At 72.3% G+C, this 45,293-nt stretch carries 39 protein-coding genes and 1 pseudogene; 21 read left to right on the forward strand and 19 right to left on the reverse strand.

The window, feature by feature from the left end; all coding sequences use genetic code 11:
• Positions 1–37 precede the first annotated feature (37 nt).
• The 4 genes from ABD946_RS15705 to ABD946_RS15720 all read left to right on the forward strand — a co-directional run bounded on the left by ABD946_RS15705 (position 38) and on the right by ABD946_RS15720 (position 4,141).
• Positions 38–1,099, forward strand: a complete 1,062-nt coding sequence (locus ABD946_RS15705) for a DUF6624 domain-containing protein (protein WP_345283989.1) — start codon at positions 38–40, stop codon at positions 1,097–1,099.
• Positions 1,096–2,346 (forward strand): hypothetical protein, encoded by a 1,251-nt coding sequence (locus ABD946_RS15710; RefSeq protein WP_345283991.1) that lies wholly within the window; start codon positions 1,096–1,098, stop codon positions 2,344–2,346. The genes ABD946_RS15705 and ABD946_RS15710 overlap by 4 nt, the downstream gene beginning before the upstream one ends.
• A complete protein-coding gene (locus ABD946_RS15715; protein ID WP_345283993.1) occupies positions 2,343–3,629 on the forward strand; it encodes a JmjC domain-containing protein in 1,287 nt (428 codons plus the stop codon). Before ABD946_RS15710 ends, ABD946_RS15715 begins: the two co-directional genes overlap by 4 nt.
• A gap of 68 nt (positions 3,630–3,697) precedes the next feature.
• A complete protein-coding gene (locus tag ABD946_RS15720; RefSeq protein WP_345283995.1) occupies positions 3,698–4,141 on the forward strand; it encodes a helix-turn-helix domain-containing protein in 444 nt (147 codons plus the stop codon).
• Positions 4,142–4,152: 11 nt separating this feature from the next.
• On the opposite strand, the gene ABD946_RS15725 is transcribed toward ABD946_RS15720, so the two are convergent.
• Positions 4,153–4,653, reverse strand: coding sequence for a hypothetical protein (locus tag ABD946_RS15725; protein ID WP_345283997.1), 501 nt, complete (start codon positions 4,651–4,653; stop codon positions 4,153–4,155).
• Between the two features lie 262 nt (positions 4,654–4,915).
• On the opposite strand from ABD946_RS15725, the gene ABD946_RS15730 reads away from it, so the two are divergent.
• Positions 4,916–5,347, forward strand: coding sequence for an SMI1/KNR4 family protein (locus ABD946_RS15730; RefSeq protein WP_345283999.1), 432 nt, complete (start codon positions 4,916–4,918; stop codon positions 5,345–5,347).
• A 180-nt stretch (positions 5,348–5,527) separates the two neighbouring features.
• Here ABD946_RS15730 and ABD946_RS15735 read toward each other — a convergent pair whose 3' ends face one another.
• The 3 genes from ABD946_RS15735 to ABD946_RS15745 form a co-directional block, all read right to left on the reverse strand.
• Positions 5,528–6,307, reverse strand: coding sequence for a 2OG-Fe(II) oxygenase family protein (locus tag ABD946_RS15735; protein ID WP_345284001.1), 780 nt, complete (start codon positions 6,305–6,307; stop codon positions 5,528–5,530).
• The gene (locus ABD946_RS15740; protein ID WP_345284003.1) at positions 6,291–7,499 is read right to left on the reverse strand and encodes a hypothetical protein; all 1,209 of its coding nucleotides are present in this window, start codon (positions 7,497–7,499) and stop codon (positions 6,291–6,293) included. Before ABD946_RS15740 ends, ABD946_RS15735 begins: the two co-directional genes overlap by 17 nt.
• Positions 7,500–7,629: 130 nt before the next feature.
• Positions 7,630–8,364, reverse strand: a complete 735-nt coding sequence (locus tag ABD946_RS15745; RefSeq protein WP_345284055.1) for a dienelactone hydrolase family protein — start codon at positions 8,362–8,364, stop codon at positions 7,630–7,632.
• Between the two features lie 203 nt (positions 8,365–8,567).
• On the opposite strand from ABD946_RS15745, the gene ABD946_RS15750 reads away from it, so the two are divergent.
• Together ABD946_RS15750 and ABD946_RS15755 are read left to right on the forward strand one after the other, a co-directional pair.
• Positions 8,568–9,047 (forward strand): hypothetical protein, encoded by a 480-nt coding sequence (locus ABD946_RS15750; RefSeq protein ID WP_345284005.1) that lies wholly within the window; start codon positions 8,568–8,570, stop codon positions 9,045–9,047.
• A 43-nt stretch (positions 9,048–9,090) separates the two neighbouring features.
• The gene (locus ABD946_RS15755; RefSeq protein ID WP_345284007.1) at positions 9,091–10,023 is read left to right on the forward strand and encodes a hypothetical protein; all 933 of its coding nucleotides are present in this window, start codon (positions 9,091–9,093) and stop codon (positions 10,021–10,023) included.
• 7 nt (positions 10,024–10,030) lie between these two features.
• Here ABD946_RS15755 and ABD946_RS15760 read toward each other — a convergent pair whose 3' ends face one another.
• Positions 10,031–11,233 (reverse strand): cation:proton antiporter domain-containing protein, encoded by a 1,203-nt coding sequence (locus tag ABD946_RS15760; RefSeq protein WP_345284009.1) that lies wholly within the window; start codon positions 11,231–11,233, stop codon positions 10,031–10,033.
• Positions 11,234–11,481: 248 nt separating this feature from the next.
• Positions 11,482–12,261 carry a maleylpyruvate isomerase family mycothiol-dependent enzyme gene (locus ABD946_RS15765; RefSeq protein WP_345284011.1) on the reverse strand — a complete coding sequence of 260 codons (780 nt, stop codon included), beginning with the start codon at positions 12,259–12,261 and terminating at the stop codon, positions 11,482–11,484.
• Positions 12,262–12,386: 125 nt separating this feature from the next.
• Between ABD946_RS15765 and ABD946_RS15770 the strand changes: the two genes are divergently transcribed.
• Positions 12,387–12,791 (forward strand): pyridoxamine 5'-phosphate oxidase family protein, encoded by a 405-nt coding sequence (locus ABD946_RS15770; RefSeq protein ID WP_345284013.1) that lies wholly within the window; start codon positions 12,387–12,389, stop codon positions 12,789–12,791.
• 1 nt (position 12,792) lies between these two features.
• Here the strand turns inward: ABD946_RS15770 and ABD946_RS15775 are convergent, their stop codons facing one another.
• The 3 genes and pseudogenes from ABD946_RS15775 to ABD946_RS15785 all read right to left on the reverse strand — a co-directional run bounded on the left by ABD946_RS15775 (position 12,793) and on the right by ABD946_RS15785 (position 16,823).
• Positions 12,793–13,272, reverse strand: coding sequence for a WapI family immunity protein (locus ABD946_RS15775; protein WP_345284015.1), 480 nt, complete (start codon positions 13,270–13,272; stop codon positions 12,793–12,795).
• A 17-nt stretch (positions 13,273–13,289) separates the two neighbouring features.
• Positions 13,290–15,107 (reverse strand): ABC transporter ATP-binding protein, encoded by a 1,818-nt coding sequence (locus ABD946_RS15780; protein ID WP_345284017.1) that lies wholly within the window; start codon positions 15,105–15,107, stop codon positions 13,290–13,292.
• Positions 15,104–16,823: pseudogene (locus ABD946_RS15785) on the reverse strand (ABC transporter ATP-binding protein). The gene ABD946_RS15780 and the pseudogene ABD946_RS15785 overlap by 4 nt, the downstream one beginning before the upstream one ends.
• A 131-nt stretch (positions 16,824–16,954) precedes the next feature.
• Between ABD946_RS15785 and ABD946_RS15790 the strand changes: the two are divergent.
• From ABD946_RS15790 to ABD946_RS15805, 4 genes are read left to right on the forward strand one after another with little or no spacing between them, the layout of a single operon-like run.
• Positions 16,955–17,962, forward strand: a complete 1,008-nt coding sequence (locus ABD946_RS15790) for a FecCD family ABC transporter permease (protein WP_345284019.1) — start codon at positions 16,955–16,957, stop codon at positions 17,960–17,962.
• The gene (locus tag ABD946_RS15795; RefSeq protein ID WP_345284021.1) at positions 17,959–19,047 is read left to right on the forward strand and encodes a FecCD family ABC transporter permease; all 1,089 of its coding nucleotides are present in this window, start codon (positions 17,959–17,961) and stop codon (positions 19,045–19,047) included. The genes ABD946_RS15790 and ABD946_RS15795 overlap by 4 nt, the downstream gene beginning before the upstream one ends.
• A complete protein-coding gene (locus ABD946_RS15800; protein WP_345284023.1) occupies positions 19,044–19,928 on the forward strand; it encodes an ABC transporter ATP-binding protein in 885 nt (294 codons plus the stop codon). The genes ABD946_RS15795 and ABD946_RS15800 overlap by 4 nt, the downstream gene beginning before the upstream one ends.
• Positions 19,925–20,335 (forward strand): MarR family winged helix-turn-helix transcriptional regulator, encoded by a 411-nt coding sequence (locus tag ABD946_RS15805; protein WP_345284025.1) that lies wholly within the window; start codon positions 19,925–19,927, stop codon positions 20,333–20,335. The genes ABD946_RS15800 and ABD946_RS15805 overlap by 4 nt, the downstream gene beginning before the upstream one ends.
• A gap of 13 nt (positions 20,336–20,348) precedes the next feature.
• Here ABD946_RS15805 and ABD946_RS15810 read toward each other — a convergent pair whose 3' ends face one another.
• The 4 genes from ABD946_RS15810 to ABD946_RS15825 form a co-directional block, all read right to left on the reverse strand.
• Positions 20,349–21,563, reverse strand: a complete 1,215-nt coding sequence (locus ABD946_RS15810) for a beta-ketoacyl-[acyl-carrier-protein] synthase family protein (protein ID WP_345284027.1) — start codon at positions 21,561–21,563, stop codon at positions 20,349–20,351.
• A 205-nt stretch (positions 21,564–21,768) separates the two neighbouring features.
• Positions 21,769–22,293 carry a hypothetical protein gene (locus ABD946_RS15815; protein WP_345284029.1) on the reverse strand — a complete coding sequence of 175 codons (525 nt, stop codon included), beginning with the start codon at positions 22,291–22,293 and terminating at the stop codon, positions 21,769–21,771.
• Between the two features lie 48 nt (positions 22,294–22,341).
• Positions 22,342–22,692 carry a hypothetical protein gene (locus ABD946_RS15820; protein ID WP_345284031.1) on the reverse strand — a complete coding sequence of 117 codons (351 nt, stop codon included), beginning with the start codon at positions 22,690–22,692 and terminating at the stop codon, positions 22,342–22,344.
• Positions 22,693–22,707: 15 nt separating this feature from the next.
• Entirely contained in the window at positions 22,708–23,229 is a 522-nt protein-coding gene (locus ABD946_RS15825) for a hypothetical protein (protein ID WP_345284032.1), read from the reverse strand.
• A gap of 422 nt (positions 23,230–23,651) precedes the next feature.
• Here ABD946_RS15825 and ABD946_RS15830 point away from each other — a divergent pair, with 422 nt between their 5' ends.
• Positions 23,652–23,990 carry a hypothetical protein gene (locus tag ABD946_RS15830; protein ID WP_345284034.1) on the forward strand — a complete coding sequence of 113 codons (339 nt, stop codon included), beginning with the start codon at positions 23,652–23,654 and terminating at the stop codon, positions 23,988–23,990.
• A gap of 248 nt (positions 23,991–24,238) precedes the next feature.
• On the opposite strand, the gene ABD946_RS15835 is transcribed toward ABD946_RS15830, so the two are convergent.
• Positions 24,239–24,547, reverse strand: a complete 309-nt coding sequence (locus ABD946_RS15835) for a hypothetical protein (protein WP_345284035.1) — start codon at positions 24,545–24,547, stop codon at positions 24,239–24,241.
• Between the two features lie 32 nt (positions 24,548–24,579).
• Positions 24,580–27,111, reverse strand: coding sequence for a tetratricopeptide repeat protein (locus ABD946_RS15840; protein ID WP_345284037.1), 2,532 nt, complete (start codon positions 27,109–27,111; stop codon positions 24,580–24,582).
• A gap of 298 nt (positions 27,112–27,409) precedes the next feature.
• Between ABD946_RS15840 and argB the strand changes: the two genes are divergently transcribed.
• From argB to ABD946_RS15855, 3 genes are all read left to right on the forward strand, one after another.
• The gene (argB, locus tag ABD946_RS15845) at positions 27,410–28,261 is read left to right on the forward strand and encodes an acetylglutamate kinase (RefSeq protein WP_345284038.1); all 852 of its coding nucleotides are present in this window, start codon (positions 27,410–27,412) and stop codon (positions 28,259–28,261) included.
• Positions 28,262–28,522: 261 nt separating this feature from the next.
• A complete protein-coding gene (locus ABD946_RS15850; protein ID WP_345284040.1) occupies positions 28,523–31,960 on the forward strand; it encodes a non-ribosomal peptide synthetase in 3,438 nt (1,145 codons plus the stop codon).
• A gap of 392 nt (positions 31,961–32,352) precedes the next feature.
• On the forward strand, positions 32,353–32,976 hold the full coding sequence (locus tag ABD946_RS15855) for a cytochrome P450 (RefSeq protein WP_345284056.1): 624 nt from the start codon (positions 32,353–32,355) through the stop codon (positions 32,974–32,976).
• A 19-nt stretch (positions 32,977–32,995) separates the two neighbouring features.
• On the opposite strand, the gene ABD946_RS15860 is transcribed toward ABD946_RS15855, so the two are convergent.
• A complete protein-coding gene (locus ABD946_RS15860; RefSeq protein ID WP_345284041.1) occupies positions 32,996–35,785 on the reverse strand; it encodes an AfsR/SARP family transcriptional regulator in 2,790 nt (929 codons plus the stop codon).
• Between the two features lie 161 nt (positions 35,786–35,946).
• On the opposite strand from ABD946_RS15860, the gene ABD946_RS15865 reads away from it, so the two are divergent.
• Positions 35,947–36,564, forward strand: coding sequence for a peptidoglycan-binding domain-containing protein (locus tag ABD946_RS15865; protein ID WP_345284043.1), 618 nt, complete (start codon positions 35,947–35,949; stop codon positions 36,562–36,564).
• A 141-nt stretch (positions 36,565–36,705) separates the two neighbouring features.
• The gene (locus tag ABD946_RS15870; protein ID WP_345284044.1) at positions 36,706–37,599 is read left to right on the forward strand and encodes a hypothetical protein; all 894 of its coding nucleotides are present in this window, start codon (positions 36,706–36,708) and stop codon (positions 37,597–37,599) included.
• A gap of 78 nt (positions 37,600–37,677) precedes the next feature.
• On the opposite strand, the gene ABD946_RS15875 is transcribed toward ABD946_RS15870, so the two are convergent.
• Positions 37,678–39,363 carry a glycoside hydrolase family 64 protein gene (locus tag ABD946_RS15875; protein ID WP_345284046.1) on the reverse strand — a complete coding sequence of 562 codons (1,686 nt, stop codon included), beginning with the start codon at positions 39,361–39,363 and terminating at the stop codon, positions 37,678–37,680.
• 103 nt (positions 39,364–39,466) lie between these two features.
• The gene (locus tag ABD946_RS15880; protein WP_345284048.1) at positions 39,467–40,744 is read right to left on the reverse strand and encodes a family 16 glycosylhydrolase; all 1,278 of its coding nucleotides are present in this window, start codon (positions 40,742–40,744) and stop codon (positions 39,467–39,469) included.
• Positions 40,745–41,019: 275 nt separating this feature from the next.
• On the opposite strand from ABD946_RS15880, the gene ABD946_RS15885 reads away from it, so the two are divergent.
• Entirely contained in the window at positions 41,020–41,451 is a 432-nt protein-coding gene (locus tag ABD946_RS15885; RefSeq protein ID WP_345284049.1) for a VOC family protein, read from the forward strand.
• A gap of 93 nt (positions 41,452–41,544) precedes the next feature.
• On the opposite strand, the gene ABD946_RS15890 is transcribed toward ABD946_RS15885, so the two are convergent.
• Positions 41,545–42,747, reverse strand: coding sequence for an InlB B-repeat-containing protein (locus tag ABD946_RS15890; protein WP_345284051.1), 1,203 nt, complete (start codon positions 42,745–42,747; stop codon positions 41,545–41,547).
• Between the two features lie 1,085 nt (positions 42,748–43,832).
• On the opposite strand from ABD946_RS15890, the gene ABD946_RS15895 reads away from it, so the two are divergent.
• Entirely contained in the window at positions 43,833–45,071 is a 1,239-nt protein-coding gene (locus tag ABD946_RS15895) for a hypothetical protein (RefSeq protein ID WP_345284052.1), read from the forward strand.
• A gap of 1 nt (position 45,072) precedes the next feature.
• Complete coding sequence (locus ABD946_RS15900; protein ID WP_345284053.1) at positions 45,073–45,237, forward strand: hypothetical protein; 165 nt, start codon at positions 45,073–45,075, stop codon at positions 45,235–45,237.
• The last annotated feature ends 56 nt before the right edge of the window (positions 45,238–45,293 follow it).

Below are 45,293 nucleotides of genomic sequence, written 5' to 3' on the forward strand. Positions count from 1 at the left end.
CCTCTCTTTCTTGCCATTGCCCTCAGGGTCGGTCCCGTTGCTCGGCATCGCGCTGCGCGACGCGGTCGAGTACGTGCACCCCGACTCGCCGGGGCCGGGCGAGCTGGACGATCCGGGGCACGGGGTGCGGCTCGTACGGCGTGGGCCGCGCGAGGGCGAGGTCTCCTTCGACTGGCCGCAGGCGGGCCGCCGCATCACCTACTCCTGGGACGAGGCGAAGCTGCGGCTGCGCATCGACCCGCTGATCAGGACGGCCGGCCCGGTCGATCCAGTGGCACGGGAGGAGGCGGTCGGTGCGGGCCGGCAGGACGGGCCGGCAGCCCAGGACACCCCTTCCGCCTCCGCTACCGCCTCCGCCACCGCCGACCTCGCGGAGGCGGGTGGGCGGCAGGCCCGGTCGGGTGCGGAGATCCGCGAGCGGTTGCTCCGCTTCGACCGGCTCGACGCCGCGCTGCGCGGGCCCTGGGCGGCGGGGGGCTTCACCGACACCGAACTGGAGGCGCGGCTGGAGCGGCTGACCCGGGCCGGGATCGCCTGGCTGCGCGGCGTGGTCGCCGAGCACGGCTGGCCCGGCCACGGCCTGGTCGGACCGGAGGCAGCCACGGCGGCCGGTGCGCTGCTCCAACACCACGAGGGCGACCTCGACTTCCGGCGGGCGTGCCTGATGCTGATCGAGGCCGCCGCCGAGGCGGGCGACATGCTGCCGCGCGACGCGGCCTACCTCACCGATGCGGTGCGCCGGGCCGAGGGCCGGCCGCAGCTGTACGGCACCAAGTTCGAACGGGCCGCGCCCGGGGAGCTACGGCCCTGCCCGATCGAGGACGAGGACCGGGTGGACGAGCGGCGCGCCGCTGCCGGACTGCAGCCGCTGGCCGCCTACGCGGCCCTGCTCGCGGCGAAGTACCCGCCACCCGGCTCGGCACCCGCGTCGGCACCCGATTCGGCACCCGAGCCGTGGTCCGCGCCGGGATCCGTGTCGGGAACCGGCTCGGCACCCGGGGCGGCGCCGGCTGCACCGGCACCACCCGGGTCGGAGTCCCGGTCCGCACCTGGGGCGGCGTCAGAGCCGGCTCCCGCGAAGGAAGGGGTACGGGCGTGAGCGCGACCGACTGGACCGAACTCCTCGCCCCCGCCTGGGGCAAGCAGCCCGCGCTGCTCAAGGCCGCCGCTCCGACCGACCCGGAGCACCTGCACCGGACGGTCGTCGCCGCCTGTGCCCCGTTCCGGGCCGGCACCGTGTTCCGGACCTTCCCGCAGGTCCGTCTCCACACCGCGCTCGGCTGGCTCGGCGCGCCCGGCCGGCTGCTGCCCGACGCCGAGGATCCGACCCCGGCGGCCTACCGGACCCGGCTGCGCCGCGGGCCGGCCGGCAGCGGCCCGGACACCGGATTCCTGCTGAGCGTCCGTCAACCGCTGCACACCGACTACGCGCTCTGGACCTCCGTCCGCGACAGCCTGGAGCGGCTGTGGCAGCGGGTCGGCCTGCCGTGCCTGCCGGTCGAGGCCGAGCTGACCGAGGGGGACGACCACACCCGCCTCCGCGGCCTGGCCGCCCCGTCCGACCACGCCGTGCTGACCTGGGTGCTGGGCGGCACCCTGGAGGCCGAACTGCGGGAGGCGGACGGGTCGTTCCGGGTGCTGCGGGCCACCGCCGGCGAGCTGCTCCACTGGCCCGAGGGGTCCCGCTGGCGCGAGCGCCACCTGGACGGCTGCCTGACGCTGCGGATCTCCGTCCCGCGCGCCCCGCACCTGGCGGCCGGAGCCGTCAAGATCCTGCTGGCGGAGGAGGTCCGGGACCGCCTGGAGTACGACGGCACGGTGCCCTGCCTGCCCTACCCGCCGCCCGACGGCGGACCGGCCGATCCGATGCTCGCCATCGGCGAGGCGGCCCGAGCCGCGGCCGGCGGACCGGAGCTGCCCGCGGCGCTGCGCACCCGCTGGGCGGCCTGGCGCTCCTCCGCCGGGCTGGAGCCCGCCCCCGAGCCGCGCGAGGACGTGGCCCTCGTCCCCGGACAGCGGCTGCGGGTGGTGCGGGAGGTGCTCCGGCAGCCGGACGGGCCCGGCCGGCGGATCTGGGCCGTCAACGGGCACGCCTTCCCGATCGGCGGGGCGGCCGGCGAGCTGGTCGCGCAGGAGCTGGCAGTCGGGCGGGAGTTGACGCTCGCCGAGCTCTGCCGGGCGGTGGGTGCGGACGAGCGGAACGCCGCCGTGACCGCGCTGCTGCGCAAGCTCTACCGGCTGCGCGCGATCGAACTGACCGAGTCGGCAGAGTCTTCGAAGTCATCGGAGTCATCGGAGTCATCGGGGTCGGCCGAGCGGGCCGAGGACGGCGGGGTGGACGGATGACGACCGCACGCACGAGCGAACTGGCCGTCGTCCGAGGCCCGCTCGACTGGGACGAGTTCGCCACGCGCTACTGGGACCGGTGCCCGGTGCTGATCAAGGCCGTCCGTCCGGTGCCCTACGAGCTGGGCGAGGTCTTCGCCACCGCCGCGCTCGCCACCCGGCCGCCGAATCCGTACCTGATGCCGCCGAACGCGCAGTTCGCCGTCGGCCGCTTCCAGCAGTCCGAGCCGGCCGCCTGGCTCCCGCGTACCGAGGACGCCACCTTCGGTGGCTACCGGTCGCGACTGGACGGTGAGTTGGCGGCCTTCTCGGCGGAGCGGCGGTACGCGCTGACGGTGCACGCCTTCCACGCCTTCCACTCCGGACAGTGGGAGCGCCAGCGGGCCTTCTTCGAACCGCTCTGGGAGCGCACCGGGTTGCCGCTGTCGGGGGCCATCACCACGCTCTTCCACGGCAACTACGAGCACACCCCGGTCGGTGTCCACAAGGACCGCTTCGCGACGTTCATGTTCGCGCTCGAGGGCCGCAAGCGGATGCGGTTCTGGCGCGAACGCCCGTGGACCGGTCCGGTGACCACCGTGCTCGACTACCAGGCGTACCTGGAGAGTTCGTTCACCGCCGAGCCCGAGCCCGGCGACCTGCTGTACTGGCCGTCCGACTACTATCACGTCGGCGAGAGCGTGGACGGGGGGTCCGCCACCAGCGTCAACGTCGGCGTGCCGCGCGAGGCGCACCGCGCGGTCTACGACGTGGACGACCTGCTGCTCGGCCGGACGGCGGAGGCGATGGTCGACCCGGACGCCGGTCTGGCGGGGCTGCCCGCCGCCACCGCCCCGCTCTCGGTACCCGAGCCGCCGGCCGACGGCGCACTGCCCGAGGCCCTCGAACAGACCCTGCGGGTCTTCCAGGAGTACCGCGACCCGGAGCGGATCCAGGAGCGGGTCACCGCCCTCTCGCTCCGCAACCTGACCGCGGCCGGCCTCACCCCCGCCCCGCCCCCCGAGGCACCGCGACCGCTGACCGACCACACGGTGGTCCGGGCCCGCACCCGGGTGCTGCACGCACCGGCGGGCGGAGCACAACTCTGCGCCGCCAACGGGCACGTGACCGGCACCGCCCTGACACCCCACCACCTGGACGAGCTGCTGCACCGCCTGGCCGCCACCGAGTCCGCCCCGCTCCCGGTGGGCGAGCTGCTGGCCCCCCTCCCACCCGCCGCCCGGACGGAGGCCCGCCACCTGCTGTCGGCGCTGGAGAGCTTCCGCGCCCTTGGCCGGTTCTAGTGGCTCGTCTCGGTTCCTTGGTTGGGTAATTGATCCTTCGTCTGTTGCGCGGCAGGCTGCTTCCAGGAGTGATCGTGGAGGTGGTCGTGGGGCGTCGTCCGGGAGTGTTCGTCCGGCCGGTGGGCATGGAGGAGGGGTGTCGGCTGCAGCGGATCAGCCGGACCGCGAAGGATCCGGTGAGGCTTCGGCGGGCGATCGTGGTGATGATGTCCGCGCAGGGCCAGTCCGTGCCGGACAGCACCTCGTTGATGCAGGTCAGCGCCGACTATGTGCGCGACGTCATCCACGCGTTCAACGAGCGGGGGTTCGAGGCACTGGACCCAAAATGGAGCGGGGGACGCCCCAGGACGATCAGCGGCCAGGTGCGTGAGCACCGCAGCCACGGCGAGCAGAACGCCGCCAACGGCGCCTATGTGCGCTGGCACAACACCCGTGCCCGGCCGAAGACCAACTTCGCCCCCGACTCACCCATCCGCACCTGGACCCAGTACCCGGGGACCCGTGCGGCCTGAACGACCGGGCTTCACTGCGCGTCGGTCAGTCGTCCTCCAGCGGCCGTGACCAGCCACAGCAGCGCGCCTGAAGCAAACGGGACGTCCTCGGCAACGACATCGATCCAGCCGACCTCCTCCGCAGTGCCCGCGTCCCACCATGCCCATCCCCGCGAATCGCCGTCCGGATCGAACCAGTGCAGCCACCCGGACAGGGACCACGCCGGTTCCCACGCCGCCCGCTCTGCCGACGTCAGGCGTCGCCAGGCCGCCAGCTCACGTCGGGCCTGCTCGGGCGACCGCTCAGGAGCACACGATTCGGTGAACCAGCCGGGCAGAATGGTCTGCCAGGTCTCCAACCCCGGCCACGGGGCTCTGGCCCCATCGAGGACGCAGACCATGACGTCGCGGGCACGCGAGACAACCGCACCAGGACACTCCGCAGTGAAAGCGAGCCGATCGACTACCCCCTGCGGGGCGTCCCCAGCCACCGGACCTGACAGCACACGTCGGAACTCCTCGGTATCGATCACACCCGAATCCTGCCGCACATTCCTCCCGACATAGCCAGGCCAGCTATCGGAGATGAGCCACCGAGACGGTGTTGCTTCCGGTTGTGCAGGGTCGTGCCGTGAGCTTCGGACCGAGCGTCGGCGCGGGCCCGGCGGTGAGCGGGCAGTATCCAGTCAGGAGCCCCGCAAGGTTTATGGAGGGACCAGGCCGATCGCCTGCCGGCGCCAAGCTTGTCCAGCAGCTCAGGTCGGTCTCCGTAGGACGATCTGGAATGCTGGGGCGATGTGGCGGGAACTGGTTCTGAATGTGATGGCGGATGCCGAAGTTGGCGGTCCGGCCGGGGAAGACTCGTTGGCGGCGGTCGAACGCGTACTTGGGCAGCCGCTGCCCCCCGAGCTTGCTGCGCTGTTGGGTGAATGCGATGGCGTTCGAGGACGCAATGGTCTCGACGTCATCTGGAGCGCGGAGCGGATCGCGAAGGACAATGCCGACTTTCGAACGGCCAGGGATCTCGCCGAGCTGTACATGCCGTTCGAGCCGTTGATGTTCTTCGGCAGCAACGCAGGGGGTGACCAGTTCGCCTTCGTCCGGACCCCGCAACGCAACGAGGTCTTCGTCTGGGAGCACGAGACTGACAGCAGGTACCTGGTTTCGTACGGGTTGGACCAGTATCTGGAGCAGGCTCTCCAGGCACGCGGGGACTGGTACCGGTAGTCCTGCAACCTTGTAGCCGGGCATTGTTCAGCTCACCCGCGCGCCTGCACGTTGCGCGCAAGCCTGCGCACACACTCCTGAGTGATCGGCCGGCCGACGTTCTTCACCGTGAGGTCCGGCTACCTCTTCGCAGTGCGGCCGCCCATCCCGGGACTCGTGATCGCTACGGCTGAGGGGCCGTCACCCCGGGGAGACGGGCGGCAGGAGGTCGCTCGGGCTGACGGTGTAGGTCAGTGGGGGGTAGGTGAAGTCCGGCTCGGTGTTCTCCTGGCGGCGCATCCGGAAGAAGTCGCGTTGTTGGTCCTCGTCGGCCAGGGTCAGGCGGTCGCCCCGGGGGAGGTGGGGGTGTCCGTCGTGGAAGCGGACGAGGGTCTTCGAGGTTCGGAAGGTGAGGCCGAGCCAGCGGTTCTCGGTGCGTCGGGAGGGCGAGCCCAGGACGATGCGGTGCTTGAGGCGTCGGTTCTCCTCGACCGAGAACACGACGAATCCGTTGTGGGTGAGCGGGACTTCGAGGGTGTCGCCGGACTCCTTGGACTCGACGAGCAGTCGGCGCGGCGGGTCCGCCTCGGGGTGTTCGTAGCAGGAGAAGACGGCGATGTGCGAGCCGTCGGCGAGGTCGAGGGCCTGGTCCGAGTGGGCGCCCATCTTGGCGTAGGCGTTGGTGTAGCACTCGACGAGGGCGTTGTTGAAGCCGAGCGGCAGTGCTGCACGTTCGCGGATCAGTTCCGCCAACCGCCGGTGCACGGCGCCGAAGTGCTGGGCGGGGTGGGCGTAGCGGTTGGTCGTGCGGACGAGCGGGACGGCACCGGTGGTCTCGTCGACCCGGGTGAGGGTGGTGCCCCGGCGGCCCTTCCCGAGTTCTTCGAAGCGGGCGGAGACGGAGAGCTCGGGGAAGGGGTTCTCCGCCGGTGGGAGCTCGTGGACGAGGACGGCGTCGGAGAGCTCAGGAGCGGGGAGCAAGGTAGTCCCCCGAGTTCATGCTGAAGAGGAACCTGTCGCCGTAGTCGACGGGGGACGTGCTGCGGTTCTCCTCCGCGTACAGCCGGCGCAGCTCGGCCATGCCCTCCTCCGTGGCGGGCTCCAACTCCAGCGGCCCGCCCTCCCGTTGGAGATAGGTCCTGCCGTCCCGGTGCACGGCTTCGGTGTCCGAGCAGCGGACCACGTACCCGAGGCGGGTCGGCAGCAGCCCGGCGTCCAGGGTCGAGGGCCGGATCTCGTGGGTGTACAGGCGGTTGGTGGAGAGCGGCATGAAGAAGACGGAGCCGGGGTACAGCGTCACGCCGAACCGGGCGGGGAGGGCGGTCCCGTCGGGACCCGCGGTCGGCTCCTTCAGGCGGAAGTCGAGCCGGGTGAGCCCGCTGGTGCGCTTCACGCCGAGGTCGAAGGGGTCGTCGGCCAGGGGGTGGAGCCGGTCGAGGCCCTGGTAGAAGGTGCAGAAGGCCATCACGCCGTCGGCGGGCATGTCCTTGGTCTTGTCGGCGTGGGAGGAGATCCTGGCCTTGGACTGCTTGCGCTCCGCCGTGGCGAGGGTGTTGTGGTAGACCTGCGCGAGGACGTGGTTGAGCGGTGCGTGGCCCCGGAAGACGGTGGCGGCCTCGCGGTTGAGGGCGTCGACGATCTCGGTGTCGGTCGGCCGGAAGGTCTCGGTCGGCCCCGAGAGGTTGGTGGAGCAGCGGAGCAGGCGGAAGTGCAGGGCGTCGCCCGCCCGGGTGACGGGCGTCAGGTAGATCCCGCTGCGGTGCGCCGTCCCGGGCTTGGTGGACTCCGTCAGGGACTGGAACTCGTGCTCGGCGAGGATCCTCCCGAAGTGGTCGGCCTCCGGCTCGAAGAAGCGGCGGTAGTACACGCCGGCGCCGTGCACGCGCACCGGGACCCGCCCGAGGCCGACCACCGGCCAGGGTCCCGGGTGGCCGTGCGACAGCTCCCGGACGACGAAGACCCGTGCGGCGGGGCGGAGTTGGTGCTCGGCGTAGGTGGAGACGTCGCCGCAGAGGTAGACGGTCCTCCCCGCGAGGTCGGCGGCGCCGGAGGCGAGCTCCCCGGGCGTGATGACGGACCCGAAGAAGTCCCCGCGCGTGTCACGGTCCGTCACCGTCGAAGGTGCGACCAGGATGTGGTCCGCATCCTGGAGCCGGGCCTCTGCTGTCTGCATCGAATGTACCTGTCGTCGTCCGTCGAGCCTCGATGCTCTCACGGGCTCCGACGGTGGGCAACGAAGATCGGGCACCCACCCCAACCAGCCTTTTTCGCAGGTCGGTTGGGGTGGGAGCCCTCGGCCAAGGCTACTTCAGGTGCCGGGTGAAGAACCGGGCGGCGGCCTCTCCGGCGAAGGCCGGGACGCCGGTGTGCCCGCCCATGTTGGCGTTGAGCGTCTTCTCCCGGGAGCCGAAGGCGTCGAAGAGCGCGAGGGAGGCCTGCCGGTCGTTCCCCTCGTCGTCCCACTGGAGCAGGACGTGCAGCGGAATGCCGACCCGGCGGGCCTCCTCGACGGTGGCGGCGGGCACGAAGCTCCCGGCGAACAGGACGGCGGCCTCGATGCGCGGATCGACCGCCGCCAGCCGGGTGCCGACGGCGATCACCCCGCCCGAGTAGCCGACGGGCCCCCGGAGCCCGGGCAGGTCGAGGAGGGCGTCCAGAGCGGCCTGCCACTCCGGGACGGTCCGGTCCACCAGCGGGAGGATCAGGGCGTCGACGATCGCCGGGCCGACCGGCTCGCCGGCCTCCATCGTGCGGCGCAACTCGGCCCGGGCCCGGTCGAGTTCGGGCAGGCGGGGCCGGTCTCCGCTGCCGGGGAGTTCGATGGTGGCGGTGGCGAAGCCGTCCGCCGCGGCCTGTCGCGCCCGCGCGAGCAGCGCGGGGTACATCCGAGCCAGGCCCAGGGGAGGGTGGCCGAGCAGGATCAGCGGAGCCGGTGCGGCGGCCGGTTCGGGCGTCCAGAGGAAGCCCGGCACGTCGCCGAGGGTGAACCCGCGCTCGAGGAGGTCGCCGTCGAGACGCTGTTCGGAGGTGAAGCGCATGGTGGTCATGCCTTTCGGGAGGGCTCAGAGAACGGCGCTCCCGGGCGACCTACCGCCCGACCGTGACCTCGGAGAGGAGCACCCACGTCGATACTGCGTTCACGGGTACCACCTCCTCGTTCTGCCACACGGTCGCTGAGAACGTAGCAGCGCCCGCGGCCCCGGCACAAACGGTTTGGTGACGCAGATGGGAGCATGGCGGAGTGGACGATCTCCGGTGGGACGACGTGAGCGACCTCTTCGACCCCGACCTGATGGGGGCCCTGCCGGACGTCTGCGTGGCGGGCAGCTCGGTCGAGGACTGGCAGGCCGTGTTCGACCTCGTGGTCGCGGCCGGGTGGGAGTGGGGCTACGAGGTGGGTGGTGTGACGGCGCCGCTGCCGAGGGCGGCGGAGGTGCTTGCCCGCTCACCCGAGGAGGACACGGTACGGCTGTGGGTCCGGCCCGTCGACGGGGTGCTGGTGAACTTCTGGCCGATGGTGGCCGAGGAGATCGACTTCGACGTGGACCTCCGGGAGTTGCAGGGCCAGCAGGGGGTGGACACGCTGTGCCGCTTCCTGGCCACGGTCGGGCGTCGGCTCGGCAAGGCGGTGGTCATGACGGACGAGGGCGACCGTCGGAACGCCGTGCTCGGGTACGACCCGGTGGTGGACGCCGTCGTGGTGTTGGCCGAGCCCCGGTAAGTCGGTGTCGGGGGGAGACGCGGCCCGGGCATACTCGGCCGGTATGACGGGTGATCATGGTGTGGACGGGCCGGCGCTGCGGCGGGTGCTGGAGCGGGCGGGCGGGCCGGAGGTGCTGGCGCTGTTGGCGGAGGAGTTGAGCGGAGCGGACCTCACCACGCTGATGCTGGAGGTCTACCGGCGGCGGGCCGAGCGGACCGGGCCGGCCGAGGTGATGCGGCGGTATCGGGACGACCGGTTCGTGGCGCCGGCTCCGGTCGGGTACCGGGACCTGCGGCGGGCGGAGGACCGGCTGGTGGCGGCGCTGCCGGAGGGCTTCGAGGTGGTGACGCTGGCGCCGCTCGTCCCGCTGGCCGCGCACAGCGCCGTCGGGCCCGTCGACCCCCGGAAGGTGGTGGCCACCGTACGCGGAACGGAGGTGGCGGCGGACCCGACCAACGGGCTGGCCCTGGAGGCGGCCCGGCGGCGGACGGGGACCCGGTCCGCGGAGCCGGTACGGCTGGCGGGCAGTCAGCGGGTGGTCCGGGCCCAGCGGTTCGAGGGGGCGGGGATGCTCGCCCACTTCCAGCTCTTCGCCCTGGTGACGGCGGGCCGGGACACGGGGGGCCAGGGTTTCGAGCGCCAGCACCTGCTCGAACACCTCCGCTTCGCCGCCGAGGCCCTGGCGGGCGGCCGGGTCGAGGTCAGGCTCACCGCCCTGGACGGGGCCGGCGCCGCGCTCGTGGAGCACGTCCGGGCGGAGCTGGCCGGCACCCCGGGCCTGGATGTGGTCGAGGACCCCGACCGGGCCACGGGGCGCGGCTACTACTCCGGCCTCTGCTACAAGGTCCACCTCGTCACGGCGGAGGGGCCGGTGGAGGTCGGGGACGGTGGTTTCACCGACTGGACTCGGCGCCTCACCGGAAACCGCAAGGAGCGCCTGCTGATCGGCGGCTTCGGCGTCGACCGTCTCGTGGCCCTCGACCGACCGGCTTGACGGGCCGTCAGGCCGAGGTGGCGGAAGGGGTGCCGCGGCGTTGGAACCAGCGGGCCACCGGGTGGAGGGTCGCGCCGTGCAGCAGGATGCTGAGCAGCACGGTGGTGCACATGACGTCGATGACGAAGAAGCCCCGTTCGTCGTCCAGGTGGGTGGCGGCCAGGACGGCGAAGACGATCGAGGTGACGCCGCGCGAGCCGAGCCAGCCGATCGCGGCGCGCTCCGGCCAGGAGAACTGCAGCCGCCCCAGGGAGAGCAGCACCGGCACCATCCTGGCCACCGTGAGGACCAGCAGTGCGTAGCCGAGCACCGTCCAGGACACCCCGTCGGCGAACTCCTGGGCGGCCAGGGCGCCGAGCGTGAACCAGACCGCGAAGGCCATCAACTGGCTGGTGTCGCGCACCAGGTGGACGGTGGCCGGGCCGAGCGTGTGGGCGGCGGGGGCGAAGCAGACCCCGGCCACGAAGGCGGCCACGAAGCCGTTGCCGTCGATCAGGACGGCGGAGCTGTAGGCGAGGAAGGGCAGCGCCAGGGTGGCGAACGGCAGCGACTCCGGTCCGGTCCAGCCCTTGGCGACCGCCACCGGGGCCAGCCGGCTGGCGGTCAGGCCCCAGAAGCAGCCCACCAGGAGGGCCAGGCCGGCGCCCTTGACGGTGCTCCAGAGCAGCGAGCCGACCGAGGTGTCGGCGGCGGAGGTGAGGTTGGCCAGGCAGAACAGGAAGACGGGGGAGATCAGGCCGTCGTTGAGACCGGCCTCCAGGTTGAGCGCGGCGCGCACGCGCAGCGGGATGCGGGCCTCGGCGAGGAGCGCCGAGATCGGGGCCAGGTCGATCGGCATGACCACCAGGGCGATCACCGCCAGCAGCCACCAGCTCTGGCCGGGGAAGAAGACGTAGCCGAGCAGGGTGGCCAGGCCGATCGAGGCCGGGAGCGCGAGGGCGAGCAGGCGCCACTCGCCGGAGGTCCGGGAGCGGTCGTAGTCCTTGGACTCGGTGGCGTCCGTGAACAGCAGGACGGCGAGCACGACTTCGGTGGCGAGCTGGAAGCCGTGCGCGTCCAGGTCGATCGTGACCGTGGGGTCCTCGCCGGTGGTGAGCACGATCCCGGCGAGCGCGAAGGCCAGCGGGCCGGTGACGCTCCAGCGCGCCAGGCGGTCGGCCATCAGGGCCCAGGCGAACAGCAGGAACAGCACGATCAGTATGGCGGTCATCGACTCTCGCAGGTCTGGTGGTGCGGTGGGCGGTTCCGGTGGGGTGAGTTGATCACCCGTCCGCGCGTCAGCCTCTCAGAGCCGTGCCCGCGCGCGGAGGAGGCACACGGGCACTCCCGGCTGCCCGGACGCGGCGGTGCCCCGGCATCCCGTGAGGACGGGGTGCCGGGGCGGAGTACGGTCCGACGGTGCGTCAGGCGGCGGGCGGCGCGCCGACGGGGCGCCGGGGTATCAGGCGGTGGGCCGGGTCAGGCCTCCGGGTCCCAGTCCTTGAGCTGGTGGAAGGGCTCCTGCTCGCCGTCGCCCTTGACCGACTCGATCTCGACGCGGCCGTAGAAGGTCAGGACCAGGTCGGAGGCGGTGCCGCGGAGCGAGCCGGTGGGCGCGGCGTGCTCCTCGCCCGGGGCGAGGGCGACGGCGGACGCCCCGGCGGCGCCGAGGGTCAGGCGCCAGGTGCGGCCCTCGATGGCCACGAAGTCACCGGTGACGGGCCGGTGCGGCCAGGGGGTGGAGGTCGTCACGCAGGTCGCGAGGAACTCCTCGACGCCGTCCAGGGCGATCCGCTCCGGCAGGGCCTGCGGGGCGCCGATGGTGAGCTGCGCGTCGTAGGTGTGGACGGCGCTCTCCTGCACCCGGTGGCGGGCGACGCCGCCGGCGGTCCGGGGGTTGGCGGAGCCCTCCCACCAGGTCCAGCAGGGGGCGTCCTCGCCGTGCTCGCGCAGGGTCGAGACCAGCTGCTCGGTGCCGGCGGCCAGCCAGGCCAGCAGGGCGTCGAGCTCGCGCGGGGCGGGCTCCGCCTTGGCGGCCAGGCCCTCGGGCGACGGGCCCTCGGCGGGGCCGGCCGCGACGTTGTGGGACCAGAGGCGCTCGCCCCCGCCGAGGTGGTGGGCCAGGTCGTACAGCGACCAGTCCGGGCAGGTGGGGACCGTGGCGTCCAGGTCGGGAGCGGCGGCGACGGCCGCGCGGAACGCGGCCGCGCGCTCCTCGATGAGCTCGAGCAGCACGGGGAAGGCGAGGTTCTGTGTCACGGGTGACTGTCTATCACCGATGATCTTGTGAATGCGTGTGGTTTTCCCGGGACCGGTTCCTAGGACGCTGGTCGTAGGGCCGCGGCCCGAAGCGGGCGGGCCGTCCCGGGCGGTGGGATGGGGGCATGAACAACGACGCACCCCTGCCCGAGTCGGTGATCGAACGCCTCGCGGTCGAGCGCAACGCCTGGCTCTGCACCGTCCGCGCGAACGGTACGCCGCACGTGACCCCGATCTGGTTCGTCTACCGGGAGGGCGTGTGGTGGATCGGCTCGGACGCCCTCTCCGTCAAGGTCCGCAACGCGCTGCGCTTCCCCTCCGTCTCCCTCGCCCTGGAAGGCGGCAACCGACCGGTGGTCGCGGAGGGCGAGGTCACGGTCCGTCAGGAGGACGAGTTCCCGCCCGAGATCGTGGCGGCCTTCGCGGCCAAGTACGACTGGGACGTCGCCGCCCCGTACCGCCCCGACAGTGCCCGGGTGCTCCTCGAAGTCCCGGTCCGCCGCTGGCTGCTGGCGGGCACGGCGCAGTGAGTCAGCGGCCGGGGAAGGGCAGGAGCTCGCGCTCCCACTCCCCGGCCGCCGTCATCAGCCCGTCCTCGGTGAGGTCGAAGCACACGTCATAGGGCACCCGGTGGCCGTCGGCGTCCCGGCTCCAGGGCGGGGCGGCCTCCAGGTGCACGGTGAGGCGGACGGTCACGGTGCCGGCGGTGCGGGCGGCCACGCTGAAGGAGAGCACCGGTTCGAGGAACTCCAGCCGAGGGGACCACTCGTCGTCGCGGTTGCGGTGGGCGACGGGGATCCGCCCGTCGGCGGCCGCGCGCAGCCAGCCGGTCAGCTCCTCGGCCTCGTCCGTCAGGAGCGCGGGGTCCTCGAAGGACCAGCCGCCGGCCGGGTCGGTGACCCGGCCGGCGACGACCAGCCAGTTGTCGTCGTAGTACTCCCCGCTGGTGGCCCCGAACTGGTAGCGCACGGGCCGCAGGTCGAGGCTCGTCCCGCCGCTCGTCAGTCGCATACGGGCATCATGGCACGTCAGGCGGGCCGTTCGGCCGGGGTGCGTTCGGCGGACCAGGCGGACCAGAGGGCGGCGTACGGGCCATCGGCCTGGACGAGGTCGGCGTGGGTGCCGGTCTCGACCACCCGGCCGCCGTCGAGGACGACGACGCGGTCGGCGGTGGCGGCCTGGGTGAGGCGGTGGGCGACCGTGAGGGCGGTGCGGCCGGCCAGGGCGGCGTCGGCGGCGGCCTCCAGCTCGCGGGCGCCCGCGCTGCCCGCGTCGGCGGTGGCCTCGTCGAGGACGGCGATCGGGGGGTCGGTGAGGACCAGCCGGGCCAGGGCGAGGTGCTGGGCCTGAGCGGTCGTCAGGCGGTGGCCGCCGTCGCCGACCACGGTGGCGAGGCCCTCGGGGAGGGCGTCGACCCAGGTCAGGGCGCCGACGGCCGCGAGCGCGGTGCGCAGCTCGGCGTCGGTCGCGCGGGGCCGGGCCAGGCGCAGGTCGTCGGCGAGCGGGCCGGCGAAGACGTGCACCTCCTGGCTGATCAGGGCGACGGCGCCGCGCACCCCGGCCGGGCCGAGCTCCGCGAGCTCGGCGCCGCCGAGCCGGATGCTGCCGGAGGAGGCCCGGTGCACCCCGGCCACCAGCTTGGCGAGGGTGGTCTTGCCCGCCCCGCTGGCCCCGACCAGAGCGACCCGTTCGCCGTCACTGACCGTCAGGGAGACCTCGTGCAGCACCGGGTGCCCGTCGCGGTAGGCGTGGTGGAGGGCCGTGACGGCGACGGAGGCGTCGGCGGGCCCGGGGGCGTCGGCGGGCTCCGGCTCGGTGGGGAGAGCGGCGAGCCCGACCAGCCGGGCCAGGGCGGCGCCCGCCGACTGGGCGTCGTCGACCAGCACCAGGGCGGCGTTGATCGGGTTGAAGAGACCGTGGAAGTACAGGGCGGCGGCGGTGGCCGTGCCCAGGCTCACCTCCTCGGCGTCCACCAGCAGGAACCCCGCCACCAGCACCGAGGCCAGCCCGATGAACTCGGCCAGGTTCAGCCGGGAGAAGAAGCCGGTGACCAGCCGGGTGCCGCGCATCCAGAGCTGCACGGAGTCGTCCGAACGCTTCTCCACCAAGCCCACCTGGTGCTCCGTCAGCCGCAGTGCCCGCACGGTGCGGACCCCGCCGACACCGTCCAGCAGCTGCTGCTGGAGCGCCCCGGCGGCGGCCCGCTGGGCCGCGTAGACCGGGACGGCCCTCGGCAGGTACCAGCGCATGGTCAGCCAGTGCACGGGCGCGGCGGCCAGCACGGCGAGGGCGAAGCGCCAGTCCAGCAGGGCCAGTGCCACCAGGGTGAGCACGATGGCGAGCACCGAGCGGGCGAACTCGGGCAGCGCCTGGCGCACCGTGCGCGCCACCAGGGCGACGTCCCCGGTGACCCGGGAGGTCAGGTCGCCCACCCCGGCCCGCTCCACCCGCTCCAGCGGCAGACGCAGCGCCCGCTCGACGAACTCCTCGCGCACGGTGGCGAGCACGCCCTCGCCCAGCCGGGCCACCAGGGCGCTGCCGTACGCGATGGCCGCGCCGCGCCCGAGCGCGACGGCCACCAGCAGGACCAGCGGCAGGGTGAGCGAGCCGGTGCCGGCCTTCGCCCTCACCAGGTCGACCAGGCGGCCGAGCAGCGGGGCCGTGAGCAGACCGACGGCGGTGCCGAGCACCAGCACGGTCAGCGCCCCCGCGGTCAGGGCGCGCTGACGGAGCACCAGGCGCCGCAGCACGGCCCAGGTCTCGGCGCCGCCCGCGACCGGCAGCAGTTCGCGGTCGGCGGGTGCGTGGGTCGGGGTCACGGTCGGGTCCTCCGCGGTGGTCGTCATGCCAGCACCAGGGTGCGGTAGGCGGGGTCGGCGGTGAGGGTCTGGTGGGTGCCGTCGGCGGTGACGGCGCCGTCGGTGAGGACCACCACCCGGTCGGCGCGGGCGAGCAGGGCCGGGCTGGTGGTGACCAGCACGGTGGTGCGGCCGTGGCGCAGCGCGCGCAGCCGCTCGGCGATCCGGGACTCCGTGACGGAGTCCACGGCGGTGGTCGGGTCGTGCAGGACGAGTACGGCCGGTGAGGCGGCCAACGCCCGTGCCAGGGCGACGCGTTGCCGCTGGCCGCCGGAGAGCGAACGGCCGCCCTCGCTGACCTCGGTGTCCAGCCCGGCGGGCAGGGCGGCGGCCACCTCGTCGGCGGCGGATGCGGCGAGCACGGCCCCGGTCAGCTCGCCGTCGGGCGAGCCGAGGAGGTTCTCCCGCAGGGTGCCCGCGAAGAGCACGGCGTCGTGGTGGGCGACCAGGACGGAGCGGCGCAGCTCGGCCGGGTCGAGGGCGGTCAGGCTGGTGCCGTCCAACTCGACCGTTCCGGCGGCCGGGTCGGCCTCGCGGCCGAGGCAGCGCAGCAGGTCGGCCGCGGCCGCCGGATCGTCCGTGACCACGCCGAGCAGCTCGCCGGGCGCGACCTCCAGGTCAAGCCCGCGCAGGGCGCCGTAGCCGACGCCGCTCAGCCGCAGCCCGCCGGGGCCGGGGCCGGCGGACCAGGGCCCGGAGCCGGGCGTGGCCGCGTGCGGTGCGCGGTGGTGCGGCACCGCGGGCGGGGCGGCCAGCACCTCGGCGATCCGCCCGGCCGAGGCCCGGCCCTGGGCGAACTCGCCGTTGGCCCAGGTGAGCACCTGGAACGGGCCGAGCAGGAACTGCGCCAGACCGACCGCGGCGATCAGCTCGCCGACGCTGACCCGTCCGTCCATCGCCAGCACCGCGCCGACCAGGGCGATCAGCACGATGAAGAGCCCGGTCAGCGCCTGGAGCCCCCCGTCGTGCGCGGCCCGGCTGCGGGCGGCCCGCAGCGCCGCGGCGAGCGAGTCCTGACTCACGGTCCGGTACCGGGCCACCGCCGCCGCCTCGGCGCCGATGCCCTTGAGCACCCGCAGGCCGGTGACCAGGTCGGCGGCGATGCCACCGGCGCGGGCGGCGCGGTCCTGCTCCACGCCGCTGCGCCGCTCCAGCGGGCGGCTGATGCGGTGGCCGAGCCAGAGCAGCGGCGGTATGCCGAGGAGCACCAGCAGGCCGAGCGGCACCGAGATCCGCAGCAGCAGCGCGGCGCTGACGCCCAGTCCGGCCAGCGCGGCGACGCCGAACGGCAGCACGGTGGCCACCACTCCGACCCGCTTGGCGTCGCCGGTGGCGATGCCGGCCAGCGCACCGGGCAGGTGCCCGGCCTCGGCGCCGCCGTACGGGTCCAGCACCCGGGTGGTGAGGGCCAGGCGCAGCCGGTGGGCGGCCTGCTCGCTGGCGCGCTCCGCCAGTCTGGCGCCCGTGCGGTAGCAGGTGGAGAGGAGCAGGAAGAGCACGGCGAGCAGGGCCAGCCAGCGCAGCAGCGCGGGGACGGAGCCGGTGGCCACGGCCCGGTCGATCACCGCGCCCATCACCACCGGCACCAGCGCCTCGCAGTGTCTGGTGTCCCATGCCGAGCAGCGCCGCGCCGGTCAGCAGGCGGCGTTGGCCGCGGAGCGCGCCGCGCAGGACGGCGCCTCCGCTCGGTCCTGCTGTGGCCATGGACGTCCTTTCGGGTGATCTTGCGATGGTGGCCCAACGTCCGCTGTGACCAGTGGTTCTGACGGTGCGTCAGGTGTTGGTTCGAGTGTTGACCTCTACCGAGGAGACAGGTTAGCCTTACCTAACTATGAATGTCGAACCGTCGGCGGCCCTGCGGCGCACTCTCGGCTGGCCCTGGCCGCCGGGTGCTCCTGCTGCTCTGCCTGCTCAGTCTCTGGATCGGCACCCGGGACGTCCCGGTCAGCACGACCTGGCGGGTGCTCTGGCACCCCGACGGCTCGAACGCCGCCACCGTCGTCCACGACTACCGCATCCCGCGCACCCTGCTCGCCCTCCTGGTCGGCAGCGCGCTCGGCACCGCCGGCGCCCTGATGCAGGCCCTCACCCGCAACCCGCTGGCCGACCCGGGCCTGCTCGGCGTCAGCCTCGGCGCCGCCACCGGCGTCGTGGTCGCGATCGGCTTCCTCGGCGTCTCCAGCGTGCTGGGCTACGTCTGGTTCGCCCTGCTCGGCGCCGCCGTGGCCACCCTCGCCGTGTACCTGCTCGGCGCGGCGGGCCGCGGCCAAGCCACCCCCGAACGGCTGGTGGTGGCCGGAGCGGCGCTCACCGCCGTGCTGTTCGCCTTCGACTCCGCCGTCCTGCTGCTCGACCCCGAGGTCTTCGACGAGTTCCGGTTCTGGACCGTCGGTTCGCTCGCCGGGCGCCGCTACGACGTCCTGCTGGCCGTGCTGCCCTTCGTCCTGACGGGCGGTCTGATCGCCGTCGCCCTGGCCCGGGCCCTGAACGCGCTCGGCCTCGGGGACCAGGTCGGCCGCGGCCTGGGCGTCGCCGTCGGCCGCACCCGCGCCCTCGGCGGCCTCGCCGTCCTGCTGCTGTGCGGCGCCGCCACCGCGGCCGCCGGGCCGATCGCCTTCCTCGGCCTCGCCGTCCCGCACGTGGCCCGCTTCCTGGTCGGCCCGGACCAGCGCTGGGTACTGGCCTACTCCGCCGTGCTCGCCCCGCTGCTGCTGCTCGCCGCGGACGTGGCCGGGCGGGTGGCCGGGGCGCCCGGCGAGATCCAGGTCGGCATCGTCACCGCCGTGCTCGGCGGCCCGCTCTTCCTCGCCCTGTGCCGCCGCCGCAGGCTGGTGCTCCTGTGAGCGCCCGTCAGACCGCCGTGCAGGCACGGGCAGTGGGCCGCCCGGCGATCGGCCATCCGGTGCTGCGCCATGGACGGTGGTCGGTCCGGGTGGTGCCCCGGACGGTCGCCGTCTGTGCCGGCCTCGCGGCCCTGCTGCTCGGCGTCTGCCTGCTCTCCCTGGCCGTGGGCGAGGTGCACCTGACGCCGCGTGAGGTCTACGGCGCACTCACCGGCGAGCCCGGCGCCGCCGACTTCGTCGTCAACACCCTGCGCCTGCCCCGCCTGTTGCTCGCCCTACTGGTCGGCGCAGCCCTGGCGGTCAGCGGAGCCGTCCTCCAGGGTCTGACCGGCAACCCGCTCGGCAGCCCCGACGTCATCGGCCTCACCAACGGTGCCGCCACCGGCGCCCTGCTGGTCATCGTGGTCCGGCACGGCAGCCTCACCGAGACCGCCCTCGGCGCCCTCGCGGGCGGCCTGGCCACCGCCTTGCTGGTCCAACTCCTCGCCTCGGGGCGGGGGTTGCCGGGCTTCCGTCTGGTGGTGATCGGCATCGGCACCAGCGCCATCCTGCTGTCCGTCAACTCCTACCTGATCACCCGCGCCAGCCTGGAGGACGCGCTGGCCGCCCAGAGCTGGCTGATCGGCAGCCTCAACAGCCGCACCTGGCCCCAGGTCACCGCCCTCGCCATCGGCGTCGCGATCCTGCTGCCGCCCACCCTCTGGTACGGCCGCCGGCTCGGCATGCTCGCCCTCGGCGAGGACACCGCCCGGGCGCTCGGCATGCGCACCGGCCCCACCCGGGCCGTCCTGCTGCTGCTCGGCGTCGCCCTGGCCGCCGTCGGCACCGCCGTCACCGGCCCGATCTGGTTCGTCGCGCTGGCCGCCCCGCAGCTCGCCCGCCGACTGGTCGGCGGCCGCGGCGGTACCGGCGGGGGCCTGGTGCCCGCCGCCCTCAGCGGAGCCCTGCTGCTGGCCGCGAGCGACTTCGCGGTCCAGCGGGTCTTCGCCCCCGCCCCCATGCCGGTCGGCATCGCCACCGGCACGCTGGGCGGCCTCTACCTCTGTCTCCTGCTGATCGGCGAAACCCGAAAGAGCGGCACATGACCGTCACCTCCACCACCCTTCCCACGGCCTCCACCGTCCCTGCCGTGCACGACGGCTCCCGGCTGCGGGCCGAGGACCTCACCCTGGCCTACGACCAACGCACGGTCGCGAGTTCACTGACCGTCAGCATCCCGGACCGCTCCTTCACCGTGATCCTCGGCCCGAACGCGTGCGGCAAGTCCACCCTGCTCAAGGCCCTGGCCCGGCTCATCAAGCCCACCGGCGGCACGGTCCTGCTCGACGGCGCCTCGATCGCCACCTACCGGACCCGCGAGGTGGCCCGCCGGCTGGGCCTGCTCCCGCAGTCCGCCAACGCGCCCAGCGGCATCTCGGTCTCCGAGCTGGTGGCCCGGGGGCGCTACCCGCACCAGGGCTTCCTGCGCCAGTGGTCCGCCGAGGACGAGGGCGCCGTCACCGAGGCGATGCGCCGCACCGGCGTCCTCGACCTCGCCGACCGGCCGGTCGACGATCTCTCCGGCGGGCAGCGCCAACGCGTCTGGCTGGCCATGGTGCTGGCCCAGCAGACCGACATCCTGCTGCTGGACGAGCCGACCACCTACCTGGACATCTCGCACCAGTTCGAGGTCCTCGACCTCTGCGCCGAACTCCACGAGGAGCGCGGCCACACCGTGGTCGCCGTCCTCCACGACCTCAACCAGGCCGCCCGCTACGCCACCCACCTGGTGGTGCTCGGCCCCGACGGCGCGGTCGCGGCGGAGGGGGCCCCGGCCGAGGTGCTCACCGCCGAGCTGGTCGAGCGGGTCTTCGGCCTGCGCTGCCGGGTGGTCCCCGACCCGGAGACCGGTACACCGATGGTGGTCCGCGCCGCCCGCAAGCCCGCTGCCGCCGTTGTTACCGATCACCAGGACCCGGACCGATGACGACCCGACTGCTCGGCCTCACCACCTCCCTGATATCCGCCGCCGGCCGCAACGCCCGCGCCAGCCTGGCCGCCCGGGTCGCCGAACGCGGCCTGCGCCTGTGGCACGTCGCCGTCCTGGAGGCCCTCGCGGGCGGCTCCCTCTCCAAGGGAGAGCTCGCCGCCCGCCTCGACATCAACCCCAGCGACATCGTCAAGGTGGTCGACGACCTGATGGCCGCCGACTGCGCCGTCTGCACCCGCTCGCTGCGCGACCGCCGCCGGGTCGAGGTCTCCCTCACCCCGGCGGGCGAGTCGCTGCTGGCCGAGCTCACCGCCGAGCTCGTGGCGGTGGAGGACACCGTGCTGGCCCCGCTCAGCTGCGCCGAACGGGAGCAACTGGCGGGCCTGCTGGAGCGGTTGGCGTAGCGTCAGGCCGCCGTCACGGGGTGAGTACCAGGCTGACGTTGTGGCCGCCGAAGCCGAAGGCGTTGGCGAGGGCGGCGGTCTGGACGCCCTCGCGGGGCTTGCCGGTGACGATGTCCAGGGGGATCTCGGGGTCGGGGTCGCTGAGGTTGACGGTGGGCGGGGTGATGGCGTCCCGGAGCGAGAGGACCGTGGCCACGGCACCCAACGCGCCTGCCGCGCCGAAGAGGTGACCGGTCATCGACTTCACGGCCGTGACGGCGGGGTGGGTGCCGATCGCGGTGGCGATCGAGCGGGCCTCGGTGAGGTCGCCGAGCTGGGTGGAGGTGGCGTGCGCCTGGACGAGCGTGATGTCGGTGGGGGCGAGGCCCGCCTCGGCGACCGCCCGGCGGATGGCCCGGGCCTGGCCGTCGGTGTGGCCGGCGGTGATGTGGTGGGCGTCGGAGGTCACGGCGGCCCCCGCCAGGCGGGCGTGCCGCCGCGCGGCCCGGGCGGCGGCGAACGAGGCCCGCTCCAGCACCACCACGGCTGCGCCCTCCCCGATCACGAAGCCCTCCCGGCCGAGGTCGAACGGCCGTGAGGCCAGGGCCGGTTCGTCGTTGCGGGTGGAGTGCGCCCGGGCCGAGTGGAAGCCCGCGAGGGGCAGCGGGTGGATGCAGGCCTCGGCCCCGCCGGCCACCACCACGTCGGCCCGGCCGAGACGGATCAGGTCCAGCCCGAGGGCGATGGCCTCGGCCCCGGAGGCGCAGGCGGAGACGGGCGTGTGCGCTCCGGCCCGGGCGCCCAGCTCCAGACTCACCCAGGCGGCCGGGCCGTTGGCCATCAGCATCGGCACGGTGTGCGGCGACACCTTCCGCACACCGCTCGCGTGCAGCACGTCGTGCTGCCCGAGCAGGGTCAGCGCCCCGCCGGTCCCCGTGCCGATCACCACCGCGAGCCGCTCCGGATCCACCTCCGGCGACCCGGCGTCGGCCCACGCCTCCCGCGCGGCGATCAGCGCGATCTGCTCGCACCGGTCCAAGCGCCGGGCCTGCACCCGGTCCATCACGGTGGACGGCTCCACCGCCAGCTTTCCGGCGATCCGCACCGGGAAGCCCTCGGCCCACTCCTCCTCGATGGCCGAGATCCCCGACTGTCCGGCCAGCATCGCGGCCCAGGTGGTCGGCACGTCCCCACCGAGGGGTGTGGTGGCGCCGAGGCCGGTGACGATGACGTCTTCGAAGGCGGTCATGGCAAGGCTCCTTCTGTGGGGACGACACAGGCCGGAGGGAGAGTGCCTCCCCGGCCGAATGCCACTCTGCCAAGCCGCAGTTCATCCCTTGGTGTTCTTCCCTACCGCGTCCTGTGCTGACGGTTTGTAGGGTTCCGACGTTTGTCCGTGTCGTTCGCCGAAAGGTCATCAGGCCGTCGGACGAAGGCTCTGGTCGGCGTCGGACTCAGGTGGTGATCAGCGGCTCGTAGGCCGTGCCCTCCGGGGTGAACACCAGGACGTAGTCCGCTCCCGGGCCGGCGGCGACCTCGCGCAGGCGGCTCAGGGCGGCCACGTCGGTCGGGAGGGTGAGGCCGAGCGCGGCGGCGGCACGGTCCCGGCGCTCCACGAAGTCCGGCATGTCCTCCAGGTACTCTGCGGCGCGCTCGGCGCTCTCCTCGGCGGTGAACTCGGGGCAGTCGCGCCACCACGGCGCGACGAGCAGCAGCCGCAGCAGCTCCGGCAGCCCGATCGCGAGCAGGGCCGCCTGGCCCTCGGAGTCGGCGTAGAGCACCGGACGCTCCTCACCGCCGTCGCCGCAGAAGAAGTACGTGCCCCCGGCGCCGTCCGCCGCGAAGCCCTCCAACGCCGCCCCGGACGCCAGGTGCACCGGCTCGACGTGGTCACCGTGGTCCAGGTCGAAGTCACCCGGCCAGGAAAGGAGTTCGGCGATGTCGTCGTTCTCGCGGATGACGGTGATCAGTGATCGCATGCCCGGCACTGTAGTGGCCGTCACCGACGGCCGGACGGCGATGCCGTGTCAGGGACGGTCGTTGGCGGCGAGCAGGTGGCGGAGCCGTCGGATCTCGGCGATCAGACGGGGTACGTCCTGCCGGGCGTCGGCAATGAACTGGGCGTTCTGGTCCCAGAGTCCGTCGGTCACATCGAGGTAGCGGGGCTGCTGGACGAGCGTGGCGGCGATGATCTCCTGGTGGTCGAAGTCGGGCCACCGTTCGCCGAGACCGGTGTCGGGGACGGTGCTGATGGCGACCAGGCTCATGGCGTGGGCGTCGTCGAGTTGGCGGACGTGCCACGGGCCCGGGGTCGCGGCGTTCGCCAGTTCCTCGATCTCGGCGAGCTCTGCATCGGAGATCGGCTGATGGGTGTTCATCGGGATTCGGGCTCCTCACTCGTAGACGCGGGCCGCGCCGACCTGCCATGCGACGGAAGCCCAACTGACCGGTTCGAGCGGCGGGACGTCCGGGAACCTCGCGGGCCTGCCCAGGGTGGCGTCGAGCCAGGATTCCCAGGAATCCAGGAACTGGGCCGCTGATCCGCTCGCCCAGCCGCTGCCGTCACCGGCCCAGAGTCCCCGGGCGCTCCTGTCGCGCGTCCAGTCCCGCGCGCGTGCGTAGTCGGAGGCGAGGGCCAACAGCAGGACCCGCAGTTCTCCTGACGACGTGACGGGTGGCTCTTCCCCGAGGGGTGCGGGTTCGGCGACCCCGGCTGACGGGGCGTCGACGGCACGGAGCACCTGGTCGGCCAGGCCCGGCCAGCCGGGCTCCGGAGCCTGCTCGGGAAGGAGGCCGGCCCAGCGGAGCAGCAGGTCGTCGATCTCCGGGGCAGCGGCACCGAGGCCGTCGAACCGTGCGACGAGGCCGCGCAGCAGCGCACGGAAGTCCTCGCCGTTTTCCACCTCGTTGGTCACCGCGCGAGACTAGGACGCCGGGGAGGAGCCCGTCGACCGGATATCGGGCCGGTCGGATCGCCTTTGGCGGGCCTGTGGTCAGGGCCGAGGGGAGCCAATACGCGAGGCTCTCGACCGTCTTGGCCAGGGCGATGCGGGCGAGGACCGTCAGTTCGCGACGTCACCGCTGGTTGAACCGTCGGTCTGCTCGGTGGTTGTCCTGTTCCACCTGATCTGGTCCATGCTGGGTGCGCTGACCTGCGGCGACCAGACCGATGGGGACGGCAGTAGGGGTTGAAATTCCAATGGATCTGGTTCGGCAGGTCCGTTCGGTGGTGTTCGTCCCGGTTGATCTGGTCTGCGTCGGGTGTTCCGTGGTCTCGGGCCGCTGGACTGCGGGCCGTGGTGTAAGGGGCCAGGTGTGATCGGGATACCGTTCCGCCGTGACCCTTGAAGCACTGCGCGGCCACTTCTACTGGTTGACGTCGGTTGTCATTCGGACCGATCTGCAGCCGAGCGAGGCCATCATCGAGCTCAGTTCGGAGAGTGCTCGTGCGACCCTGCACCTTGTGGGTGTCCTGCATGCGAGAGCTGACTTCTCTGGCCCCGATTGCGACTTCGTGGACGAAGTCGTCGTGCGGGAGCTGCCCCGGCAGGGCCCGTGGCCAGCCGAGGCCCGCCATCTGCTTCAGCACCACAACAACCGCTGTGCGCTCCAGTGGTTGACCATCACTGGTCCGAGCGAGGTGGAGATCCTCGCTGAGGAGTTCACGGCTGACTAGGTGTTCCGTCGGTGCCTGGATTGACCAGACTGGTTGGTACTGCGAGCGAATCGAGCCAGATCGACTGGGACGTGGGCCAGATCGACCGGGACGGGACAGTGGTGTCCGGATGGTCGTCCCCGAGAGGTCGGTCTGGGAGGCGAGGGTCCGTTTGTAGAGGGGCAGGGCGCGATTCAGGTCCCTCGCGTGCTAGCTCTTGGACGTGCTTCAGCCGATCCGGGAACGCGACGCTTGCCGGCTTGTGCCGGTCAGATGCCGCGCTCCGGGCCGTACCTCGGTGCGGGGCGGTCATCGGGTGACATCGGGAGCGGTTCGAGCAGCCCCGGGCCGGGATGGAAGACTGCGCTGTTCGGGCCGACCATGTCCTCGCCGACCAGATAGCGGTGGAGCCACTCGGAGAAGCTCATTCGGTACTCGTACCAGGATCCGTCGTGCTCCGCCGCACAGATCCGCTGTCCCGTGCGGTCAGGCAGCGGCGCCAGGAAGACGTACTCGCCGCGGTCGGTGCTGGTGATCGGGACCAGCGACATCGCCCCGGCCGGATACACGTCATGCATGAGCAGACGGTCAGCGCCTGGGTGACGAACCGTCAGTTGACCGGAGGAGGGGAGTCGGACGGCCTTTCAGTGTGGATCAGGATGGCCGCGGTCAGGCTGTCGCGGGTCAGTACGGTGTCCGGGTGCTCCGCACCGAAGAGGCGGAACCGCACGGCGAGGGTCTGCTTGAGGAGGGTGATGGCTCGGTCGATCCTCGCGGAGCGCAAGTAGGCGACGCCGAGGTTGTGGCGGGATCTGAGGGTGTCGGGGTGCTCGTCTCCGAGGACGCGGGTTCGGTCGGCCAGGGTCGATTCGTACAGCGGGAGGCCACGGGCCGGATCGCCTGACGTCGTGTAGGCAGTGGCGAGGTTGTTCCGTGCCGTGAGGGTGTTCGGATGGCTCTCGCCCAGGACCCGGGCCATGGAGGTGACGGCCTGTTCGTAGAGGGCGACGACCTTGGCGGGTTCACCCGCAGCCTGGTAGGCGAAAGCAAGGTTGTTGCGGGAGGTGAGGGTGTCGGGGTGGTCCTCCCCGAGCACACGGGACCGGTCCGCGAGGGTCTGTTCGTAGAGCGGGAGGGCGCGGGCCTGGTCTCCCGAGGCCAGGTAGGCGTAGCCGAGGTTGTTGCGGGCGAGCATGGTGCCCGGATGGCTGTCGCCGAGGACCCGGACGCTCTCGTCGAGGTTCTGCTCGTACAACGGGACGGCGCGGGTCAGGTCACCGTCGGACTCGTAGGCGCCCGCCAGGTTGCCGCGGAAGTCCAGTGTCCTGGGATGGTCCTCCCCGAGCACTCGGCGCGTCGCGATCAGGTTCTGTTCGAAGAGGGGGATGGCCCGGGCGAGTTCCCCCCTGGACTCGTAGGCGGAGGCGAGGTTGTTGCGGTAGGTGAGGATCTCGGGGTCGTCCTCGCCGAGCACCTGGAGCCGGTTGCCGAGGGCCCGTTCGTAGAGGGGGACGGCCCGGTCGAGGTCGCCGATCGACGAGTAGGCGCCTGCCAGGTTGTTGCGGGCCTTGAACGCCATCGGATCATCGTCGCCCAGGACGCGGACGACGGTGTCGAGGGTCTGTTCGTAGAGGGGGATCGCCCGGGCGAGGTCACCGGTCGACTCGTAGGCGCGGGCGAGGTTGTTGCGGGAACCTTGCGTGTCCAGGTGGTCCTCGCCCAGCAGCCGTACGCGGATGGTGTGAGCGCGTTCCAGGTATGCGGTGGCCGGGCGGACGTCGCCCTGGTCGGCGAGGAAGAGGCCGACGGAGGCGAACAGGGCGGCCATGGCCTCGGAGTCGGCATCGGGCCGGGAGTGGCTCGCGATCGCGTCGACGTGCGGCAGCAGGGCCCGCCACGCCGGCCAGGTGGCCGGGGCCTCCGGATCTGTGGGTAGGAGGAGGCTCACGAGGACGACGGCCAGGTCACGTGCGCTCGCGATGTGCTCGGGGAGGCGGTGGGGATCGTCGGGGTCCGGCGTACGGGCGAGGGACTGGACGAGGCGGTGGACGGCGAGGGTGTCGCCGTTGACGGTGATCAGGCTGTAGGCGGCGAGGCGGCCGATGGCGCGGTGGACGGCGGGTGCGGTGTCGAGCGGGGTCAGCAGGGCGCGGGGGATGTTGGTGGAGGCGCACCAGGCGAGGAGGCTCAGGACGTCCCCGGTGAGCGGGGTGTGCTCGGTGAGGTGGTCGAGGGAGAGGCGCCAGACGCGGGCGACGGTGCGTTCGCCGTCGTGGCCCTCGGCCGCCTCTCCGTACATGAGGGCCGGGTCCTCGGCGAGCAGGTGCAGATAGGCGGCCGGGCTGATCCCGGTCTCGGCGATGTAGGCCCCGGCCTGCTCGACCGCGAGGGGCAGGTGGCCCAGCTCGGTGCAGAGTTCGGCCGCGCCGTCCAGGGCGGCGGTGCGGGTCCCCGCCGCCGTGACGATGCGCCGCAGGAGGGCGAGCGACTCCTCGGGGGAGAGGACGTCGAGGGGGACGGGGACGGCGGTGTGGTGCCAACCGGTGGCGCGGCGGCTGGTGATGAGGATCCGTCCGGTGGTGGCGCGGGCGAGCAGGGGCGCCAGGTGGGCCGGGTCGTCGACGTTGTCGAGGATCAGGAGCCAGCCGGTGTGGGTGGCGAGCCACTGGACGGCGCGCTCGGTGAGCTGCTCGGCCGGGAGGAGGGCGAGGGCCGGCTGGAGGGCGGTGGCGAGGCGGGCCAGGCCGGCGTCGAGGTTGGCGGGGTTGTCGGCGGTGATCCACCAGACGGGGTTGTCGGTGCCGGCGCGGGTGGCGGCCCAGTGGGCGGCGAGGGTGCTCTTGCCGACGCCGCCGAGTCCGTGGAGGGCCTGGACCACGGCGGTGCCCGTGCCGTCCAGCGCCGAGTCGAGCAGCGCGAGCTCGCGTTCGCGGCCGACGAAGGAGGCGTGCCGGGCGGGCAGGTGGGCGAGGTGCGGTGGGGCGTCGACCTCTGCGGGTGGGCGCAGTTCCGAGGGCGGCAGGTTGATGACGGTCGGGTTGTCGCCGGTGTAGGCGTTCCCGATGAAGGTCTGCGCCGCGATCGCGTGATCTCCGGAGGCGGTGATGCGGCCGGGGCGCGGTGGGGTGCCCGGCCGCTTCACGGGGTGCGGCCGTTCGGCCGTTCGGCTGTGGTGAGACGGCCCCGGCACGGGGCCGTGACCGCTCCGCTGGTGGCCCGCCAAGGCCGTGAACGTCCCAACTCCGCCCTCCCCACCGCCGTCCCGTCGGTGCGAGCGTACTCAGGGCGACGGCGGGCGCGGGCTGATTCCGTCTGTTCAGGGAGTGCGAACCCCGGCGACAGCAAGGCGCAGGGCGGGCGTCATCCGGCGGCGGGATAAAGGGGCCGCCCGGACGCCGTTCGGTCCCGTGCCGTGTGTCATGAACCGTAGGAGGCTGGCCGTGCCGTTGTCGCTGTCGCGCTACCAGGGCCGCGTGGTCGTGGTGAAGTTCGGTGGGAACGCCATGGTGGACGAGGAGTTGAAGGCGGCCTTCGCGCAGGACGTGGTGTTCCTGCGGGAGGCCGGGCTCTGTCCGGTGGTGGTGCACGGGGGCGGGCCGCAGATCAGCTCGCAGCTGGAGCGGCTGGGCCTGCGGTCGAGCTTCACGGCGGGGCTGCGGGTGACCACGCCGGAGACGATGGACGTGGTGCGGATGGTGCTGGCCGGCCAGGTGCAGCGGGAGCTGGTGGGGCTGCTGAACGAGTACGGGCCGTTCGCCGTGGGGCTGACGGGTGAGGACGCGCACACCATGACGGCGGTGAAGCGGTACGCGGTGGTGGGCGGGGAGCAGGTGGACATCGGGCTGGTGGGCGACGTGATGGCGATCGATCCGGGCCTGCTCTGCTCGCTCGTCGGGGACGGCCGGATCCCGGTGGTCTCCTCGATCGCGCGGGGCGCGGACGGGCAGGTCTACAACGTCAACGCGGACACCGCCGCAGCGGCCGTGGCGGTGGCGATGGGGGCCGAGCTGCTGGTGGTGCTCACGGACGTCGCCGGGCTGTACGCGGACTGGCCGCGCTCCTCCACGGTGATCGAGCGGTTGACGGCCGGTCAGCTCGCGGAGCTGCTGCCGCGTCTGAGCGCCGGGATGCTCCCCAAGATGGAGGCCTGCCTGGACGCCGTGCGCTCCGGGGTGCCGGCCGCCCGGATCATGGACGGCCGGGTGCAGCACAGCCTCCTCGACGCCTTCGCCCCCGACTGCGGCGGGACCCTGGTCCTGCCCGAGCCCGTGGCCCTCGCCGTACCGGCCTGACGGCACGTCATGATCGGTGCAGGTCAAGTGCGTTGAATGCCGAGAGGGGCCGGACCAGACGGATCGTCCTGGTGCCAGTTCGACCTTCGTGAGGGTGCACTTGGGGGAGTGTGGTTCCGCATCGCGGAACGGAACCCCTTCCCACCTGCGGTTCTGCCGCTCCACAGCAGCTCTCTGACGGTTCGTCATCTTCGGCGGCCCCGCCCTACGCTCCCGGCGTTCGGGGATCGAGGTGCGGGGCCTACCGAAGGGGCACGAGCGATGACGACGACGGCGGCGGACACGGCGGGTCCGTACAGCAGATCACTGGCCGAGCTGTTCGCGGAGCAGGTGCGCAGGAATCCGCAGGAGCTCGCGGTGGAGGGTCCGGAGCTCCGGTACACCTACGCCGAACTCGGCGCGCTGGCCGAGCGGTTCGCCCGCGGACTGGCGGCGGCCGGGATCGGGCCGGGCGCGGTGGTCGGGGTGGTGGGCCGGCGCGGGCCGGAGGCCTGTGCGGCGTTGCTCGGGGTGGCGTACGCCGGGGCGACCTACCTGCCGGTGGACGCCAAGCTGCCCGCGGAGCGGGTGCACGGCATGGTGGCGGACGCCGGCGCGGTGGCGCTGGTCCGGCTGCCCGGGGCCGGACGGCTGGCCGGGGCGGCGGTGCCGGTGCTGCGGTACCAGGAGGTGCTGACGGCCGGCCAGGAGGCGGCGGCGGACACCCCCTTGGCGCTGCCGGAGGGGCAGGCGGCCGCGGCGTACGTGATGTTCACCTCCGGGACGACCGGGCGGCCCAAGGCCGTGGCGGTGCCGCAGCGCGGGGTGGCCCGGCTCTCGGTGGCGAACGGGTTCTTCGAGCCCGGGCCCGGGGACCGGATGCTGCACGCGGCGACGCTCTCCTTCGACGCCTCGGTACTGGAGTTCTGGCCGACCCTGCTCAACGGCGCCTGCCTGGTGCCCGTCGATTCCGAAGTCCTGCTCTCGGCGCCGGAGTTGCAGCGGGTGGTGCGCGAGCGCGGAATCACCGCGCTGTTCCTCACCACCAGCATCTTCCACCGCATCGCCCAGGAGCGGCCGGAGACCTTCGCCGGGCTGCGCCACGTGCTGACCGGCGGCGAGGCGCTGCGCGCCGACGCGGCCCGGCGGGTGCTCGAACTCGGCCGCCCGCAGCGCCTGGTGAATGCCTACGGCCCCACCGAGGCGGCCTGCGTGGCGACCGCCCAGCTGATCAGCGAGGTCCCGGACGGAGCGGGCGGCGTGCCGATCGGACGCCCGATCGCCGACACCGTCTGCCACGTGCTGCGCGAGGACGGCGGCCCGGCGGCGGACGGTGAGGAGGGCGAGCTCTACATCGGCGGCCCGGGGATCGCCACCGGCTACCTGAACGATCCCCAGGAGAGCGCGAAGCGGTTCCTGGCTTTCGGCGGGACGGACGGCGGGGAACCCGAACGGCTGTACCGCAGCGGTGACTTCGTGGTGCGGCGGCCGGACGGGACGCTGGAGTACCGGGGCCGCCGCGACGACCAGGTCAAGGTGCGCGGCTTCCGGATCGAGCCCGAGGAGGTCCGCCGGGCGCTCACCGCCCACCCCGACGTCACCGACGCCGTGCTGGTCGCGGTCGAGGACGGCACCACCCGCAGTCTGGCCGCCTACGTCGCGATCCGGGCCGGAGCCGCGCCCACGGCCGCCCGGCTGCGCGCGCACCTGGCCGAGCGGCTGCCCGCCTTCATGCTCCCGGCCACCCTCACCCTGCTGGACCGGCTGCCGCTGGCCCCGAACGGCAAGGTGGACCGGGCCGCGCTGCCGGCGCCGGCCGCCCAGGCCGAACGGGAGCAGGCGGACGGCGAGTCGGTGGCCGAGACGGTGGCCCGGGTCTGGGCCGCGCTGCTGCCGGGTGCGGAGGCCGGGGCGGACGAGGAGGAGGTGGACTTCTTCGCGGCCGGGGGCAGCTCGCTGCTGGCCGTGCAGCTCGTCGCCCGGGTCCAGCAGGAGCTGGGCATCGACGACGGCCACAACTTCCAGCTGGTGACCGAGCTGCTGGGCGATCCGGTGCCGAGCGCGTTCGCCGCCGCAGTCGAGCGGGCCGTCACCGAGCAGGACGCGGGACAGGGCACGGCGCAGGGCACGGCGCAGGGCGCAGGCCACGGCACGGGCCACGGCACGGGGCACGGCACGGCGCGGGCCGGGGAAGGGGAGGGCGAAGCCGCGCGGGCGGCGGTCGACCGCTGGCGGCCGGACCTGGTGTGGGAGCGGCCGACGGTCACCACCGGCTCGCCGCACCCCGTCTGGCGCAGGCCCCAGCACGTGCTGCTCACCGGGGCCACCGGCTTCTTCGGCGCCTACCTGCTGCGCGAGCTGCTCGACCGCACCGAGGCCCAGGTCCACGTCCTGGTCCGGGCCCGCGACACCGACCACGCCCACCGGCGGTTGGCCGAGGCACAGCTGCGCTACGGCATCGACCGCCCGCTGCCCGCCGACCGCGTCCGCCCGGTGCTCGGAGACCTGGCGCTGCCCCGGCTGGGCCTGAACTCGCTGGAGTGGGACTACCACGCGGACGGCGCCGACCTGATCCTGCACAGCGGAGCCGAGGTCAACTTCCTCTACCCGTACGAGAAGCTGCGCGCCGCCAACGTCGAGGGCACCCGGGAGCTCGTCCGGCTGGCGGCCCGGCGGGCCGTGCCGCTGCACCACGTGTCCACCGCGGCGGTGGTGCACGGCATGGGCGCGGCCGGCGTGCGGGAGGTCACCGAGACCACCCCGCTCTCCCACGTCGAGCTGCTCTCGATGGGCTACACCGAGAGCAAGTGGGTGGCCGAGGAGCTGGTCCGCGGCGCGGGCCGGGCCGGGCTGCCGGTGGCGGTGCACCGCCCGTACGAGCTCTCCGGGGACACCACCTCGTACACCTGGAACAGCGCGGCCGCGCTCTGCGAGTTCTTCCGCGTGATCGCCGAGCTGGGCCTCGCCCCCGAGCTCGACCTGCCGCTCAACCTGGTGCCGATCGACTTCGCGGCCGGCGCGGTGGTGCACCTGGCGACCCGTCACCCCGCCGAGGGGCAGACCTACCACCTGACCAACCCGCGGGAGGCACTGCTCGCCGACTTCGTCGAGCGTCTGCGGGCGCACGGCCACCCCGTCCGCACCGTCGACTACCACGGGTGGGTGGACGCCCTGCTCGACCACCTCGCGGACCGGCCGGACCACCCGTTCGCGCCGTTCGCCCCGCTGTTCACCACGGAGGCCGCCGGCGGCGGGGCCACGGTCGAGGAGCTGGCCACCACCCGGTACTCGCCCCGGATGGACCGGGCCCGGATCGAACGGGACCTGGTCGGCAGCGGACTGAGCTGCCCGCCGGTGGACGCCGCCCTGCTGGACGCCTACCTCGGCTACTTCCACGCCTCCGGGTTCATCCCCGCCCCCCGGTGCCGACCCGACCGCGGTCCGGCCCGCCGACCCGACGTCGGCGCGGCTCGCCGACCTGCCCGCCGAGGAGGCCGTCCGTGTCTGAGCTCCTCCAGGCCGGTCCCGTCACCGACCTGTCCGACCCCCGGGCCTTCCTGCCCGACCCGCCCCACCGGCTCTGGCGCGAGCAGCGCCGCAGCGGACTGCTGCACCGTCAGGAGCGGCACGGGGCACCGCCCTTCCTCTCCGTCACCCGCTACCAGGACGTCGACGCCGTGCTGCGGGACGCGACCGGCTACAGCTCCGAGTGGGGCATGACCCTGGACACCTCGCTCGGCGAACGCGACCCGGCGGCCGGCCAGATGATCGAGCTCACCGACCCGCCGCACCACCAGCGGCTGCGCCGCCTGGTCAGCAGCGGGCTGACCCGCTCGGCCGCCCGCACCCTGGACGGGCTGCTCCGCGACCGGGTGCAGGGGTGGGTCGAGCAGGCGGTCCGGGACGGCGAGACCGACTTCGTCGGGGCCGTGGCCGCCCGGGTCCCCTCCGCCGGGGCCGGGATGCTGCTCGGCCTCCCGGAGCGGGAGTGGGCCACCCTGGCCGACCGGGCCAGCCGGGCCGTCTGCGGCTCGCTCGGCGAACACGACCCCGGGGCGGGCGACCTGACGGTGCGACGGCGCTCCACCGCCACCGCCAACGGCCAGCTGCTGATGCACCTGGCCGGGCTGCTGGACCACGCCGAGCTGGCCGAGGACGGCCTGATCCGGCGCCTGCTGGAGGCCGAACTGGACGGGGACCGGCTGACCCGGTCGGAGGTGCTGCTGAACTGCCTCAACCTGGCGATCGGCGGCAACGAGACCACCAAGAACACCATCGCGGCCGGGGTCGCCGCCTTCGCCGCCCACCCCGGGCAGTGGCAGTGGCTGCGGCGCCACCCGGAACACCTCGACCGGGCGATCGAGGAGGTGCTGCGCTGGACCACGCCGCCGCTGCACCTCACCCGCACGGTGGTGCGGCCCACCCGCCTGGCCGGCACCGATCTGGAGCCCGGCGAGCTGCTCTGCCTCTGGATCCCCTCCGCCAACCGCGACGAGGAGGTCTTCGAGGACCCGGACTCCTTCCGCGTCGACCGGGCGGTCAATCCGCACCTCTCGTTCACCAGCGGCAAGCACTTCTGCATGGGTGCGGCCCTGGCGCGCAGTCAACTGCGGCTGGTCTTCGAGGCCTTGCTGGCCCGGGTGGAGGGGTTCACCCTGACCGGGCCGCCGAGCCGCCGGGCCTCCAACTTCGTCGCCGCCTACGACTCCCTGCCGGTGGCCCTGACCCCGGCCTGACGGGAGGGGGAGGGGCGGACTACGGAGAGAGGGGAGCGAGGCCGGCCAGGCGGGTGGCGATCGCGGTGCGGTCCGGGTGGTCCAGCTCCTGGCAGATCGTCAGGGCCTGTTCCAGGGCCGCGCGGAGCTCCTCCGTCCGGTCGAGGGCGGCCAGGGTGTCGGCGAGGTGCACCAGGGTGTCGGCGATCTGGTAGCGCTCGCCGACCTCCTCCTGGATCTCCACGGCCCGGCGGTAGCAGCGGACCGCCTCGGCGTGGTCGGCCAGGTGGTGGTGGGCGTAGCCGAGGCTGTCCCAGGTGTTGGCCTGGGCCCGCCGGTCGCCGATCCGCTCCTGGAGGGTGAGGGCCTCCGTGCAGCGGGCCACCGCTCCGGCGTGGTCCCCGAGTTGGGAGTGGTACCAGCCGGCCGCGTTGAGGGCGTTGGCGCGTCCGACCTCGTGGCCGGCGGTGCGGTAGTGGCCCGCCGCGAGCTCGGCGAAGGCCAGCGCTTCGGGGTGGCGGTCGCCCTGCTGGTCGCACATCCAGCCGAGGTTGAGGTGCACGTGGCCGAGCCCGACCGCGTCGTCGAGGGCGTGGAAGCGGTCCCGGGCCCGCAGGTACTCGGGCTCGGCGAGGTCGAAGTGGCCGAGCCGGGTGCGGGCCCGGGCCAGGTTCATCCCGGTGACGGCCTGCCCCCGCAGGTCGCCCAGCCGGCGGTGCGCCTCCAGCGCCGCGCCCTGGACCGACACCCAGTCGTGCCAGTGGCCCTGCCGGTTGAGGTAGGTGCCGAGCGCCCAGGCCAGCTGCCCCACCGCCGTCGGCAGGCCCGCCGCCTCCGCGTACGCGGTCAGGGCGAGCAGCACCTGGTGCTCGGTGGCGAACCAGGCGAGCGGGTCCTCCACGGTCTCGGGCCGCACACCGGGCAGCGGTGCCGGCAGTACGACCGGGTCGCGGGTGGGGGCGAGCAGGCGGTCGGCGGCCTGCGCGGTCTGGACGTGGTGGTCGAGCATCCGCAGGGCGGCGGCCCGGCCCTCCTCCTCGGCGCCGGGACGCGAACCGTCGGCGCCGTCGGTGAGTTCGGCGGCGAAGGAGCGCAGCAGGTCGTGCAGCGCGTACCGGCCGGGGGCGGGGGAGAGCAGCAGGTGGGTCTCGACCAGCTCGGCGAGCTCGGCCGCCACCGGGTGGCCGGCCAGGCTCGCCGCCGCGGCGGCGCTCAGGTCCGGCCCGGGGTGCAGGCCCAGCAGGCGGAAGAGGCGGGCGGCCGAAGGGCTGAGGGCCCGGTAGGACCAGGTGAACACCGCCTGGACGTCGGTGCTCCGGTCCTCCGGCACCGCGAAGGCCCGAAGGCTTCCCGCCGTGGCCGCCAACTCCGCCGCCAGCGGGCCGAGTCCGGGCTCGGCGCGCAGGGCGGCCCGGGCCGCCAGCACCGCCAGGGCCAGCGGGAGGCCGCCGCAGTGCGCGATCACGGCGGCGGTCGCGGCCGGATCCTGGTCCAGCCGGGCGGAGCCGAGCCGGGAGGAGAGCAGCCGGCGGGCTTCCTCGGCCTCCATGAACGGGAGGAGGAGCGGATGGGCGCCCGCCCCGGCGACCAGACCGGTGAGACCGTTGCGGCTCGTCACCAGCGTGAAGCAGCGCGGGGAACCGGGGAGCAGCGGGCGGACCTGTTCGGAGTCCCGCGCGTTGTCCAGCACGATCAGCATCCGCCGCCCGGCCAGCAGGTCCCGGTAGCGGGCGGCCCGGGCCTGCAGTCCGCGGGGCATCTGCTCGGGCGGGGTGCCCAGGGCCTCCAGCAGGGCGCGGAGGGCCTCCTCCGGCGCGAGCGCGGTGCCGGACGGGCCGAAGCCGTGCAGGTCCAGGTAGAGCTGGCCGTCCGGGAAGCGCTCGGCGGCCAGGTGGGACCAGTGCACGGCGAGCGAGGTCTTGCCGATGCCCGCCGCACCGGCCACGGCGGTGATCACCACGGTGTTGCCGACCGTGCCGGCCAGCTCGTCCAGGCGGGCCAGCTCGACGGTGCAGCCGACGAAACCGGGGACGGCGCGCGGCAGCTGACGGACCGGCCGGGGGCCGGCGGCGGACGGGGTCTCCAGCGTGCGGTCCTGACGGAGCATCCGTCCGTGCAGCCGTCTCAGCTCCGGCGTGGGCTCCACCCCCAGGTCGGTGACCAGGCGCTCGTGCAGCGCGCGGTAGGCCGCCAGCGCCTCGGCCTGCCGCCCGTCCCGGTAGAGCGCGAGCAGGTGGAGGGCGTGCAGCCGCTCCTGGTACGGGTGCTCGGCTAGCAGAGCCGGGAGTGCCACCGTCAGCTCGTGGTGCCGGCCGAGCGCCAGGGCCGAAGCGGCCCACCCGGTCAGGGCCTCCAGCCGCAGCTCCGCGAGCCGCCGCCGCTCGGCGAGCACCAGCGAGGAGTCCTCCAGGTCGGCGAAGGCCTCGGTCCCGTGCCAGAGCGCCAGCGCGCCCTCCCAGCCGGCCAGCGCCGCGGCGGACCGGCCGGCCTCCTGCGCGGAGCGGGCACCGCGGACGGCGGCTTCGAAGACGAGCGAGTCCAGCTCCTCCGCAGCGGCGGCCAGGCGGTAGCGGCCGTCCTGGTGGCGGATCCGGTCGGCGTCGCCGAGCAGTCGGCGGAGCTGGTGCACGTAGACCTGGACGGCCTTGCGGGCGGTGCGCGGCGGCGGGCCGGGCCAGAGCTGATCGGTGATCAGGTCGACCGACACCGGCCGGTCGGGGCGGCTGAGCAGGACGGCCAGCAGACGGCGCTGCATCGCGGAGGAGAGTGGCTGGACCTCCCCGCCGGGGCCGAGCACGGACAACGGACCCAGGACCCTGAACCTGATCATGCTTCCCTACGCGTGGGCGAGACGGTGGTGGGTGGTCGCGGTGCGGGGAGACCGGCCGGCGGCGTGCCGATTAACCGTCAATTTACCGGCCCCGGCCAGCGTGAGGGCCATCGGAACCCGGATGCGGACGTACTCCGGGACATCGCAGCGAGAGGACCACCATGCGACGCGCACACCTCCGCGGGATCGCCGGCCGCCGGGCCGGGCGACTGGCCGCCGTGCTCGGCCTGGCCGTGCTGGGCACGGCCGGCCTGTCCGGGACCGCCTTCGCGGGCAACGGCGGCGCCGACGGAAACAGCTTCGTCGACGGCGGCGGCGCCCTCACCGACGACTGGGGCGACCACTACGGCGAGCTCGGGCACTCGCTCTGCAACGGCTGCGCCCACTCCAAGAACACCGACCTGGTGCTGATGTGGCAGGCAGTGCTGTTCGCCGACGAGCTGCTGCAGAAGTCGGACCTGGACGGCCAGTTCGGCCCGAGGACCGAGGCGGCCACCCGGAAGTGGCAGGCCCGGTACGGGGTGGGCGTCGACGGTCAGGTGGGCAACCAGACCTGGAGCCGGGCCGACGACATGCTGGAGTGGGGAACGCCCAACACGGTGCTGTACATCAACCGGTACCAGGGCACGGTCACCTTCACCCGCGGCGACTCCGGCAACCTCAACGGCGCGTACGAGCTGTTCGGCGCCGCGCCCAACGGAGCCGGCGACGCGAGCGCCGACTTCCGCAGCTCCGGTCACCGCGTCCAGTTCTACAGCAGGACCGTCACGGTGAGCTGACGCCCGCCGGGGCCGGACCGCGCCGCCCCGGGCCCGCAGGGGAGGCCCGGGGCGGTGCGGTCCGGGTTCACGAGGTCCGCACAAGCTCTTCAAAGGGCCGGGGAGCTGGGAGAACTGACAGGTGTTCTATTATTTCGGGCCATGACGGAGCAACGGGGATCATGGCCGAACGGCATCGGCGAGCCGGTGGTGACCACGGCGGCGGAGCCCGACTGGCAGGCCATGGCGGACCGTCACGAGGAGCAGCGGAGGCGGCGCAAGCAGCTGCGCACGGTGGCGCTCGGCGTGGTCGCGACCGCCGCCGTCGGCGGCATGGTGGCCCTCGCGCTGCCCGGCGGCGGCAAGGGCCAGGCGGCGACGGACGGCACGGGCGGTGGCGGGAGCGGCCGTCCGGTTGCCGCGGGGGAGGACACCGCCTCGATCCCCGGGGGCGACACCGCGTCACCCACCGGGGAGCCCTCGGCCACCGCGCCGGCGGAGGCGTCGCCCTCCGGGTCGGCCTCCGCCTCCACGGCGGGCACGCCCTCGCCGGGTGCCTCGTCCGGGCCCTCCGCGACCGGCCGGGCCACCGGCGGCCCGAGCCGCCCCGCGACCGCGCCGCCCGGCCAGCCGACCCAGCCCGGGACCACCTCGGGGCCGCAGCCGCCCGTCACCCAGCCCGCCCCCGGCACCACCTCGGCGAAGCCGCCGGCCCCGACGCCGACCCAGAGTCCCGGCAAGTACTACAGCCCGACGGAGATCTGCGGGAGCGGGTTCAACGTCATCGACCAGCACAGCCTCGGCGCGGCGACGGTCTACCTGCTCTACAAGTCCGCCACCGGCGACAACTGCGTCACCACCGTGGTCACCAAGCCGGCCGGGCCGGTGCCGATGAACGCGACGCTGGCGGTCAAGGGCGGCGCCTCGGGCAGCAACCCGGGGAACTTCGCCTCCTACGCGGGCCCGGTGGTCAAGCGTGCCCCGGACACCTGTGTCCAGTGGGGCGGCTCCTACCAGGGCACCAGCTGGACCAGCGGCTGGACCCACTGCGGCTGAGCCGCCCACGACACGGGGACGCCCCGCTCCGAGGGGGGAGAGCGGGGCGTCCGTCCTGGGTCGGGTGGTGAGCGGGCGTCAGGCGAAGGTGAACCAGTTGAGGTTGACGAAGTCGGCCGGCTGGCCGCTGTCGAAGGTCAGGTAGACGTCCCGGACGCCGGTGGTGCGGGCGATGTCGGCCGGGACGGTGCGCCAGGCCTGCCAGCCGCCGGTGGAGGCGAGGGCGAGGCTGCCGACCGGGGTGGCGGTCGGGCTGCCCAGGCGGACCTGGATCAGGCCGCTGACTCCGGCCGCGGCGCCGGAGGCGACCCGGGCGGAGAAGCGGGTGGCGCCGGCGGAGCCGAAGTCCAGGCTGTAGCGGAGCCAGTCGCCGTTGGCCAGCCAGCCGACGTCCGAGCCGCCGCCGGTGTCCGAACAGGCCTCCACCTGGGCGCCGTTCTGGGCGCGGAAGGACTCGGCCTGGACGGTGGAGAAGGCGCTGACGGTGCCTCCGGTCGGGGTCGGGCTGGGGGAGGGGCCGGGGCCGGCGGTGGTGCCGCCGACCGTGATGGTCCACAGCCGTGGGTCGCCCGACTGGACCTTGCCCTCGAAGTCGGTGCCCGCGGGGTGCACGTCGTCGTAGGGGAAGGCGTAGCCGAGCCGGTCGGCGGTGGTGGAGTGCAGGATCCGGGCGTAGTGGTTGGTGCGGGGCTTGGTGTAGAAGGCGGCCGGGTTCTCGTTGGTGGGCTGCAGCGCGTTGTCCAGGAGGGTGGTGCGGTTGAACGCGGCGGCCAGGCGGGCGCTCAGATTGCCCATCAGGTCGTTGCCGGTGGTGAACGGCGCGTCGCTGCAGGAGAAGACCGCCAGGGTGGAGGGGCGGCCGAAGCTGCCCACGCCCGGGAAGGTCAGGGTCTCGCCGGAGACCCGGCCGGTGACGGTGCCCCAGGTGAACTGGGTGTCGATCCTCAGGTCGGTGGTGCGGTACTTGCTCCAGACCTGGTCCACGTAGGAGTCGAAGTACCCGGCGAAGAGCGAGGTGTTGCCGCGGATGGCCAGGTTGGGGCTGAGCACGCGCAGGTCGGCGCCGTTGCGGTTGACCACCAGGCGGCTCCAGTCGCTGCCGTCGGCGGTGGACTGGCCGCGCAGCGCGGCGGCCACCCTGGCCAGGCCGTCGGCGGGCAGGCCGGCCACCGTCTGGGTGCCCTGACCGGTCTCCAGGCGGAACGAGATCGGCAGGCCGACCATGTCGACGAAGGTGATGTTGGCGTACAACTGGTCCGCGTTGTACGTGAATTCGCAGAAGTCGTGCCGGACGTCGATGTTCGGGTCGCTCGGGTTGGAGACCGAGGGCAGGGCCAGCCCGCCGCCGAGGTTCATCAGGAAGGTGAGCTTGGCGCCGACCGAGAAGTAGATCCGCCCGCTGTCCAGCCGGGGCAGGGTGATCCGGCGCGGGCCGGCGCCGGAGGCGTTCAGCGCGATGGCGCAGTCCACGCCGAGCGGGGTCTGGTTGGCGGGCGGGTTCGGCGGCCGGTACAGCGAGACGCCGTCGGAGCGCAGGAAGGCCCAGCTGCCGCCCGCCGAGGGGTCGCGGCCGACCACGTAGGCGTAGACGGTGTTGCTTCCGGTGGTGTTGGCCAGGTCCAGTGCCAGGGTGGGGGTGGTGGCGGCGCTGGCGGCGGACGTGGCGCGGAGCAGACCGCCCAGGGCGGGGACGGCGAGGGCCGCGCCGGCGGCGGTGAGCACGCCTCGCCGGGAGAGCGGCGGGCGGTGGTGACGGTGCGTCATGGGTGGCGGTGTCCGTTCTTCGCGTGGGGGGGTGAAGAGGGCGGAGGGTGGACGCTGCGGAGAGGGACGGGACGGGGCAGGGAGCCCGAGGGGGTGGGGTGGATCAGCCGAGCGTCCAGCGCTGGTTGGCGCCGCCGTTGCAGGTCCACAGGATCAGGCGGGTGCCGTCGGCGGAGGAGCCGCCGGCGGCGTCCAGGCACTTGCCGAGGGCGCGGATGGTGCCGTCGCCGTTGATGCTCCACCGCTGGGCGTTGGTGCCGTTGCAGGTGTAGAGCTGGATCGCGGTGCCGTCGGCGCTGTTGGCGGCGTCGACGTCCAGGCACTTGCCGAGGGCGCGGACGGTGCCGTCGCCGGTGGTCCACTGCTGGGCGGCGTTGCCGGTGCAGTTGTGCAGCTGGATCGGGGTGCGGTCGGCGCTGGAGGCTCCGGCCACGTCCACGCACATGCCGCCGATGCCGGAGATCTGGCCGGTGCGGGTGGGGCCGCCGTTGGAGGTGGAGGCGCGGACGTAGTCCACCGTCATGGTCTGCGGGTAGGTGGAGGAGCCGTCCGGGCTGCCCGGCCAGTCGCCGCCGACGGCCAGGTTGAGGATCAGGAAGAACGGGTGGTCGAAGACCCAGCGGTTGCCGTTGGTGTCGGCCGTGGTGCGGGTCCGGTAGGCCTGGCCGTCCACCGACCAGGTGATGGAGCCCGGGCTCCAGTCGACGGCGAAGACGTGGAAGGCGTCGGCGAAGGCCTGGCCGCCCGGGAGGCTGTAGGCGGAGCCGAGGCCGGCGGCACCGGAGTAGCCCGGGCCGTGCAGGGTGCCGTGCACGGTGGAGGGCTCGCGGCCGATGTTCTCCATGATGTCGATCTCGCCGCTGTTGGGCCAGCCCACCGAGCCGAGGTCGTTGCCGAGCATCCAGAACGCGGGCCAGATGCCCTGCCCGCGCGGGATCTTGATCCGGGACTCGAAGTGGCCGTAGGCCTGGGTGAAGGTCTGCGCGGTGTTCATCCGGGCCGAGGTGTACTGACAAGTGCCGTACCAGCAGCCGAGGTTGGTGTTGGTGTTGCGGCGGGCGGTGATCACCAGGTTGCCCTGGCCGTCCTGGGCGGCGTTGGCGTTGCCGCCGGTGTAGTACTGGAGCTCGTGGTTGCCGAAGCCCGAACCCCCGGTCTCCATCGTCCACTTGCCCGGATCGGGGGCGGCCCCGGAGGGCCCGTTGAACTCGTCCGCCCAGGTGGTGACGGCCGCTGCGGCCGCCCCGGGCGCGGCCGCGGAGACGGCGGCGGGGGCCGGCTCGGTGCGGGCCGCGGTGGGGCCGGCCAGGGTGAGGACGGCGGCGAGTGCGGGCAGCAGGACGCCGAGCAGGCGGTGGCGCCTGCGGAGTGTGGCAGCCATGGGTGGCACCTCTCTGTGGGGTGAGAGCGCTCTCTGAAATGACGTGGCCTTGCCGTGTTCGCCTGAATGGTACGGAGGGGCGCTCGTCATGGCAATGTCAGGAGCAAGGCTCTGACCTGCTGTGCTGTGAATCTCCGTCAGTTCGGGTGCGACGGTGGGTGGTTCTGTCGGGTTGAGAGCGCTTTCTGCGGATCGGGCCCGGCGTTTCGCCGTGCGGTTCGGGTGCGGTCTGGGGGACGGTGGGACCAACCGTCGCCGCGAGGAGGAGAGACGCCGTGAACTGGACGCTCGAGGTCGTCCCCGTCCCGGTCACCGACCTGGACCGGGCCAAGGAGTTCTATGCGGAGAAGATCGGCTTCAAGGTCGACCTGGACAGTGAAGTCGCCCCGGGGGTGCGGATCATCCAGCTCACGCCGCCGGGGTCGCGCTGTTCGGTGGTCATGATGTCCGGAATGCCGGGCGCGGAAGGAGCGGGCGGGATGGCGCCGGGCAGCCTCCAGGGCGTCCAGCTCTGCGTCACCGACATCGAGGCCGCCCACGCCCAACTCGTCGCGCGGGGCGTGGAGGTGAGCCCGGTGCGGCACCTGGGCGAGAGCGGCTGGGCCGACGGCAAGGGCGGGGAGTGGAACTCCTTCCTGTCCTTCACCGACCCGGACGGCAACGGCTGGACGGTGCAGGAGGCACCGACGGAGCTCGCCGAGCGCTGAGCCCGCCGCTGCCGGGATGGCGCTCGTGACAGCGCAGGTCCCCGGGCCCGCCAACGGAGTTGGCGGGCCCGGGGACGGTGTGCGGTCGGTGTCCTAGCCGCGAACCCTGCGGCGCCGCCGGGCCACGAGGATGCCACCGGCCGTCATGGCCAGGCCTGCGGTCAGGGCGGTGGCGACGAGCGGGACGGGCAGGCCGGTCGACGGCAGCTCGGACCTGGCGCTCTCCGTCGCGGACGGGGTCGGCCGGGCCGGAACCGGCGGGCCGGGCGGGGGCGGCGGGTTGACGACGGACTGCTGATCCGGGCTCGGCGGGACAGGCGGGTTGGGGACGGTCGGCGTCGGCGAAGAGGTCGGTGTGGGTGCCGGGCTCGGGCTGGATGTGGGCGTGGGGCTGGGGCTGGGCGTGGGTGTCGGGGTCGGGCTGGGGCTGGGCGACGGCGTGGGCGTCGGTGTCGGTGTCGGGGTGGGCACGACCACGTCGGACCTCGTGAAGGTCGCGGTCAGCGCGGTGTCCTGGTCGAGGGTGAGCTGGTGCACCGGTGTCGTCGCGACCAGGCCGCGTCCGGCGGGTCCGGTCTCGCTGTTCCAGCCGGTGAAGGTCCAGCCCGGTGTCGGAGTGGCCGTCAGGGTCACGGTGGAGCCGCACCGGTAGGGCGCCGGGCGGTCCGCGGTGACCGTCCCTCCGTCGGCCGGCTGTGTCCGGAGGGTCAGCGCGCAGTCGACCTGGGCGAATCGAGCCTCCAGGACCGAGTCGGCGTCGACCGGGACGCTCACCGAGGTGTCGGTGTCCGCCAACGCGGTCCCGTTGAGGGACCAGCCGATCAGGCGGTGGTTGGGGTTGGCGGTCGCGGTGGCGTGGACCAGGGAGCCCTTGGTGTAGGGGCCGGGGACGTCGACCGTCGCGCTGCCGCCGGTGTCGGGTGTGGACTTGACGGTCAGTCGGCAGTAGACGGCGGGGGTCTTCTCGGGTTGCATCGCGGCGACGACCGGCGCGTTCCTGCGGATCATCCGTACCGCGTCGGAGGGCTGCGCCGCCGTGTCGGGCGCGCCCAGGGGCTCGCCCTGGTAGGTGGCGGTGGCGTCGGAGTAGCGGTTGATCCGCTCGCAGCCGGCGCAGCCGCCGGGGTAGGCCATGATGGTGCGCCACTTCTTGCTGGGCGGGATCCAGCCGTGGGCGTAGGGGTACTTGCCGGGCTCGGGTTCGGCGACCCAGTCGTGGTCGAGGCCGAGGTTGTGGCCCAGCTCGTGGCCGAAGGTGAGGTTGGGGACGGCGGTGACGTTCATCATGAAGAACATCCGCTTGCCGCTGGTGGGGCGCGGGTCGGAAGAAAGGAAGGAATGATAAGTAAGAAAAAGGGTGGAGAGATAAAGAAAAGATAATAAGGGTTGAGAAAGAAGAGATAGATATTGGGGAAAAGGAGAAGGCTGAGAAGATTAAGGGGGAGAAGGATGTTTAAAGGGAGAAAAAAGATGGGGGTGAATATCATGAAGTAAGAAAATGAAATGGAGGAGGAGTTACAAAAAGGGTGGAGTAAATGAAATTGGGGAGGAGAGAGGTAAGGGTTGGGATAGGAAGGGAGTGTGGAAAGGGTAAGGAAAAGATAATTGAGGGAGTGAGAGAAGTGATAATAAAAAGGGGAGAAAAAAAAGAAAGGAAGAAGAAAGAGAATAAGAGATAAAACAGTGGATATATAAAAAGATAAGAAAGAATAAGGAACAGAAGCGAGGAGGAAAAAAGGGAAAAAAAGGAGAGATAAAAGGGAAGGAAAAGAAGAAGGGATAAAGATAAAGAGAGAGAAGGAAAAAAAGAACAAATGAGAGAGGAAAAAAACAATAAAAATAAAAAGAGGAATAAAAGAATGAAAATGAAAAGAAGAATACAAAGAAGAAGAAAAGAATAAAGAAGGAAGAAATAAAAAAAAATAAAAAAAAAAAAAAAAAAAAGAAGAAAGGAATTGGGAAAATAAAAAAAAAATAAAGAAACGAAAAGGGGAGGGGGGAAGGAAGAGAGAGGGGAAAAAAAGGAAAGGAGGGAAAAAGGAGAGGGGAGGATAAGAGAAAGGGAGGGAGAAAGGGGGGGAAAGGAGGAAAAAAAGGGGGAAAGAAGAGAGGAAGAAAGGGAAGAGAAAAGGAGGGAAGGAGGAGAAAGAGGGGGAGGAAGAAAAAGGAGAAAGGGGGGAAAAAAAGGGGGGAGAAAGGAAGGAAAAAGAAAGAAGAAAAAAAGGGGGAAAAGAAGGGGGGGAGGAAGGAAAGGAAGAAAGGGGGAAAAAGGAAAGGGGGAAGGGAGGGAAAAAGGAAAAGGGGGAGGAGGAGGGGAGGGAGAAGGGGAAGGAGAGGGGGGGGAAAGAAAAAAAGGGGAAGGGGGAGGAGGAAAGAAAAGAATGGAGGAAAAAAGGGAGAAGGGGAAGAGGGGAGGGGGGAAGAGGGGGGAGGAGGAAAAAAGGAGGAGGGAAGGAAAAAGAGGAGGAAAAGAAAAAGGAGGAAAAAAAGGAAAAGAGGGGGGGGAGAAGGGGAGGAGGAAAGAAGAGAAAGAAAAAGGGAGGGAAGGGAGAAAGAAAAAAGGGAAGGAAAGAGGAAGGAAGGAGGAAGGAGGGGAGAGGGAGAAAAAAAGGGAAAAGAGAAAAGGAAAAGGGGAGGGGGGAAAAAAGGAGAAAGGAAAAAAGGGAAAAGAGGGAGAGAGGAAAGGGAAGGGAAGGAGAAGAAGGAAAGGAAAGGGGGGGAAAAGAGGAGAAAGAGGGAGGAGGGAAGAAAGAAGAGGGAAGAAGGGGGAGGGAAGGAGAAGAAGGGGAAGAGAGGAAAAAAGAAAAAGAAGGGAAAGAAAAGAAAGGAAAGAGAGGAAAAGGAGAAAAGGAAGAAAAAAAAAAGGGGGAAGGAAAAAGAAGGGAGGGGGGGGAAAGGGAGGAGGGAAAAAAAGGGGAAAGGAAAGAGAAGGAAGGGGGAAGAAGGAAGGAGAAAAGGGGGGAGGAGAGGGGGGGGGAAAAGAAAGAAGGGAAGAAGGAAAGGGAAGAGGGGAAGGGGGAGAAGGAAAGAAAGGGGGAAGAAAGGGAAAGGGGAGGGAGGAGGAGGGGGGAGAGGAGAAGGGGGAGGGGGGGAAAAAAGGAAAAAAGAGAAGGGAGAAGAAGGGGAAAAAGGAAGGGGAGAGGAAAAGAAAGGGAAAAAAAAGGGAGGAAAGGAGGGGGGGGGAAAAGGGGGGGAAAGAGGGGGGGGGGAGAGGGAAAAAAAAAGGAAAAAAGGGGGGGGGGGGGGGAAAAAAGGAAAAAAGGGGGAAAAAAGCCCTGGACGAAGGAGCCGGTGCCGGTGCCCACGCTCTGCAGCAGTGCGATGTCGTCGGCCGCGTACTTGGTCCACAGCTCGTTGTCGCCGGCCCATGTGCGGTAGGGCGCGGTCTCGTCGGGGTTCTCGGCCGGGAGCCCGGGCTCGTCCTCGGCCGGGCCTGTGTGCACCAGCCGCACGCGCGTCGCCAGCGCACTGTTGGTGAAGCCCCGGTTGGTCAGGTCCACGGCGAGCTTCGCCTGGGCCTCGACCTTCTGCTCGCCACCGGCCTTGGCCGCGGCCTCCTTGGTGTAGAAGACGGCGATGTCGATGGTGTTCACGTCCTTGGCGCCCTGGCAGTCTCCTGACGTGTCCTCGCGCAGGGACGGCTTCGCGACCGAGGGCGCGGGCACCACCGGGTCCTCCGGCGGCTCCTCCACCCCGTCGTCGGGGTGGCCCGGCCTGCCCTCGCTCATCGCCGGGTCCAGCTCCTGCACGCGCACCCTGCCGGCCGTGGTCGAGGCCAGCGTGTAGGTGTGGCCTCCGGTGAAGATCTGACCGGCCATCAGGGCGGCGGAGGCGTCGGGGCC

It is taken from the genome of Kitasatospora albolonga, from assembly GCF_039535905.1.
Classification (GTDB): Bacteria; Actinomycetota; Actinomycetes; order Streptomycetales; family Streptomycetaceae; genus Kitasatospora; species Kitasatospora albolonga.

What these genes read in the sequence shown, in the direction of transcription:
- ABD946_RS15860 (WP_345284041.1), bottom strand. Translation starts at nt 35,785, where the DNA reads ATGATCAGGTTCAGGGTCCTGGGTCCGTTGTCCGTGCTCGGCCCCGGC.
- ABD946_RS15895 (WP_345284052.1), top strand. Translation starts at nt 43,833, where the DNA reads ATGGAGGAAAAAAGGGAGAAGGGGAAGAGGGGAGGGGGGAAGAGGGGG.
- ABD946_RS15870 (WP_345284044.1), top strand. Translation starts at nt 36,706, where the DNA reads ATGACGGAGCAACGGGGATCATGGCCGAACGGCATCGGCGAGCCGGTG.
- ABD946_RS15740 (WP_345284003.1), bottom strand. Translation starts at nt 7,499, where the DNA reads ATGCAGACAGCAGAGGCCCGGCTCCAGGATGCGGACCACATCCTGGTC.
- ABD946_RS15835 (WP_345284035.1), bottom strand. Translation starts at nt 24,547, where the DNA reads ATGCATGACGTGTATCCGGCCGGGGCGATGTCGCTGGTCCCGATCACC.
- ABD946_RS15800 (WP_345284023.1), top strand. Translation starts at nt 19,044, where the DNA reads ATGACCGTCACCTCCACCACCCTTCCCACGGCCTCCACCGTCCCTGCC.
- ABD946_RS15805 (WP_345284025.1), top strand. Translation starts at nt 19,925, where the DNA reads ATGACGACCCGACTGCTCGGCCTCACCACCTCCCTGATATCCGCCGCC.
- ABD946_RS15760 (WP_345284009.1), bottom strand. Translation starts at nt 11,233, where the DNA reads ATGACCGCCATACTGATCGTGCTGTTCCTGCTGTTCGCCTGGGCCCTG.
- ABD946_RS15880 (WP_345284048.1), bottom strand. Translation starts at nt 40,744, where the DNA reads ATGGCTGCCACACTCCGCAGGCGCCACCGCCTGCTCGGCGTCCTGCTG.
- ABD946_RS15780 (WP_345284017.1), bottom strand. Translation starts at nt 15,107, where the DNA reads ATGACGACCACCGCGGAGGACCCGACCGTGACCCCGACCCACGCACCC.
- ABD946_RS15745 (WP_345284055.1), bottom strand. Translation starts at nt 8,364, where the DNA reads ATGCGCTTCACCTCCGAACAGCGTCTCGACGGCGACCTCCTCGAGCGC.
- ABD946_RS15815 (WP_345284029.1), bottom strand. Translation starts at nt 22,293, where the DNA reads ATGCGATCACTGATCACCGTCATCCGCGAGAACGACGACATCGCCGAA.
- ABD946_RS15810 (WP_345284027.1), bottom strand. Translation starts at nt 21,563, where the DNA reads ATGACCGCCTTCGAAGACGTCATCGTCACCGGCCTCGGCGCCACCACA.
- ABD946_RS15855 (WP_345284056.1), top strand. Translation starts at nt 32,353, where the DNA reads ATGCACCTGGCCGGGCTGCTGGACCACGCCGAGCTGGCCGAGGACGGC.
- ABD946_RS15775 (WP_345284015.1), bottom strand. Translation starts at nt 13,272, where the DNA reads ATGCGACTGACGAGCGGCGGGACGAGCCTCGACCTGCGGCCCGTGCGC.
- ABD946_RS15715 (WP_345283993.1), top strand. Translation starts at nt 2,343, where the DNA reads ATGACGACCGCACGCACGAGCGAACTGGCCGTCGTCCGAGGCCCGCTC.
- ABD946_RS15875 (WP_345284046.1), bottom strand. Translation starts at nt 39,363, where the DNA reads ATGACGCACCGTCACCACCGCCCGCCGCTCTCCCGGCGAGGCGTGCTC.
- ABD946_RS15820 (WP_345284031.1), bottom strand. Translation starts at nt 22,692, where the DNA reads ATGAACACCCATCAGCCGATCTCCGATGCAGAGCTCGCCGAGATCGAG.
- ABD946_RS15770 (WP_345284013.1), top strand. Translation starts at nt 12,387, where the DNA reads ATGAACAACGACGCACCCCTGCCCGAGTCGGTGATCGAACGCCTCGCG.
- ABD946_RS15850 (WP_345284040.1), top strand. Translation starts at nt 28,523, where the DNA reads ATGACGACGACGGCGGCGGACACGGCGGGTCCGTACAGCAGATCACTG.
- ABD946_RS15730 (WP_345283999.1), top strand. Translation starts at nt 4,916, where the DNA reads ATGTGGCGGGAACTGGTTCTGAATGTGATGGCGGATGCCGAAGTTGGC.
- ABD946_RS15755 (WP_345284007.1), top strand. Translation starts at nt 9,091, where the DNA reads ATGACGGGTGATCATGGTGTGGACGGGCCGGCGCTGCGGCGGGTGCTG.
- ABD946_RS15790 (WP_345284019.1), top strand. Translation starts at nt 16,955, where the DNA reads ATGTCGAACCGTCGGCGGCCCTGCGGCGCACTCTCGGCTGGCCCTGGC.
- ABD946_RS15890 (WP_345284051.1), bottom strand. Translation starts at nt 42,747, where the DNA reads ATGTTCTTCATGATGAACGTCACCGCCGTCCCCAACCTCACCTTCGGC.
- ABD946_RS15865 (WP_345284043.1), top strand. Translation starts at nt 35,947, where the DNA reads ATGCGACGCGCACACCTCCGCGGGATCGCCGGCCGCCGGGCCGGGCGA.